Below are 57671 nucleotides of genomic sequence, written 5' to 3'. Positions count from 1 at the left end.
AGCCGATCCGGTATCTCCGCCCGCTGCGGTATTGGCATTATAAGCCAGTTTTGTTATCGTAGCATAAGTAGTTTCGGCAGGATTGTTCGTTTTTCTCCAGAAGTAAAGGGTACCGTTGTCCAGGTTTCCGGCATTGGCATCGATAAAGTCCCAGATGTTAATTGGTGACGGATACGGGTTTCCTACAGCGTTATAACGGTTTCCGCCGGTGCTTAGAGAAAGGGTAACAGCCCCGTTGTTTGGTGTTCCGGTAAACAATCCGTTAAAAGTGGTTGTTTGTCCGGCTGGAAGTCCGTCCGGCATGCGGATAAGATAGCCTTTTGCGGCTGTAAACGTAACCGCATTCGGATTACTGCCGAATATTCCGGAAGTACTGGTGTAATTGCTATAGGCATTCTGAGCCGTGTTGTACACATAAAAGCGCTCATCCAGCGTATTCGGGGAGAATGCTTTTAATGTCTGCGTTCCTGCAGTAGGAGCAGACCAGATCGTATAATCCAGGTTGTATAATGAAGAACTGTTGCGGTGTATGTTTACGGTACCCTGGTTTACCACATTGTTTTGCTGTATCAGGTTACTGTTGTTTTCGAACGTAACGGTACCGCCGTTAGCCACGTTTAAGGCATCGGTAAGATTCAGGTTGCTACCGCCGGTTACAACCAGTGTGGCTCCGGTATTAACGGTAAGTGCGGCTGCATTGGCAGTCATATTTCCGGAAACAATTGCCGGATTGGCTACCTGGGCAATAACGGCTGCCATTGCTCCGGTAGGGACAACACCGCAGGACCAGTTGGCTGCAGTATTCCAGTCACTATTGGTGGTGCCTGTCCAGGTATTGCTGGACACATTAATTGCACTGCCGTTGTCGTTTGCACTGAATGTCAGTACACTGCTGTTCGATACCTGAAGCATACGAACCTTATAATTACCCGGTGCTAAACCGGCTGGAAAAGAAGCGGTTACAGGACTTAAAGTTCCTGTTCCGATAATGTTGGTTTGTGTATTGGTAAAGATACCATTGGCATCTGAAATTTGTACATGAAAATCAGTATTGTCAAATGTGCCCTGAGTTGTAAAAGCAACGCTTAAAGTATTGGCAATTCCGTTGCAAAAAGGACCGTATGAATGGGTAGTTGTTGTCAGGCTTGGCGGCAATACTCCCGTACCGGTTAATGCAACGGTTTTATTTGTCGCTCCGGCAGCGCTCAAAGTCACTGTAGCGGGCTGCGATCCGGTTGCTGTCGGGCTGAAACGCACATAAACCGTTCCGCCGGCAGCAGCTAAATTAAAGCTTGAAGCAAAGCCGGTTGTACTATTGTTACTCACCTGGTAAGGAGCAGGTACAGCTACAGCTATACTACCGCTGATACCGGTACCGCTTACTGTAAAACTTTTGGAAACGGAATTGGTATTGGTAGTCACATTTCCGAAGGCTAAAGATGTTGGAGAAGGGGTATTGATTACGGCGGAGGATACTGTACCGCTGAAAACAAAATCATTGATACTGGCAGTCCCTGTTCCGCCATTGGCTTTATAATAGTATACACGGAAAGTGATGGCCGAAGCAATATTCTGGTAAGCCGCATCGGTTAACGTAATCGTTGATGTATTGGCAGCTGTTCCGATTGTAAAAACTGCCCCGATGGTTGCCGAATAATTGTCCAAGCTGGATTTTACAATCCCCGATACCGGTCCGGTGTTGGAGCGCTGTGTTGTAAAGGCAAAACTGCTAAAGTTGATTTTAGCACTGCCCACCGGCGTTAAGGTAAACGAAAAATAATCGTTGGCATCTATACTTGCAGAGGTCGTGAAACCCGTCGCATTATACCGGTCTGCGCCGGCATTGGCACTAATACCAGAACCTCTTCCGATACCGCTTACGGTAATATCAGAATCGTTCACGTCTCCGCTGGTAAACGGATTGGCAGTGGCAGGATTGGTACCGTCAATAGTGTTGGTCCAGATCGATTGCCCTTGCGAAGTACCGATGGTCATCAATACCATAAAGAGCAGAAAGTCACGTAAAAATTTTTGAGGGAAAAATTTCATCATCATTTTTTTAGTTAGTTTTCATTTATATAAGTGTCATTGATTACAAAGGTTGGGTTTAAATAACAAGTTGTCAAAGGATTAAGGTTGTATTACTGTAAGCTAACTGTTATAACTTTCCTAACTAAAGGTTAACTGTTTAAACTTTATGTAAAGAAAAAAAAGCAAAAAAAATGCCTCTTCCGGAGAAGAGGCATTGTAAATAAAGGGGTAAAGAAAGGATTAGTATACCATTTTTTTCGTTACTGTTTCATTAGCAGCTGTAATGATTTTAACGATGATTACCTGGTTAGAGCTGTTCAGGTTTGCGATTATTACTTCCTGTGAGTTGAATTTGTCGGAAGCATATAAAACTTTTCCGGACATATCATATACTACAACCGACTGAATAGCATCATTAGATGACGTCAGGTTTAAAACACCATTTTGGTTGAAAGCATTCACCTTGTTAACCAATTCGTTTTTAACAGCTGTTTTAGCGCTGAAAGCAGCAGTAGTTACCGCAATAGTATTTGAGTTGTCGCTGGTATTACCGGCAACGGCTCTTACTCTGTAGTAATAGTTGGTATTGGCTGTTAATCCGGTAACGTTAAGGTTTGTACCGCTAACGGTAACGTTTTCGTATCCCGGAACAAAAGAAGCCGTTAATCCGGAATAGGTGTGTGAACCTAAATTGCTCACATCATTTGTGTCCAATACGGTCCATTCTGTAGCCAAAGTTGGGAAGCCGGCTGTAGGATTTACGGTAACACCACCTGTTACTGACGCTTTTCTAACCAATGTTTTGTCAACGGTAGTAATTCCGGTTGCCGTCCAGGCAGTACCCGGATTTTCACCGATTCTTCCGATGATGTCTACGTTTGAAGCAGTCGATATTTTGTATAAAGCAACCGCATCGTTACCGTTAAAGTTAACAGAAGCCACTACAGTAGCTGTTCCGGTATAAATAGTAGCCGCAGCATTTCTCAATACGATAGTAGCACCATTGGCTAAAGTACCGGATAACTGTACATCATTTGCAGAACCGGCAGCCGAAGTACTTCCGTTAGAATACAAACGTACTCTGTAGTCTGATAAATCAACAGCAGCACCAGTACCATTATAGATTTCCACATATTTGTTAGTACCTGTTCCTTCCACATATTCCGAGAAGAATAAATCTGAAGCAGGAGCAGCCGTTCCGAATGTAGGCGACTGGCTTACATCCACACGGTAATCCACAGCTCCTTCCGAAGCATCCCAGTTAGCAGTAAAGCTCACGTTGGTAATAGCTGTAGCGGCAGTTGCAACCGGAGCAATAACCGGATCGGTTGTGAACGTTAAAGCAGCACCGTAGCTGATACCACCGTTGTTAACGCTGTATGCTCTGGTATAGTAAAGTGTTTCTCCGATTAAACCGGAAATAGAAAGCACATACGTTCCGGCACCTGTTCCGGCATCGGTCACTTTTGTAACACCGATTCCGTCAATTTCCGGATCAGCGGTAAGGCTGTAAACAATTCCTCTTTCGGTTACTGTAGAACAACCCTGTACGGTAACTTCAGCAGTAACTTTAGCCGTTGAAGCGCTTAATACTTCGGCAGCAGTAGTGTTAACCGTTGCGACAGTGCTCACTCCGTTTCCGGAAGCTAAAGTAAAAGTTTCGGTACCACCACCAATGATGGTTACATCACCGTTATAAGTAAGGGCGTCTGTAGGCTCAAAACGTACAAAAACATCCTGTGTAAAAGTACCACCTGCCTGAGTAAGACTAACAGAAGCGGTAAAAGGACCGGTAGCTGAGGTTGCATAGGTAAAACCATCTGTAGGACCTACAACGATAGCATCGGTAGTAAGGTTGATACCGGATATGGTAATCGTGTTTATGCTGCTTAAAGCATTGGCACACACATCGCCGAAAGGCGCTAATTCAGTAACCGTAAGCGTTGGTTGTGTATTAACAATAGTCGCTACTTCGATGGTGTTCGAGTTGTCGCTGGTGTTTCCGGCAACGGCTCTGACTCTGTAATAGTAAGTCGTAACCGGTACAAGACCAGTAACGTCTAAAGAAGTACCGTTAACGGTTACATTTTCATAACCGGCAACAAAAGAAGGTGTTAACCCGGCGAAAGTATGCGAACCTAAATCGCTCACATCGTTAGTGTTTAATACAGTCCATTCTGTTTCCAATGTAGGGAAACCGGCAGCTGGATTTACCGTAACACCGCTGGCAACAGCCGGTTTACGTACTAATGTTTTGTCAACTGTAGAACTGGCAGCAGTTGTCCAGGCAGTACCCGGATTTTCACCGATTCTTCCGATGATATCCACGTTTGAAGCAGCCGATATTTTATATAAAGCAACAGCATCATTACCGTTAAAGTTAACAGAAGCCACTACAGTAGCTGTTCCGGTATAAATAGTAGCCGCAGCATTTTTCAATACGATAGTAGCACCATTGGCTAAAGTACCGGATAACTGTACATCATTTGCAGAACCGGAAGCCGATGTGCTACCGTTAGAATATAAACGTACTCTGTAATCGGATAGATTAACAGCAGCACCTGTACCATTGTAAATTTCAACATATTTATTGGAAGCAGTACCTTCTACATATTCCGAGAAAAATAGATCGGTAGCCGCTGATGAGGTTCCGAATGTAGGCGACTGGCTTACATCCACACGGTAATCCACAGCGCCTTCAGAAGCATCCCAGTTAGCAGTAAAGCTATTGTGTGTAATTGCTGTAGCAGCAGTAGCTACAGGAGCCATAACAGGAAGTGTTGTAAACGTTAAAACAGTACCATAGCTCACGCCGGCAGCTGTAATGCTATATGCTTTAGTATAATAAAGTGTTCCTCCGATCAAACCGGATAAAGTAGTTGTATAATTACCAATTCCTGTTCCGGCATTGCTTACTTTAACAACATTTGTTCCTCCGATTACCGGATTGGCAGTAGTACTGTAAACAATTCCTCTTTCGGTTACGGCAGCACATCCTTCGGCGCTAACTTCCGCAGTAACTTTTGCAGTCGATGGTGTTAAAGCACCGGCTTCAACAGTAGTAACCGATGATAAGGTATTGATCCCTGTTCCGGAAGCAGCAACAGTAAGGGCCGAAGCACCACCACCAATTACGGTAATGTTTCCGCTATAGGCAATGGCAGCAGTTGGTTCAAAACGAACGTATACGGTAGCGTTAAAAGTACCTCCGGCCTGGGAAAGTGATAAAGACGGTGTAAAGGTTCCGGTAGCCGTTTCAGAAAAAGTATAACCTGCCAAAGGACCTACTACAACAGCATCCGTAGTAAGGTTGATTCCGCTCACAGAAAATGATTGTACATCTGAGGACTGAAGCACACAAACGGAACCGAACGGACGTAGTGTACCAACAGCCAACGTTGGTAAGGTATTTACTAATGTTGTTCCGGAAACAGCATCGCTGAAAGCTGTTTCTACAGCCGGAGTAGCCGCGTTTCTTGCTTTAGTGATAAATGTATATGCGGTATTGTCTGTAAGACCGGTTACGGTTACAGTTCCCCACTGTGCAGATGTCTGCCATACAGCGTTTACGCCTAAAGTACCGTTTGCCTGTACATAACTTCCGGAAGCCTCACGGATAGCATAGGTAGTAGCAGCAGGATTGCTGTTTTGTGTAGTGGCAGTAATCGTAATATCTAAAGTAGTGATAGCAGGATTGCCAACAGTCAGTAATCCCGGTACATTCGCTAATGTATAAAAACTGGAATTGTTTCCGTTTGTTGTTGTAGCAGCAGTTCCCGCAGCTCTGAAGTTGTATAAAGTATTTGGCGCTAACGAATTTACCACAGCACTAACAGCCGTAACAGAAGTTCCGCTTACTGTAGCCGGTGTTGCCGCAATACTGTTTCCGTAGGCAGTAGTAGCACCCCAGTTGAATAGGGCAGAAACAGTCTGGTTGTTTGCATTGATTGTTCCGTTTAAAGTAGCCGATGAAGCCGTAATAGCATTAGCCGCTACAGTAGTTACCATAGGCGCATCAGCTCCCCAGGAAAGCACAACGTTATCCAATGCGATACCGTCACGACTGCCGGTTCCGCTGATTTCGTCATAGCTCCAACGGATCCATACGTTACCGCTGGTATTGTCAATAGCGGAAAGGTTAATATTCGTATAAGCAGTAGTTGTACCTTCTGCAAGGTTTCCTGAAGCATAAGCACCACCGCTAACAGCTGTAAAACCACTGGTTGCAGAGGTCGTACTGATTTCAAGATTGAAAGAATTGCTTCTTGCCTGTTCTCTTATTTTGATAACGTCATACGAAATCTTTAAACCCGTTTTACCGGCTGTATTGGTTAATCGCAATACTATGGAACCCGGTGAAAAAGCACTACCGGATCCTAAGATCCCGATTTTTGAAGCATAATTATAATTGGCACCCGATGTAGAAGCAGCATTACCCACAATCATCGCATTGTCCACAGCAGTACCATTATAGGAAGACCATCCTGTAGGATAAGCCGTTCCGGAAGCACCCGGTGTGGTGTTGAAATTTTCCGAATAAGGGGAAGTGCCCGGTAACGTAACCTGACCCCACATCGCTGAGCCGACCAGTAAAGTCGTCAAAAGCAGACATGCATTACTGAATGTCCTGTGTAATTGTTTTTTCATAATTAAAAGTTTTTTGGTTCTAACATTGATAATCAATGCTATACAAACTTAAAAGGTCGGTGTTAAAAATTCCGGATTCCAAGATTGTGTTATAGTAAGCTATAGGTTATTCTTTATTAAACAGAATGTTACCGATTTAAAATATTTGTTAATTGCGAATGTTTGAAATGGAACGACAAGCAAAAAGTAAATAAGGTTTAAAGGTGCTGCCGCCGATTGTGTAATTCTTAACATGGTTTTTGGGATGTTAAGAATTCGATACTGCAAATTGAGAAGTATTGGTAACGGATTCTGAAAATACTCCTGAAAGAATTGTCATATAAATACTGAAACGATTTGAAATAGTGTAAAAAATGACGAAATGCCGGTATTTTTAAATATTTGATAATGAATAATGTAGTATATTTAGTTTCTGATTAAATAACATGATTTATGAAAAAAACACAACTGCTTTTATTTGTTATGCTATTGGTGGCCGGGTCATTTAGTGCCTTTTCACAGGAAAAAACAGGGAAAGTTGTCTTTATCCGCTATACCGGAGAACAAGGCGCTTTAGTGAACGACAAAGTATATATTGACGGTAAGCTGACCTGTAAATTAAAGAATAACCGGTTTTCGTCCCATGACGTTCCGGTAGGGGAGCATCAGCTTACCACACGTAGCGGCGGACTGCCCGCCGGTAAAATGGATCCGTTAACGATCACGGTAGTTGAAGGCAAAACCAATTATGTCGAATTGGTAACAACAGCCACCGGAATGGGATCTGCAAAACTCTATTGCCAGGAAGTAACGGAAAATTCCGCTCAGGTCTTACTGAAAAAAGTAAAACAAGAAACAGACTGTCACGTGAAATAATCGCTTGGCAGGCATTTGCACCGTTTTATCCCGGATCTGAGTCACAGCTCCGGGATTTTTGTTAGGTAGGTGAGTACTAAAAGTATTTGCGATACCGGATTGCCAAAACCCGGCGATTGTATTTTGTTGTGATTCCTTCTGTGTAACTTCTACCTTATATAGTGGCAGGTGTTCGTTTTATAAAACACATTTAAAGTTCTTTTAAGGCACGGTTTAAACTCCGGGTGGTAATGCCCAGGTAAGCTGCCATATCTTCTTTTGAAATAATAATGTCCTGTTTGGCTTGCAGTTCCAGTATTTTCCGCAATCCGTATTCTATTGTATACAATTGTTGTGAGGAAGCCCTGCTGCTGGTGTTGATGATCCGTTCGGCTAATTCTTCCAGTATTAACCGGTTAAAATTAGCATCCTGTTCCAGTAAATTTCTAAAAAGAGTCACCGGTATAGCATAGGCTTTTACAGCCGTAATGGCCTCTACATTACAAAGACAGTTGCTGTTTTTGATCACTTCAATTTCGCCAACAATTTCCCCTTCACTCATAAATTCCAGGATATAGTCCTTACCGTTTTCTTCCCGGAAAAAACACTTGATAATACCTTCTTTCAGTATAAAAACTTTCGATGCTTTTCCGTCCTGATGTAACAGGAGTTCTCCTTTTGAAAAGGTAGTTAGTACTATGTCTTCCGACTGCGGATGCTTTTCATAGAGGGCTTCTGTAAAAGATAAAAATGAAAGGTTGGTTCGTAACATATTTTTAGTGCCGGGACAAATGTCCTTTTTTTAGGGTGTGGGTATGCGCGAATTTTGCACTTTAAAAATACAAAAATAAGAAGAAAGAGTGATTGGTAAAAGGTAATTAGCAAAGGGCAAAGGGCAATTAGCAAGGGGCAAAGGGCAAAAGGCAAGGGGCAAAAAATAATTACAAATTATGATGTATGCTATTTCAATATAGATAAAAAGGCAAAAGGCAAAGTATTGAAAGGGCAGTTATCAAATAAACAAAAATAAATCCCATACCCATAAATTCACAAAAAACACATATATGAAAGAAATAAACTTATCAGACTGGAAGCGCAAAGATCATTATGCTTTTTTCTCACAATTTGAAGAACCATTTTTTGGGGTAACCTTAAAGATCGATTGTACACAGGCTTATGATTTTGCTAAAGAGCAGGAACAGTCGTTTTTCTTATTGTATCTTTATCGTGCTTTAAAAGCAGCCAACAGTATTGAAGAATTCCGTTACCGTATTGTCGATAAAAAAGTAGTACTGTTTGATACGGTTACTGCATCGGCAACAATCAATCGTCCGGATGGAACCTTCGGATTTTCCTATATGGATTATCACGAGGATGAAAAAGTATTTCAGGAAAAAGCGTCAGAAGAAATGGATGCAGTACGAAACAGTACCGGATTGATACCAGCCGTTTCCGGTGAAAATGTTATTCACTGTTCGGCAGCACCTTGGCTGGATTTTACAGCATTGTCACATGCCAGAAGTTTTACGTTTCCGGACAGCAGTCCGAAAATTTCTTTTGGAAAATGGACGGAAGAAAATGGCGTTAAAACAATGCCGGTTTCCATTCACGCACATCACGGTTTGATGGATGGTTACCATATCGGGCTTTTTATTGAAGCATTCCAGCACTTAATGAACACGATAAAAAATTAAACAAATGGAAATAAGCATCAGGCAGGAAAAACCAGAAGACATTGCTGCAGTATTCAAGCTCAACGTTGCCGCTTTCCCACAGGATGGAGAAGCAAAGCTGGTTGATGCGCTGCGCCGCAATAGTGAGGTCTTTATCCCGGAACTTTCTTTAGTTGCCGTATCCGGTAATACGGTTGTAGGGCATATATTGTTTACCATGATTAAAATTATAGCTGCCGATGGTAAGGAATTTGAAAGCCTGGCACTGGCACCCATGGCGGTAAGCCCTGAATTTCAAAAGCAGGGTATCGGAGGACTGCTCATACAGGCAGGACTTCAAAAAGCAAAAGCATCAGGATTCACTTCGGTTATTGTATTGGGACACGAACACTACTATCCGAAATTTGGTTTTGAGCCTACAGAAAAATGGCAAATAAAAGCACCTTTTGATGTTCCGACAGCCGTTTTTATGGGCATTGAACTGGAAGACCTGGCTTTGCAAAATAAAAGCGGAACCGTGCAGTACCCGAAAGAATTTGAAGCGGTATAAAAAGTACGAACCACAATACATCAAAACCATTTTACAACCCGTAAAATGGTTTTGATGTATTGTGATAATCGTCGTCAACGAAAGTAATATAATGTAAAAACCCTGATAGGGGGGATACCAGGGCTTTGTTGGAACGACACCAGTGTGGCATCGTTAAAGAAATCGGGCTGCTAACAAATTTTAAACAGTACCGATCCTTCACCGTTGCTGTTCCACAGACTGCTTTTCAGTCCCCAATGGAGCAGGTGCTTAGTGCTTTTTCTTTCTTTTAATGTCGATCTGGAATCCCTTCCCGCTTTAGTATACAGCTCTACAATGTCACCGGCCTTCACTTTTAAATGTTTAAACCAGTGTTTGTGTCTTAGCTTGCAGCGCATGCCGTTGTTTTCGTCATAAGCAGTATCGGCAAGAATATAATCTGCCAGATCGCAATCGGAAATAACGTCTAAAACAATTTTTTCATCCAATGTGCCCCCACCTTCAACTTTAGTGATTTTAAGTTCCATAGGTCTATTTATTTATAATAAATTTTTGGCACTTAAATTTAATAAAAATCCAGAATTAAAAATATTTTTTATTTTGTAATTCTTGTTTTTATGTATTTATTATTTTGTTAATAAGTTAATTTATTGATTATTAGTTGTTTTTTGCAACAAAAACATGTGAAATTTAATGCGTGATGCCTTCGCGGCTATTTTGCTAACAGAATACTGCTGCTGGTAGATGGTTTAACCTGAAAGTTACGGTACCTTTTTTGGCATTGGCTTATAGACAATCAGATAGGATAAAATAAAACAACAGCTGCCTTCCGGTGGTGACTATTCTGCTAAGTCGAAAAATACAACAAAACAATATGTTTTCGTTATGCGGATGATGATTTTTGCATTTTTATTTTTATTAATTTAGCTAAAAAAATAAAGAATATTTATTTTTTAATGCTTGGTATTGTGAAAACATAAAAAATTTATAAATACTTAAAAGTAGTAAAGATGAACAGGATCAGGATAGAAATTAAATGGGCGGTTGTATTCCTTATCGTTTCCTTATTGTGGATGGTACTCGAAAAATTATGCGGACTTCACAGTACACACATTGATAAGCATCAGTATCTGACCATGTTGTTTATGATACCCGCCATCTGGATTTACGTCCTGGCGCTTAAAGACAAAAAGAAAAATTATTACAATGGTGTGATGAATTTCAGGCAGGGACTCCTGGCCGGTATGATTATCACGCTGATAGTAACCATTTTTAGTCCGCTTACCCAATGGATAATCTCGACTATTATTACCCCGGAATATTTCCCGAACGTTATTGAATATTCGCTTAAAACCGGATATCATAAAACAAGAGCGGAAGCTGAAGCCTATTTTAACCTGGAGAATTATATGATTCAGAGTACTATAAGCGCAATCATGATGGGAACAGTCACTTCGCTGATTGTCGCTTTTTTTGTAAAAAGCAAATCCGGATCTGAAGCAAACAGGTCTTAAGTAACCGTAAAAATAGTACTGCTAATACTTTAATATGGATTTTGTAACCGTATCTCAGACGTTTCAATGTACCGTAGAAGAACTTTGGAACGCCCTCACACAGGAAGAACAATTAAAAGAATGGTACTTTCCCGTTCAGGATTTCTTGCCGGAAGTAGGACATACGTTTACTTTTTATGAAAGTGAAAAAAGTAAAAAATACCTGCATCGATGCCGTTTTTTTAACATTATTCCATACAAACTGCTGGAACACACCTGGGAACATCCCGGCCACAGTAAAGGAATTTCCCGGCTAAAATGGGAGTTACTGCCCTTAAATGACAGCAAAACACTGCTCACTTTAACCCATACCGATTTACAGAACTTTGCCGATGCCGGTCCCGATTTTAGTGTGGAAAACTATAGGATGGGGTGGGAAGCGATATTGAATACCTCCTTAAAAAAACATTTGGACAAGTTTACCGAAGTGCCCTAAAACCGTAACCCCAAAAACCCTACATAATGAAGATTGTTAAATTTATTGTCTGTCTTCTTTTCGGACTGATGTTCATCAATGCCGGACTGAACAAATTTTTTAATTATATGCCCATGCCCGACATGAGCGAAGAGCAGCTCAAGGTCATGGAAGCTTTTATGAAAATAGTCTGGCTGCTGCCTTTGGCAGGGATTATTGAAATTATAGGTGGAATCCTGTTTATTATCCCAAAATACAGAGCATTGGGCGCCATAGTCATTTTACCGGTTATGGTTGGAATCGTACTGCACAACATCCTGATGGAACCATCGGGAATTGAAATGGCACTGGTACTTTTTGCTATTAACCTTTGGATCATTCTGGACAACTGGAAAAAATACCAGCCTTTAATGTCCTAAACGTACTGTATAACATTAAAAACACCTGACAGCATTTTAAACGGTCAGGTGTTTTTTTATGCGATTATTTATCCCTGCCGGAAAATTTTAACCGGATATTTACGGGTTAATCTTTTTTCTCCGGTCTGTCTTTTATCTCGGAAGCTTTAAGATACACTTTCTTTCCCTGTTTGTTCACATAATACTTACGGTTTTTATTGTTGATGTAAACATCGGTTCCGTCTGGTGCCATTTTGCCTTTCCAGACCTTATCGGTAATCTTGGAAGTACCTTTTACGGCCACTTCGGCAGTTTTGTTACCAACGGCTTTGGCGGTTTTTTCAATTTTATCACCTACAGATTCTTTTTCCTTTTTTTCCTGTGCATGAACGGTTAAAGGAGCGGTAATCAATAATCCAAGGGTTAACAACCCTGTAAAAATGCTGGTCTTTTTCATGATAATAGTTGTTAAATGGTTAATAATTAGGGTAATGTATTGGTGTCTTCAGCAGACTTTTTCTGTGCGATATTTTCAATTTCCTTGTTCAGGAAATAGGACAATCCGGTCCGGATGATCACAGTCCCGGCCAGTATGCCTAAATCTTCAAAAGTAGGATTGAGTATGGTATCAATAATGTCGGAAGCAATCAGGAATTCCAGTCCCAGCAATAAATAGTAACCGACTTCTATTTTAATTTCAACGGTTCTGGCAAGTAAAAAAGTATGTTTAAAACGATCCGCTTCATTAACGATAAATTTAAGTAGCCCAATGGCGGCACCATAGCAAATAATCGCAATACTGATATGTCTGATAGGGTATGGAGCAGTTCGTTCATCGCATTATATTTATATAAAGATACATAAATATCGTAAAATGCGATTATTTAAAGTGTTGTTTTAGTGTGATTTAGGAAGGGTTTTGTCCGGTAAACACCCTAAAAAGGGGTATTTCTACGCGGTATCCGGAAAAAAGGATACAGTAATTTAGCCCTGAGATATGGTAACCGAAATTAAAGTATAAGTTCAGGATGAGGAACATGTTTTGCTGCCGAAATGTACAACACAATCAGTACTGCAAATAAACATTTTTCGGATCACACGAATTTACAGTTAAAAACCTTAAAGGTCATCAAAAATGCCGATAACAATATTCAAAAAACAGGGAAAAACAATTGCAGAAGCTGGATTTAACAGACAGTCTGCCAATGAACAATTGCTGATGCAGTTGAAAAAAGAAATTATCAACGAAATACACGAAAACCTGCTAAAAGAAATGCTGTATAAAAGAGAAAGGCAGTATTGAAGATAAGGGCAAAAAGCAAGAGGCAAAGGGCAAGAGGCAAAGGGCAAAAAGCAAAAGATAAGAGGCAAAGGGCAAGGAGTAGACCTGGAGGTATGATATACGATATATAAGGGGAGATATATGAAGTTTGATATATGAAGTTTGATATATGATATCACATCCTTCATTCTTCACATCTCGTCCTTCGTATTTCAAACCTCTTACTTCACACTTCATACTTCATACTTCGTACCTCAAACTTCATACCTCGTTCTTCGTCAAGCGTATTGCACTATCTCCACCTTACTTTTTCCACTGGCCATTTTACTCACTTTAATCTGCGTTGGGATACGTTCCGTCATTTCCTGTACGTGTGATATCACACCCACTTTCCGGCCCTGGTTGTGTAGTCGTTCCAAAGCATCCATCGCAATATTCAGTGTGTTCGGATCCAGAGAACCGAAACCTTCATCGATAAAAAGGGATTCTACTTTCATACGGCTTGAAGATAGGGAAGCCAGTCCTAAAGCCAGTGCCAGCGAAACCAGAAAGGATTCTCCTCCGGAAAGAGAGAAAACAGTACGCACTTCATCACCCATATCCTGGTCGATTACCTGTAAGCCAAGCGAATTCGGAATGCGCTCAATTTTGTAACGGTTGGTCAGTACTTCCAGATGAATATTGGCATAACCCAATAAAACATCAAGCGTGTATTCCTGTGCAATCTGACGGAATTTCTTACCGTCATACGAACCGATAATCTCATTCAGCTTACTCCAGTTTTCGGTAACGGCTGCCTGTTGGTTAATGCGGTCTAAAAGATCACCGATTTTGTTTTTGTTGGCTTCATCCTGTTGTAGTCTGAAACCGATTTCACTATGGGACTGCTTGTTTTTTTCCAGATCCGATTGTGCCACACGGTATAGCTCGTTGAGTTCAGGTAATGCCCTGTCGGATAATTTCTTTTGTTGGTGTGCTTCCAGCAGCTGTGTTCTTTCAGCTAATACCGACTGTGTCCGGGTAACTTCCTCCGCAATAGCCTGGAGCATTTTTCGTTCTGTCTGCATCCAGTCGGGAGTAAGGGTAAGCAATTCTTTAAGCTCATCCGGACGCAATGGTACAGCATGCTGTTCGTTATAAGCTATCAGCCATTGCCCGAGTTGTTGAGAGGCCTTCTGAGCTGTATTTTCAAAAGCGCTCCGCTCTTTGAGCAGCTGTTCCTGTTGGGTGACCACTTTGGTACTTTCGATATGCAATTGTTGCTGTTGCAGCTGGTGATGTTCCAGTGCTTCTTTGGCTGCAGTTACTGATTCCTGTAACTGTGCTTCAATCGTTTTTACCGGTTGACCTTCAAAAAGTGACATCCGTTCTTTATATAAGGTCTGATAAGCGCTTTCGGAAGCAATTAATACTCCGGCTTTTTTCTGAGCATCAGCAGTAAGTCCGGCAAACTGTTTTTCTAATTCGGTAACTGTTGCCGAAAGAATACCATACTGATTGAGGTTGTATTCCAGTTTTTCGGTTTGTGTTTTCCATTTCTTTGTAAAATGCTCCATTTTTTCCAGGAAAGATTCCGGAGCATTTTTCCATTTATCCACCCAGCCCTGGTCGGTGATATAATGATTCAAAAAGGCTTCTGCATCCAGTATGGAAGCTGTTGTTTGAGTGTGTTCCTGTACAAGGCGTTCCTGCTGTTCGGTATGGGATCCGAGTTCCCGTTCCAGGTCTTTTATACGGTTGGTTGCCTCGTTACAATCTTTTTCCAGTACATCAATTCGGACTTTCTGGCTTTCCAATTGCTGTTTTTCAGCGGCATGTGCCAGTAACTGCGCTTGCAATTGTGTCTGTTTTTCTTTTAAGACAGATCGTTTTTCGGCTATCCATACTGTTTTCTGCTCGTTAGGGATATTGCTGCATTCGTCTGCAATGGCAAAGTTTTCCCAATCTTGTTGTAAAGCCTCTAATATTCCCTTTTTACTGTTAATGGTTGCTGCAAGAGCGGTAATACTCTTTTGCAGGTTTTCACAGGTTTGCTGCAGACTGCTTTGTTCCTGTAAAGAGGAAAGATATTGCTGTTCCGTTTCCCGGTGTGTCTGTTCCAGTGTGGCCAGTACATGATCTAGTTTCGGTTCGTGTGCGGCATAAGGATGCTCTTCACTACCGCATACGGGGCAGGGTTCGTGAGGAACAAGGCCGGCGCGGAGCGTTTCCACATTTTCAGTAGCTGCCAGACGCGCTTTCTGCAATAATTGTGCAGAAGCCTCTTTTTTTGCCGCTTCATGGATAACACGCTGGTTGTGTTGTTGCAGGGTGGCTCCTTTTATTTGATATTCCTGCTCGTCGGCAGTTTGTTTTAAAAGTAAAGCATCAAAATCAAGCCAGGTGCTATAGAACAGTTTCCAGTGTGCTTCCGCTTTAATGGTATTTTCCAAAGCGGCATCCGTATCGTCTTTCTCCAGTCCGATATTTTCTATAGGTAGCAGCAACAGTTGCTTTTTCTTGTTGTTATAGGTTTCCTGAAGGGTTTCCAGAGTGGTTTGCTGCGTGATGTTATCAGTACTCAGCGTAGTTCTTTCGGTATCTTTCTCCCGGATTTTTTCCTGTACAGTTTCAAGATCATGGGCAACAGTCTGCAACAGCGTATACAACTTTTGGGTTTCCTGCAGTTTGGAAACAATAATGGCGCTGTTTTCGGCTATCGGTTTTCGGCTGCTGTGCTCCGTTTTCCAGTTTTCAATAAGCTCCGTTTCTGTGGAAAGCGCTGTCAGGGCGGTTTTTTTGGCAGCTATTTCAAGCTGTTGCTGCTCGCTTTTTTCAGCCGTATTTTCAGCTTCTTCTTTGGCTTTAGCCAATTGTTCCTTTTTTTCTGCCAGCAGGGTATCTTGCTTTTTAGCTTCTTCGAATAGTGGCAGCGCTTCGGTACTGATCTTATTTTTTTCGGCCAGGTTGTTTTCAGCCTCCGCAACCGATTTTTGTACAGCTGCTTTTTGCGCTTCCAGCACGGTGATTTTTTGCGCTAAAGCTTCCAGTTCGGCTGTTTTTTGTTTTTGTTGCTGTTCGGCATGCTGCAAGGCATCTGCCCAGGTTCTGGTTTGCTGTACCTGTTCTGCCTGCTGTAGCTTTTGTTCGCGGTTGGCCGCATTTTTTTGGGCTGTAACAGCTTCAATTAAAGCGCTATCTGCCAGTGCCTGATGGGAACTTAGTTCTATTAACTGCTGGTGCCAGCTGATTTCGGCATGTACTGTTTCGGCCTGTCTTTCCAGAATTTTAATCCGGGAATGTAATGCTGCCTGTTCTTCAAGAAGTGTTGCGAGCTCTGCTTCCGTAAAGGTTGCAATACCTTCTTTTTGAAGGTTCAGCTCGCGCAGCAATACTTCTTCCTGTTTGCATTTTTCATATACCATTCTTGAAATTTCAGAATAGATATGAGTACCGGTCAGTTTTTCCAGTAAAGAGGATTTTTCATCCTTATTGGCTTTTAAAAAAGCGGTAAAATCGCCCTGGGCTAATAGGACGGAACGGGTAAACTGCTCAAAGTTCAGTCCGACCAGGCGTTCTATTTCCTTATAGGTTTCTGCTTTTTTTCCGGGAATATCGGTTTGCAGCGTAATGTTTTTTAACGTAATGGCATCGGATTGTATATTGCCATCGGCCTGATTCCGGGCTCTGCGAACGCTCCATGTGGCGCGGTAATAATTACCGTCAACACCTGCAAAATCAACTTCGGCAAAACCATCGGCTGTACCGTCTCTCAGAATACCGCGCACATCACCCTGGCTGATGGTACTTCCCTGTACATCGTGAATTTCCACTCCGGTTTCTCTTGCCTGCAGGTAGCGGGGTGTTTTTCCGTATAAGGAAAGGCAAAGTGCATCCAGTATGGTCGACTTACCGGCTCCGGTGGCTCCGGTTATCGCAAAAATCCCGGCTGTTGCGAGCGGTTCTGCTGTAAAGTTGATTTCGGTAGTACCTTCCAGAGAAGCTAAATTCTTGATTCGTATGGCTATGATCTTCATGTTAATTCTCTTTTTGGGTTACTTCCTGTGCCGCCTGCTGGAAAAGCTGCATGATGGTTTCGGGAACCGGAATATTGTATTTGGACTGGTATATTTTGGAGAAAACATCGGCAGGCTGTAATTCCTGTAACTTTTCCTGCGTAACAAATTCGGTTGCTTTGTTTGTGGCGGCGGGATAGCGCACATCAATTTTTGCCAGCCGTATATTTTTACCGGTCAGGGCTGTTTCTACTTTATGGCGCAATGCCGGCTCGGGACCATCCAGCAGTACACGCACTTCCAGATAAGGAGCCGGTTCGCCGGAACGGGAAGTATCCGGCAACTGCTTTAACAGCGTTAAGACTTCCTGTAAAGGCTGGTGTGTGGCTGGCGCCCTTTGTAACGGTACAAACAGCGGAATTTCCAGAATCTGTAAATTATCGATCTGTGTTTTACCTGATTCAAAAACAACTACCTGGTGTCTGTAGTTAAGTTCTGAAAAAGACATTGGAAGCGGACTGCCGGAATAGCGGATGTGTTCTTTTCCGCCAATTTTCTGTGCTTTGTGGATATGTCCTAAAGCTACATACTGTATTCCTTCCGGAAAAGCGGTTGCCGGAACACATTCCACACCACCCATGATCAGGCGTTCGGTTTTGTCCAGTTCCGTTATTTCAGCATGATGCGTATGCAGATGGCCCATGGCAATAATGATCTGATCGTCCTGTTTTTTTTCCAGTGCATGGGCATACGCCTGTTCGTATAAGGCGGTAACACCATCGGTATACGGATTGGCACTGCCCGGAATAGCCGGATAATCGCCCATACGCAAAAACGGGATGGCAAGGCACCAGGCTGTTGTTTTGCCGGAAGTATCGTGAATCGGAATAATAAGCTTTTCGTAATTGATAGTACCATCCGGATTTTTTTCAACCAGTCCGATAATATGAATATTGGATGACTCCAACAGCGGTTTCGGGGATTCTAAACGCGATGCCGAATCATGATTGCCGGCTGTAATGATAATCTGTAATTCCGGACAGGCTTTGGTCGCCTGATTTAAAAACGTATAAAACATTTTTACCGATACTGCAGCAGGATTGGAAAGATCGAAGACGTCGCCGCTCACCAGTAAAACATCAATTTGTTCCTGTTGTAAAGTCTGTATCAGCCAGTTCAGGAACTGCTGATGCTCGTCTGTGCGGTCGTATTCGTGGAATAGCTGACCAATATGCCAGTCTGCTGTATGGAGAATTCTCATTGCCGGTCAAAGTATTTTATCAGAAAATAAAAACTGCTGTTTTAGTAAGATACTTAAAATGAGAGTGCTATTTTCTGCTGTTTGTCAAAAATAAAAGTCCTAAAATTAAACTTTTTAAAGGACAAAGCATCCGGTATTATTACAGAATTCCATAAAAATACAAACAGCGAAATGCGTAAGGAAAGTAAGGACGGGTTGTTTGTTTCCGGACAGCGGGTTACAATGCTTTCTTCACGATATTCCCGAGGCGTTTCAAATCATATTCCAGTTTTTCATCCCATTTTAGGGCAAAATTCAGCCGCATACAGTTATTAAACTGGTTGTGCTGCGTGAACATTCTGCCGGGTGCAAAGCTGATATTCTGCTGCATTGCCTGTTCATACAGCAGAGCGGTATCGATACGTTTGTCCAGTTCCAGCCACAATACAAAACCACCCTGTGGCTGTGCGGCTTTGGTATTATCCGGGAAATAGGTTTCAATAGCCCGCTGGTATTGCAGGCAATTGGTGTGCAGCGTATTTCTCAGGTTGCGAAGGTGAAGGTCATACCGGCCATGTTCCATAAAATCGGCTACAACCTCCTGAAATAAAGGCGGTGTGGATATGGTTTGCAACAGTTTTTTCCGCATCACTTTTTCTTTAAACTTTCCGGGGGCTACCCAGCCAACCCGGTAGCCGGGTGCCAGGGTTTTCGAAAAAGAACCGCACCACATAACGATACCCGCTTCGTCATACAGTTTGCAGGGAGCAGGGCGGCTGGTGCCAAAAAACAGATCTCCGTATAAATCATCCTCAATTAGCGGAATATTGTATTCGGTAAGCATTTTGACTACGGCTTTTTTGTTCTCGTCCGGCATACAGCTGCCTAGCGGGTTATTGAAATTGCTTACCAGGCAGCAGGCCTGTATTTTGGGTAACACTTTTTTAAGTGCATCCACATCAATGCCGGTTACCGGATTGGTAGGCAGCTCAATGACTTTTAGTCCGAGGGATTGTATCATTTGCAGTATGCCAAAATAGATCGGGCTTTCCAGTGCAATCGTATCTCCCGGTTTGGTAACCGCCATCAGGCATAAGTAAATAGCATTCAGCGTGCCGGAAGTGGTTATAATATCGTTTTCCGTTAGCGAACCGCCCCACACAAAAGACCATTTTGAAATATTGCGCCGGAGGTTTGTATTGCCGGGAATAATATCATATCCGGTTCCGCTGTCGTCCAGACTTCGCATCGCTTTCAGGACACTTTTATTCAGTTTGGCAATGGGCAGCATACTGTTGTCCGGTACACCCAGTGAAAACTGGGTAATTTCTTTGTGATGCAGGGTATTAAAAACCTTGCTGATTAAATCTTCCGGATGATCCTCTTTTTCAAACAGCCTGGGTTTACTGGTTTCCGGAATGGAAAATTTCCGGTTAAAGGTATTGCTCACATAATAACCCGATTTTGGCCGGGATTCTATCAGTGATTTGCTTTCCAGTTCCAGAAAAGCCTGCTTTACAGTGTTTAGACTGACATTGTAAATTTTTTGTACCGTGCGGATAGAAGGCAGTTTATCGCCAATTTTTAATGTTTCGGAAGCAATCTGGGCTTCAACAGTATGGGCAATTTTTTGATATAAGGCTTCTTTCGGCATGCTGATTTTTTAGTAGAACTTTAAAGGTACGATAAACGGAAATAAAAATGCCGTTTAATTCAGATAACATTGGTTCAGCCAGTCGATAAACCGGTCTATTTCATGCTGTACTGCCTGGTCTGAAACAACAGTATTGTTTTGTAAACTTTTGTTTGCCTGAAGGTGTACTGAAAAAGAATTCAGCTGCTCGTTAATGCCGGCAGTTTCAAAATCGGTATCCGCCTGAACGGTAATTACCGCTTCACCGGATGAGGTCAGGTTTACAACAGAATAGGCTACAATCTTTTTGTCTTGTTCGGCTACACCAATCGGCAGTCCGAAATCGGCAGCCAGTTTGTTCTTCACCGCCGATCCGACTTTTTTAAGCGATTGGTTTTTACGGTATAATTGTACAATGGCATTCAAATCGGATAGATACACTTCCCGGAATTGTATCGGTTTTGGTTCTTGTGCTGCGACGTTCATAATTGTCATCTTTAGAAGACAAAATTAGAGCGCCTTTACAGAACTATACAGATACAAAAATGTATTTTTTTAAGGATACAGATTTGAGAGGTTAGATTTAAGAAGTTTGATATATGAGGTATGAGGTTAGATATACGAGGGTTGATGATGAGGGCTGGAAATCTAATATCGTACTTCATACTTCTAATATCACATATCTTACTTCTTGCCCTTTATCCTTTGCCCATTGCTTCTTGCTTTTGTCTTTTGCTTTTTGTCTTATTTCATAAAAAAACGGAAGCACCTTACCGGCACTTCCGTTTTATGATAAATCTTGACTATAAATAAAAGAAACTATCGGGTGATAACTGTTCTTTCAGAGATATTTTCGTCATAATTTTTAATAAAAAGATCAATTTTTGCTTCGTCTAGTGTACCGTCATCTTTAATGATTTCGTTTTTAAGTAAAAGCTTAATAGCTTCTTTTAAATTACCACCTCTGATTTCGGCTTTTTGTCCAATGGTCAGGAATTTTATCTGAGTATAATCATCATCCAGATGCATGTGGGTACCACCATTATTGGCTATCAATGAAAATAATGGCTTATTGGAATTTAAGGAATAAAAATAAAACCATTAGCTCCGAAAACCCCGGTTCTTTCGGTTTTAAATAGTTCCTTGTCGTCAGCAAGTACCTTGTCATTTTTGAATTTTATCTTTTGGGAATAAGATAAACTGGTAATAAAGATTAACAGGGATGTTAATGCAATTTTCTTCATGATTGTTTTTGTATTGATTGCGTTAATTTATTGTGGATATATGGTTTTTTTTGTGTCAGCGGGTAAAAATATAATTAATATTTAAAAGTTTGGAATTTTTGTTGACAGGATGATAAGGTTTTTGGGGTGGTTAAAAGAAGAGGCAAAGGGTAAGAAGCAAGAAGCAAGAAGCAATAGGCAAGAAGCAAGAAGCAAGAGGCAAAAGGTAAGATATGTGATATTAGATATTAGAAGTGTGAGGTCCGATGTACGACTTTCAACCTTCATATATTTAACTTCTAATATCATACCTCGCATATCAAACTTCATATATCTAACATCGTACTTCTAACCTCATATATCATACTTCAGGAAGTAACCATAATTTCAGGTAAATCATTAGATTTGTAATCGTATCAATAATGATGATAGCCTAACGTTTAAATATACTATGAAACTAAAAAGAACTTTACTGTTTATAACCCTAATATCAAATTTTGCTTTTGCTCAAAATACCGTAAAAATCACAAACAATTACGGAAGTGAAAACCGGGAAATCCAGGATGTAATTGATTTTGAAAATATTTACATTGAACGACTAAATTTTGAAGGAGGTCAGCTTAACGGGAAATATTATGAAATAAATATCCAGGAATTTGTAAAAGGAAAATTAGTGCATAAAGAATTACTTTTTGATGGAGCTGAAACCGATTTCTTTAAGATCAATTCGGATAAAGAGTCACTAAAGTTTTTCTTTAAAATGGCTGACGGAAAGTTAAAAACCTATATAAGAGGAATGAAATTCGGAAGTAAGAAATCGTATTTTAAATTACAGGATGATTCCGATAAATATGCTTTAAAAGACTTTTTTGGCAGTAAAGAGGAGCTGTTTTTAGATATAAATTCCCAGCAGGAAATTCCGGTGTTTGCTATCATAACGCCAACAATCCATAAAGACGGCTCCGGTTCGTATTGCGAAGTTGTACAATCGGATATCAAGCCTGAAAATCTGGGGACACATTTTAAAATTCCGCATTATTTTTTAATAACAATGAAGTTTAAGAAGTAGAAAGGGCAAAGGGCGAGGAGGAAGAGGCAAAAGGCAAAGGGCAAAAGGCAAAGGACAAGAAGCAAAGGGCAAACAAACAACAACCTAAGGGCAATTCCTAATTTGTAATTCTTTATTCTCTTTTCTTCAGTAAAGCTTTCCTACGTTTCAGGAGCTAAAATTGCTTTTCGGGTCATATTTCCATAAGTACATACACAACAAAAGGACAACTTTGCCATAGTGTAACCTTTCTATCTACTTATGATGAACAATGCCAACACCATAACCATTATTGCGGCAACCAATTTCAGCGCTATTGCAGAAAATGCCGTACTGTATGCCGCCGGTTTAGCCAAAACCGTAGGCGCAAAACTGCTGCTTTTCAACTCGTTTTCGCTGCCGGTTCATTCGGCGAATTCCCATATCACTTCCGACGGGATCCAAAAACTGATCGACAATACTACAAACAAACTGAAACGACAGGCGGAAACACTGGCACAGCAGTTTGGAATTGAAACAACCGTTTTTTGCAGCTATTCCTTTCTGGAAGAACAACTGGTATTGCTGCTGAAAGAAACCAACGCACAGTTGCTGGTTATGGGCATGGCGGAACGTTCACTCGAACAGACACTGATTGGAAATTCTACCACTTCGGCAATCAAAAATATCAATATTCCGATACTGGCAGTACCGCTGAAAGCACACTTTGAAGCCGCCCGGAAAATACTCTTTGCCTGCGATACCTTTAAGGAAGTTCCCCTAAAAAAACTCTCCTGGCTGTGGGAAGCCACAAAACTGATAGACGGCGAAATAGAAGTCTTTAATGTCACCGAAAAAATAGATAATTTAAAAGCATCCGACGCACCGGCACTGGCAAAAAATATAGCCGAAAGCGAATTTCAGGATGTCAGATACCTTTATAAAAGCGTTCGTTCCAATGCGGTTATAGCCGAGATTGAAAAAGAGATCCGGAATTTTGATGCCGATATACTGGTCATGATACCTCAAAAATATGGTTTCTGGGATTCGCTGATCCACCGCAGCAAAACCGGAATCATGGCTTCCGGCTTAAACATACCGCTGCTGTCATTGCCCAACTATTAGCCGGATAGGCGAGAAAAACAGTAAAATATGGTACTGAGGAATGGTAATTTCATTTTAAAAAACTATATTGGCACTAAGCCCTTAAAACGGCAGCAAACAGCACATATAAAATCCGATCTTGAATATTTTTGCAGGTCACTATACCATCTGTACATGATTGAAAAAATAAATATATACCTCATTAGCCGGTGGAGGAAAGTAGTTTTTGCACTGCTCTCCTTAATCATGTATTATGTGGTATCCTTTTTTCTGCATCCCGATGCTTACTACTGGAAATTCTTTTTTACACAACCGTTGCTCGATCAGATCATCGATGTGACCGTATCATTGCTGTTCTGTCTGATTATTTCAAGGATCAGCATTATCATTAACAGCAAACTGAACGAATCGCTGCCCTGGACCGAAAAAACACTGCAGCGGGCGGTTATACAGACCGGTTTACAGATTTTGTGTATCGTACTGATCATTGCCTTTCAGGTAATTGTGAGCTTTTATGTGTATGATATGGACTGTGAGAACGATCCCTTATGCGATTTTAAAGGACTGTGGAACTGGGTGAGTGCCAGTATTATTATTGCTTTGATTATCAGCGCAATCAATACCAGTAACTATTTTATTGAAAGCTGGAAGAAAACGGCACTCGATGCGGCGGAACATCGTTTGAAAGCAGCCGAAAACAAAAGGGCTGCAGCCGAAGCCGAACTGCTTGCCTTAAAACTGCAGATCGATCCGCACTTTGTATTCAACAACCTGAGTGTACTGTCGGAACTCATATTGGTAGATCAGAAACTGGGGTATGATTACTCCGAAAACTTTTCCAAAGTTTACCGCTATCTTTTGGTAAACTCCAAAAAGGACATCATAAAACTGGCCGACGAATTAAAATTCTTGCGATCCTATATTTTCCTGATTCAGAACAGGGTAGGAAGTGGTGTGTCCTTTGAGATTGCTATTGACGAAACGGCACAAAACTTATATTTACCGCCGTTAACGCTGCAATTCCTCATTGAAAATGCCTTAAAGCACAACAAAACCATCAAAAGCGATCCTCTGAAAATTAAGATCTACAACAGCGGAACCGACACCTTAGTGGTCGAAAATGAACGCATCCCGATACAAAGTGCTGTATTGTCCTCCGGATTGGGACTGAGCAACATCATGGGCCGGTACAAACTGCTCACAGACAGAACTCCCGAAATAATCAAGGACAGCCATACGTTTAAAGTGATAATCCCATTAATAGGCTATGAAGATGAAGATAGTAATTATAGAAGATGAAAAACCGAATGCGGATCGCCTGCAACGACTAATTAAAGAAATTCGCCCGGAGGCGGTAGTGCTGTGCGTACTGGAAAGTATAGCCGAAAGTGTGGCCTGGTTTTCAAACAACAGCAGCCCGGATCTGGTTATGATGGACGTGCGCCTGAGCGACGGACTCAGTTTTGAGATATTCTCCGGTATAAAACTGCTGTGTCCGATAATTTTTACCACGGCTTATGACGAATATGCCGTGAGAGCTTTTAAATTCAACAGCATCGATTACCTGCTCAAACCGGTTGAAAAAGAAGAACTGGAAACCGCTTTTGAAAAGCATGAAAACCAGCCCCATAGCAACCTTCAGAACAGGCTGGACAGTCTGCTGAATTTTGTAACCCATAAAGACTACCGTACCCGGTTTTTACTCCCGTACCGCGACGGCTTTAAAACCTTAATGATCAGTGATGTGGAATACTTTTATTCCGAGCTGAAAGTCACCCGTGCGCGCCTGCTTAACGGTACGGAAGAAGTCGTGCCGCAAACCATGGAAGAACTGGAACACCAGCTGGATCCGAAAACCTTTTTCCGGGCAAACCGCCAGTTTATCATACACATCGATTCGATACAGCATGTGTACAACCACTTTAACTCCAAACTGAAAATCGTACTCAAAAAAAGCAGCGATACCGAGATCATCATCAGCCGTGAAAAAGCGGGGATCTTAAAATCCTGGATGGATTATTAAACGGCTGCCTTACCGGAGCAATGACGGTAATTACCGGTCGTGAACCCCTGTTTTTACTCAGAACGGCTATTCTTCGTTTCAGCAGTAAAAAACGACGTTTCGGTTAATTTCTTATATTTTACAGGGTCTTCCCGTTGTTATTTTGTCGTCTAAAATTATAGTATTCGATAAAATGACAAAGCCAATTTTCCAAAACAACAGGACCTTGATAAAGGTTTTCGTGGTAATGATTATGATAAGCCTCACCTCATGTGGACAAGGAGGCAACGGAGAGGCACCCCAAATGCCCAAGCCGGAAGTCGATTTTTTTATAGCCCAGTCCACAACCGGTGAAGTCGAGAAAAAATACCCCGGCAGCATTGAAGGAAGTGTTAATGTTGATATCAAAGCACAGGTGTCCGGCTATCTTGAAGCGATTTATGTTAAAGAAGGAGAGTATGTACAGCAGGGACAATCCCTGTTTAAAATTAAGGGAGATGTTTTTGCCGAACAGGTAAACAATAGTCAGGCTGCCTATAAAGCGGCTTTGGCAAACCTTTCCAACGCCAGACTGGAAATTGAAAAAATAAAACCGCTGGTAGCCGGAAAAGTAGTTTCAGAAATCCAGCTGCAAACCGCTCAGGCAAATTATGAAGCAGCGGTAGCTCAGGTAGCTCAGGCAAAAGCAGCCTTGGGTTCTTCGAAGCTTAACGCCGATTTCTCACTGATAAAAGCACCGGTAAGCGGTTACATCAGCCGTATTCCGAACCGTATCGGGAACCTGGTTACGCCTAATGATGCTGCACCGTTAACCACTTTATCCGAAATAAACAACGTTTTTGTATACTTCTCAATGAGTGAAGCCGATTATTTGGCAGTATTGAGAGAAGGTATGTCCAAAACACCGGTAAGCCTTATTTTAGCCGACGGAAGTACCTATGAACACAAAGGAAAACTGGAAACGGCAAGCGGAAATATTGACCGTACTACCGGAAGTATTGCACTAAAAGCAATTTTCCCGAATCCGGAAAAATACCTGCGTGCCGGCGGTTCGGCAAGAGTGGTGCTCAATAACAGCCTTTCTGCTGTGCTGACCGTTCCGATGGCAAGTGTAAAAGACATACAGGACAAATTTTTTGTATTTACGCTGACCGCAAACGATAAAGTTGCGATGACCCCTATAGAAATAGCCGGAAGTGCAGGCAATAACTACTTTGTGAGCAAAGGCATAAAACAGGGCGATAAGATCGCACTGAACAACATTGACCTCCTGAACCACGAAATGGTTGTAGTACCCAAAGTAGCAGCTTTAGCGGCTAAAAAATAAACAAACCCATTGATTTAATATAAATAACATTTCCATGTTAAAAAACATAATAGACAGGCCGGTACTGGCTACCGTAATTTCCATTGTATTGGTAATACTTGGAATCATTGGCCTTACAAGATTGTCGGTAACCCGCTTTCCCGATATTTCGCCGCCTACAGTAATGGTGAGCGGTTCCTATCCCGGAGGGAATAGCGAAACCGTTATCCGTTCGGTAGTAACACCGTTGGAAGAACAGATCAACGGGGTGGAAAACATGCAGTACATTAAATCGACTGCCAGTAACGACGGTTCGTTTTCCATCAACGTGGTATTCAAACAGGGTGTCGACCCGGATCAGGCAGCTGTAAACGTACAAAACAGGGTACAGCAGGCAACGCCAAAACTGCCACAGGAGGTAATCCGTATGGGATTAACCACTTCCAAGCAGCAGAACAGTATGATCGTTATCTTTAACCTGTATACAGACGACAACAGCAAATACGACGAATTGTTCCTGCAAAACTATGCGAATATCAATCTGGTACCGCAGATAAAACGGGTACCGGGTGTAGGACAGGCACAGATTTTCGGGGCTAAGGACTATTCGATGCGTGTTTGGCTGGATCCGCGTAAAATGGCAAATGCCGGGCTGATCCCTTCTGATGTAACGCAGGCAATAGCCGACCAGAGTCTGGAATCGGCTCCGGGTAAACTGGGGGAAGAATCAAAATCGGCTTTGGAATACATTATCCGTTACAAAGGGAAAAAGAACAAGCCGGAACAATATGAAGATATCGTTGTTAAAAATGACGGACAGAACATACTGCGTCTTAAAGATGTGGCGCGGGTAGAATTCGGATCCATTTCCTATAGCGGCGATAATATGTCGAACGGTAAAAATGCTGTTACGGTAGCGATCCTGCAAACTTCGGGCTCGAATGCCAATGATATTGAAATAGGCGTTAACCGGGAAATCGAAAGACTGTCGAAATCCTTTCCGCCGGGTGTGAAATACGTAAGTGTAATGAGTACCAAAGAGCGGTTGGATGAAGCCACCGGACAGGTAAAATCGACCTTGATCGAAGCTTTCCTGCTCGTGTTTATAGTTGTGTTTATCTTCCTTCAGGATCTGCGTTCTACGATTATTCCGGCGATAGCTGTTCCGGTAGCGATTGTAGGAACATTTTTCTTCCTGCTGGTATTCGGTTTCACGATCAACATCCTGACGTTGTTTGCATTGGTACTGGCCATCGGTATTGTGGTGGATGATGCTATTGTGGTGGTCGAAGCCGTACACAGTAAGATGGAAGAAGATGCCGGCCTTACGGCTAAAGAGGCTACCCATACGGCCATGTCGGAAATTACCGGGGCGGTAATCTCGATTACACTGGTTATGGCTGCGGTATTTATTCCTATCGGTTTTATGACCGGATCATCGGGGATTTTCTATAAGCAGTTTGCCTATACTTTAGCCATTGCCATTATCATTTCGGCAGTAAATGCATTAACGCTGACGCCGGCTTTATGTGCCTTATTGCTAAAGAATAATCACAGCGGAAACCACCATGATGCGGTGCCGGAAACAAGCTTTAAGCAGCGTTTTTTCACCGGGTTCAATACCGGTTTCAACAACCTGACCGGGAAATACATTAAAGGTGTTCGTTTCCTGATTAACAGAAAATGGCTGGCAGCCGGTCTGGTAACAATTGTGAGTGCGGTTGCTTTCCTGATGATGATGAGCACGCCAAAGAGTTTTGTACCGCTGGAAGACGACGGATTTATGATCTACAGCTTGTCGATGCCGCCGGGAACTGCCCTGGACCGTACAACCGAAGTGGTTAAGAAAATTGAAAAAACACTGGACGGAATGGAAGCCTTTGACAACCATACCAGTATTACCGGATTTAACATCCTGAGCAACAGTGCAAGCCCGGCTTACGGATTAGGATTCTTAAAACTGAAACCGAAAAAAGACAGGGGAGCGGTAAAAGATATTGAAGCCATTTTAAATGATGTCAACGCCAGATTGTCCACGATAAAAGAAGGTTCGATCATGGTACTGCGTATGCCTCCGGTAGAAGGATTCGGAGTAACCAGTGGTGCCGAAATCGTGTTACAGGACCGGACGGCACGTGATCCGGCGGTACTGAAAGCGATGGCCGATAAAGTAATCGGACAGATTATGCAGCAGCCGGGTGTGCAATTTGCTTATACCACTTTCCGTGCCGATTATCCGCAGCTGGAACTGGAAGTTGATGAAGACAAAGCGAAGCTGATGGGCGTAAGCGTCCGGGATCTGTTAAACAATATTCAGACCTATTTTGCAGGAGATCAGTCGGCTGACTTTACCCGTTTCGGGAAATTTTACCGTGTGAATGTTAAGGCAGATGGTATCTTCCGAACTGATGAAGCCGCTTTTAATGAAATATTCGTACGCAACGCCAAAATGGAAATGGTACCGGTTAAAGCCCTGGTTACCCTGAAAAAGGTGTATGGACCGGAATCGGTGAACCGCTATAACCTGTACAACTCCGTTAGTATTACAGCTGTAGCCTTACCGGGTTATAGTAACGGAGAAATTATGGGTAATCTTGAAAAAGTACTGGACACGCTTCCGTCTGATTATACTTATGAATGGACCGGATTGAGTTTAGAAGAAAAATCGGCAGGTAACCAGACGGTAGCCATCTTCGGATTGTGTCTGCTATTTGTATTCTTCCTGCTGGCTGCACAGTATGAAAGCTATTTACTGCCATTGGCGGTATTACTGTCCATACCAACGGGAATATTGGGGGCTTTTGCCGGAATTAAAACGGTAGGACTGGATAACAACATTTATGTACAGGTAGGATTGATCATGCTGGTAGGACTGTTGGCCAAAAATGCCATCCTGATTGTGGAATTTGCATTGCAAAGGCGAAAATCGGGATTATCGATCATTGAAGCCGCGATTGAAGGGGCGAGATCCAGGCTGCGCCCGATTATCATGACCTCACTGGCTTTTATTGTGGGAATGATACCGCTGATGTTTGCCACAGGAGGTACCGCAGTAGGAAATAAATCCATCAGTATAAGTGCTGCGATAGGAATGTTAAGCGGAGTGGTATTAGGTGTTTTTGTCATACCGTTGCTCTTTATATTCTTCCAGTATTTACAGGAAAAGATTTCCGGTAACAACAAAATGAATCAGACTATAAACAGAAACTAATGAAAATAGTAAACAATATAGCGATTGCCTTATGTACCGCCATGATTGCATCGTCCTGTGTGGTGGGTAAAAAATATGCCCGTACGGATTTAAACACTCCGGAACAATACCGGGAACAGCTTGCGGTAACGGGGGATACCCTTTTACTGCCGTGGAAAAGCTTTTATAAAGATCCTTTGCTGGCAGAACTTATCGAAAAGGCACTGGCCAAAAACAACGAAGTGCTTACGGCTGTTAAAAGTATGGAACAGCTGGACCTGGCCTATAAACAGGCGAAGCATTCACTGATGCCCACATTGGAATTTTCAACCGGGGCAAACCGGACCTATCAGTCCAGAAACTCTTTAAACGGCTCGTTAAGCGAGCAGTTTACCGGGAAAAACTATCTGGATGATTATAGTGCAAACCTGAGTCTTTCGTGGGAAGCCGATATCTGGGGCAAGGCAGCTTTGCAGAAAAGAGATGCCAGAGCGGGTTATTTTGCCCAGAAAGAAAACCTTTCGGCATTAAAAACCAGGATCATTGTCCAGGTGGCACAGGCATATTACAACCTTTTGGGACTGGATGAGCAGCTCAAAATTGCTGAGAAAAATATTGAACTATCAGACAATACTTTAGCAATGATGCAATTGCAGTACAAATCCGGGAATATCAATTCGCTGGCAGTCGATCAGGCCGAAGCACAGAAAAAAACAGCTGAATTGCTCGTACCGCTGGCGAAAACAAATATAGCGGTGCAGGAAAATGCCCTGCGGATTTTGTGTGGCGACTATCCGGACAGCATACAGCGTTCGGGCAGCCTGGATGTGAATGCACTGCATGATGTTTTTGACGCAGGTGTTCCGGCGGCACTTTTAAGCCGGAGACCGGATGTAAAAGCAGCAGAATTTGCGGTAATGTCTGCTACGGCAAAAACCGGACTGGCAAAAGCAGCCATGTATCCGAGGCTGAGCATTACCCCGCAAATAGGTGTCAATTCGTTTGAATTTGATAGTTGGTTTGACTTTCCGGGTTCGGTTACCAAAAATATAGCGGCGAATCTGGTGCAGCCAATTTTCCAAAAACGAACGCTGCGCACCGCCTATCAGGTGGCTCAGCTGGAACAGGAAAAAGCGGCGATACAGTTTAAACAATCGTTTCTGGTTGCCGTTGGGGAAGTATCTGACGCCTTGTCAAAAATAAAATATGCCAAAGAACGCCTACAGCTGATAGACCAGAAAACGGCTTCTTTAGAGAAAGCGACAAAAGGAGCGATGCTGCTTTATAAAAGCGGTATGGCAACTTATCTGGAAGTTATTACAGCCCAGAATAACGCCCTTCAAAACGATCTGGAAGTCATTAACCTCAAACTGGAAAAGCTAAATGCGTCCGGCGATTTGTACAGAGCCCTTGGAGGTGGTGTTAATTAGGCTCTGAAACACAAAATTCCTTTTCCGGCATATCCAGTTAATGCTCCTTACTGGGTGTGTCCGGATCAGGTTTTTTGTATATTTATAAGAAATCAGCATTAAGCATCATAACAATTAAAAACAGATGAAAATAATATCCGTCCGGGAAAACCCCGAATATAAAGATAAAGCAATACACTATTTACAGCAGGCATGGCAGGAAGTATCGCCTGTTATATATGAAGACTGCATCACGCATTGTATCCATGCCGAACAGGATTTGCCACAATGGTATTTACTGGAAAAGGATGCGGTGATTATCGGCTGTGCCGGACTGATCACCAACGATTTTATCAGCAGGGGAGAGCTGTACCCGTGGGTTTGTGCTATTTTTATTGAAGCGACACACCGCGGCAATAATTATGGAGCCTTACTGGTTGAAAAAGCAAAAGAGGACACCCGTAAATTTGGTTTTAAATACTTAAACCTTAGTACCGACCATGTGGGGTATTATGAAAAAATGGGGTTCCGCTATATCGGTCAGGGGTATCATCCCTGGGAAGAAGAATCCCGTGTTTACCAGCTTACTTTATAAGTGTCGGTATTATTTCCTGCTGATTCTGGAAATGGAAGAACCGGTAACGGAAGCCGGCTTGTTCCTGTCCTGAATGGCCAGTTCAATAGCCGACAGCAGCAATGCCTTAACTTTTTCGTTTCGGTAATCTTCGGCAGTACTCACCGGAATATGCCGGATCAGTTTCCCCGTACCGGTTAATAATTTGTCCGGATCGGGCAGCAGCGTTCCTTTATTAAAACCTAAATTCAGGTGACTGGTATAGATGGGCAGCATGCAGAAAGCATCCGAAAGTGTGTCGGAAACGGAAAATACAGTAGTGAGCGCATGCGTATGATACAGCAATTCATTGCTTTCGGGATATAATTCCAGTATACAGGCTCTCAGATCGTGAAACAATTCCTGTATGTTTGTTTCTTTTAACTCCAGAAAATACAGGAAATCAGGATGTAGAGGCTTTGCATGTTTCATAATGGCAAAGGGATAAAATTTCCGTTATAGTACTATTCCGGCCGGTTGGAATTCGGCGATATCATGATAGCCAAAAACGGTTATTTCCGGATGTTCCGAAACAAAGGCACGAATGCGGTTTAGTGTTTCGATTCGCAGGCCATCATTATCAGCTCTCATTCTGGCTAACTCATTTACCGGATGTTCCGCATCGGTCAGTTCCACTTTCATATAATAAGCATCCCCGATATAGAATAACCATCCGGATTCGTGTTGTAGCGCCACACCGCAATGTCCGAGGGTATGTCCGAAAAGAGGGATAAGGTATAGCTCCGTATCGGAATTCAGGTTTACTTTACGGGCTTCAAAGCCAAACCAGGTTGCTGTGCTTCCGGCATAGGTTACAATGGTTGGGTTATGATCCAGCTGCTGCGGTAAATATCTCGGATTTCCGCTTTTAAAATTTTGATATTCTTCTACTCCTACATGCACGACCGCATTCGGGAAATCGGCAAGTCCGCCGATATGATCCGGATCCAGATGCGTAATCACGCAATGGGTAACCTTGTCCGGATCGAGCCCGAGCTGTTCGATCTGTTTTATGGCCGTACGCGCTTCGTTAAACTGAAAACCCACAATATCAATCAACGGCTGTCCGATTCGTTCGTCCGGCTTTTGGGTATCCAATAACCCGATTCCGGTATCAACAAGATACAGTTCCGCATTATTTTCAAGTAATAAACAATGTCCGATAACATTATCGTTAACCGGAGAAACAATCTTTAAACAGTTTAAATGGTGCAGCGTCGTCATTTGATTAAAATAAAGGGTTGTAATTTCAGTGTCAAGTTACAAAAGTTCAGGGGTATTGCAGCGGTCTTTGACAAACCTTTTTCCGGCCGGAAGGGTATGTAGCTGATTTTATGCCTTGTTCAGCCGGATCAGTATATCGAGAAAGGCCGTTACCGCTTTTTTTTCATAAACCTCTTTCAGGGAAATTAGCCGTTTACCAATTGGAATGCTGTTTTAAAAGTTCCGGGTTTATGGATCTTTTGATATAAACATAGCGGTTTTTTGCGGTAACATAAAGCGTATCACCATGAGCAGTGAATTCCTGTGTCTGTTTTCCAATTTGCCAGCCAAGCTGTCCGGTTTGGGTAATCAAATCTCCGGTAATTTTGCCTTTTTTTAGATAAAGGACTCCTCTCCACCCGGTATAAGCAGGATCGAACATGTTTTGGGTCAGTACCGAGTCGTTTCTGTCCAAATGAAACAGGTTGTAATTGCCGTTTCCGTAAAACCGGTAAACGCCATAAGTTGTATTACGGTTGTTATGATTGTTTCGCGCTAAGATATTTTGTTGTTGTACACTGCCATTGTAATAAACCGGAAGGAACTCTTCATAGATTACGGTGGTGTCAATTTGCGCCAGTATCGATTTGTCAAAACTGGCTTTATTCTGAAATACTTTAGGATTAACCGGAGCTTGTGAATAGCCGTTTTTAAGAACGGTTGTCTGTAAACAACCCGTCAGAAGTATCAAGAATAAAATCGGGAATAGTTTTTTCAAGGTTTAAAGGGGTGTTTGTAATAGGATAAGGTTATGAATTAAAATTAAATATATAATTCTGATGCGTAGTTAAAATAAGGATTATTTAGGTAAAATTTTTACGCTTTAATAGTACGTTTTTTTACCATGAGTAGATTTGCGTAGTTAAATATTTGTTTCAGTATAGTATAATGCGCATTTTTGTTATGTAATTATTGATAATAATGAAAAAAATAGAGCGAATTGTCCTATTTAACTATGTTGAGTGTAATTTTTCTTAAAATATTAAAATGTAACAATAAAATATTCTAAATAGTAATAGTATGTTTTTCTCTTTAAAAAATAAAAAATTATTTATAGTTGGTTTTATTGTAACGCTGTTATCCTGTAAAACCTCAATAAACAAAACGAACAATGCTTCGGATGTAAATTACATTCCTTATTATTCACAGGTATATAAGGCAGACAGTTTGTTTCTGACTAATAATTTCCAGAAAAGCTATAATATTTTAGATAGTTTGTTTCAAAAGTACGAGCCGCATGAGACTGAAAATATCAATGAATATTCTACTTATATAGCATGCTCGGTATTAACGGGCAATACTGATAATATTGAAACAAAAATAAGAAAAGGGTATTCTAAATTTGGCGGAATAGGAATTACGCATCCTAAAAGAGATAGTATTGGGAAAGTACTTATAAAATATAATCTGTTAACGATTGAAGAAAAAAGAAATCTAAGGAAAGAATATTTTAAACAATTTGACCCGGTTTTACGAAATAGAATAGAAAGAATGTTTAAGGAAGATGAAGCGGCCAGAGTGCCTGAATTGGATTATGTAACAATGAGGTTTTACCAGAAAAAGCATAAAAAAGAAATAAAAGAGATAATTGCTAAATATGGATATCCTGATTATCAGGTAATAGGAAGTACGGGAAGCTTTGAAGAAGTACCGGTTAATTTTATGATAATATTTATGCATCAAAAAGACAGTTTTAAGAAGAAATACTTAAAAATGTTGTATGACAATATGGTTAATGGAAAATTAGCACCGGAAGAGTATGCCATAATAGTGGATAGAACTTATTTAGAAAAGAAAAAATCAATTTACGGAACAATTATACAACCGGGGTTAGCATATCCTAAAAAACTCGATTCCATAAGAGCAACAATTGGTTTACCCAATGTTGATTATCAAATGTGGGCATTTAAGAAAAGATTTCCGGATACTTGAAAGGTATTTTGATAGCCGGTTTCATTATTTCTGATGCATCAAAGTGATTTTTTTTATCATGAGTAGATTTGCGTAGCTAAATATTTGTTTCGGTATAAAATAATGAACAATTTCGTAAATCAATTGTTGATGTGATGAAACATGCTTGGTTAATTATACCCTTAATTATGATACTGTTGTGTATAGTATATATGCTTTATATAAACTTATATGTTATGCCTGTATTGATAATTATTTCTCAGGTTATTGTAATTTATATAAAGATGAAAAATAAAAGGAATCAATAAGTAGCTCTTGTATATAAAAAAGGTTACGAATAAGATTCTTATTGCTTAATTGAAATTTACAGCTGTATAAAAAATAGAATTAAGTGAGCTGAAAAATCGGGAAGGCTATGTTTAAAATAATCGCATTTTTTCTATTGCTAATCCGTTAGTTATTCATCACCCGGTATTCATTAGGCGAATACCCCATACGTTTTTTAAACAACCGGCTAAAATGCTGCGGATATTTAAAACCCAGTTCATAGGCGATCTCACTTACAGATTTGTTGGTATCAAAGATCTTTTCTTTTGCCAGATCCATCAGTTTTAGCTGAATATACTCCTGAGCCGATTTACCGGTTTCCTTTTTGATCAGGTCACCAAAATAATTGGCAGATAGATGCAGTTGTGCCGCACAATAGGCTACAGACGGTAAACCCAGTCGCTGCGGTTTATCGGATTGGAAATAACCGTGAAGCAGATTTTCAAAACGTTCCAGTAATCCTTTATGAACATGGTCACGGGTTACGAATTGGCGGTCATAAAAACGAACGCAGTAATTCAGGAACAGTTCAATATTGCTGACGATCAGTTTTTTGCTGTGTTTGTCAATGGCATGTTCCAGTTCAAACTGGATTTTAGAAAGGCAGTCCACAATCACTTTTCGCTCCGTTTCCGATAAATGAAGCGCTTCAAACACTTCATACGAAAAAAAGGTATAATCGTTGATATTGCGGCCCAGTGAAGTGCCGTGAATCAGATCCGGATGAAACGTCAGCGCATAGCCCTGCGGCTGGTAATGCTGGCCGTTATTTTCAATACCGATAACCTGTCCGGGACCTAAAAAAACCAGCGTTCCTTCCTGGTAGTCATAATAATTACAGCCGTAGCGCATATCGCCGCAATGGATGTCTTTTAAGTAAATGGTATAAAAACCGAAATTCATCCTTTGATGCGGGCGCGGTTCCGATTTTGACAGATCAATCACGCTGACTAACGGATGCAGTGTTTCCTGTCCTAAAAGCTTATTATAATCGCCTACATGATCCAATCTTAAAACTTTGTCCATCACTTTACCATTTTAAACAAATCAAAATTAGTACATTTAAGGATAGGTTTTTTAGTGGTAAACCGCAATCAGTAATATTGGTATGCAATACTGTAATCGGTATAACAAAAGATTGGTAAATAGGTAAGAATTTTGTACCGATGTTAAAAGGAACGCGATACGGAGATTGGTTTCAAACTAATTTTCTGCGGGTCCCAAAGAAGCGGACAACAGGTAGAATCACTAAAATAACATGTATGCAAAAACAATTTATCCGGTTTGTACTTTTCGCCGCCTTCGTACACTTTTTACCATCCTGTAACCCTTCAAAAAATATCAATATGAATGCCAACAGCACTAATGAAAAGGCTATTTTTCCAACAGGAGAAAGAGGTTCTGCCGCTTATTTTTCGGGTACCACCCGGGTTAAAATATTAATCCAAAAAGGAGGTGATGTAAACTATTCCATTGCCAATGTGCAGTTTGAACCGGCTGCCAGAACCAACTGGCACACGCATCCTGCCGGGCAGGTATTACTGGTAACCGAAGGAAGCGGTTTTTATCAGGAAAAAGGGAAACCGGCAATTGCTATTGCAAAAGGCGATACGGTCAATATTCCGGCAAATGTTGAGCACTGGCACGGAGCGGCATCCGGCAGTCATTTTACCCATATTGCGATTACCAGTTATAAAGGGGAAGAAAATGTGGTCTGGCTGGAACCGGTAACCGATGAAGAATACAACAGCATACAATAATTCTATAGAAAACAACAAGCAATAAACAGAAAAACAATGGAAAAATTCACCGTAAAAGCATACGGGACACAGGCTCCCGATGCAGCAATAGCACAACTAAGTATCGACCGCAGAACCGTAACGGCTAACGATGTGGAAATCGAAATCCTGTATTGCGGCGTTTGTCATTCCGATCTGCACACGGCACGCAACGACTGGGGCGGTACGATTTATCCGGCTGTTCCGGGACATGAAATCGTAGGTAGAGTGAGCAGTGTAGGTAGCGGAGTAACCAAATTTAAAGTAGGCGATATCGCTGCGGTTGGTTGTTTGGTCGATTCCTGCAGAGAATGCGAGCAATGTAAAAACGATCTGGAACAATACTGTATTCCGGGATTTACAGGTACCTACAACGGTAAAGACAAACATCTGAACCAGCAGACTTTTGGCGGTTATTCCGAAAAAGTGGTAGTCGACCAGCATTTTGTATTAAAAGTGCCTAAAAACCTGAATCTGGCCGCGGCAGCACCGTTATTATGCGCCGGAATTACCACCTGGTCGCCATTAAAACACTGGAAAGTAGGAAAGGACAGTAAAGTGGCTGTAGTGGGATTAGGCGGACTGGGACACATGGCTATCAAATTAGCAAAAGGACTTGGGGCTCATGTAACATTGTTTTCCCGTTCTCCGGAAAAAGAAAAAGACGCTTTGGAACTGGGCGCCGATCAGGTAATCATTTCAACAAGTGAGGCACAAATGGCTGAGGTAGGCGGCAAATTCGACTTAATTATCGATACCGTTCCTTATGTACATGATGTAAACCATTATATCCCAACCTTAAACATTAACGGTACAATTGTATTGGTAGGCTATTTAGGGGATCTTAACCCGATGCTGAACACCGTTCCGATGATTTTAGGCAGAAAATCGGTTGCCGGCTCTGTTATTGGCGGCATCGCTGAAACTCAGGAATTACTGGATTTCTGCGGAGAGCACAATATCGTTTCGGATATTGAGATCATCAAAATGCAGGATATTAACGAAGCTTATGAACGCATGCTGAAAAGCGATGTGCGTTACCGTTTTGTGATTGATATGGCATCATTAAAAAACTAAAAGGACTCATTATAAATAAAAAAAGGAAAGTCACAGGCTTTCCTTTTTTGTTTAACGGGAATCGGAAATTAGAATTTTGAAGCAAATTCTTTGGCGAAATCTTCCGGTTTTATGGCTCCGGTTACCACGCTGCCCTGTTGGATAAAATCATGCTGGATCGCTCCGTTTCGCAATCCGGCACCCATTTCGGTATACAGTTCCGCAATTTCTTTCGGTACTCCGGCCTGTTGCATACCTTCCAGTGCCTGTTCGTCTGTAAACGTTACCCAGGGTAATACCGGTTTGGCTATGGCTGCTCCCAGTGTAGCGGCTAATTGCGCCGGAGTTGTTACATCGCTTACAACATAACGGATGTTTTTACCGGTAGATTCCTGCTGTAAAGCTTCTGCCGCAGCCACCGCAATATCCGTTGGATGTACCAGCGGTAAAGTCGTATTGGCTTCCATGTTACCGCCCATAATGTTCATGCCTTTGATCATCGGCACATCATTGTAAAAATTGGTGTAGAAATATCCGGCACGCAGATAGGTAATCGCTACTGCATCCAGTTCGTTAAACAGCTGCTCAATATGATATAGCGATTGGATCGGCCCGTTTCCGTCCGGTAAATCGGCCCCAATACTGCTCAGCATCACTACGCGTTTTACGCCCGATTCTTTTATGGCTGCAGCCAATGCTTTACCGGCGTTTACCGTGTTTGTAATGATGTTGCTGCCGCCCATATTGGGAGGTGTCATCGAAAAAACGGCATCGGCACCGTGAAAAGCCTGCTGTAAAAAAGTGGCATCACTAACGGAACCTACGGCTGCTTTTGCTCCTAAGTTTTCTATTTCCGCCTCTCTGTTTGCGCTGCTGGTGATAACCGTTACGGCATGGCCTTCACCAACCAGTTTTTGGGTTAAGGGTTTACCGATATTTCCAAGAGAACCTGCAATTGTAATTTTCATGATATTTTGTTTTTTTATTTGTCATACAAAGGTATCTTTGTACTTACTTTTATACAAGTACTTACCCTAAAGTATGTATTATGACAGCAATTAAAGAATCATCGACCATACAGGAAAACAAGCGTTTTGCCCTGGCGGAATGTCCGGTAACTTATGTAATGGAAAGAATAGGCGGTTACTGGAAACCGATTATCCTCTATCATCTTACTTCCGGCGATAAAAGATATAGTGAACTGAAGCGCGCCATTCCGGCGATCACTGAAAAAATGCTGATTCAGCATTTAAAACAGCTTGAAGCCGATAAACTGATCATCCGGGAAGCAAGACCGGTGGTTCCGCCTTTTGTAACGTATCGGTTAACCAATTCCGGACATGCTTTACAGCCGATTATCAGCGCAATGGCCGCCTGGGCATTTGAAGATATGAAAGGGGCTTTTGAGGGGGAGTAGTGGGATGTGAAGAGGCAAATAGGCAAATAGGCAAAAAGCAAATAGACAAAAAGCAAATAGACAAAAAGCAAATAGACAAAAAGCAAAAAGCAAAAAGCAAGGAGCAAAAAGCAAAAGGCAAATATATTTGGACTATTTAACTTTTGCGGGGCCATGCTTGTGCTATAAAAAAATGCCCGGAGAATAATTACAATTTTTATCTTTATATTACCTAACACCTGATCCCCATGATAGCGCATTTACCATTTTACCTGAGTTTGCTTGTAGCGATTGTACTGCTCATTATGCTGGCCAATAAAGTAAAGATTGCCTATCCGGTGCTGTTGGTAGTGGCGGGACTGGCGATTAGTTTTATTCCCGGCATACCGGCTTTGCATATCAATCCGGAGCTGATTTTCTTTATCTTTTTACCACCGTTGTTATATGAAGCTGCCTGGACGGTTTCCTGGAAAGAAATGTGGCGCTGGCGCAGAATTATTGTCAGCTTTGCCTTTGTGGTGGTGTTTCTGACGGCTATTTCGGTGGCTTTAGTCGCTAATTATTTTATACCCGGCTTTTCGCTGGCCTTGGGCTTTTTACTGGGCGGAATTGTATCACCGCCCGATGCCGTTAGTGCCGGAGCCATTTTGAAGTTTGTAAAAGTACCGCGCCGTGTATCGTCAATATTGGAAGGCGAAAGTCTGTTAAACGATGCGTCCTCCTTAATTATTTTCCGTTTTGCAATGGTTGCCGTAGCGACCGGTCAGTTTGTCTGGCACGAAGCAGCCCTGAGTTTCGGATGGATGGTAATTGGCGGACTGGGTGTAGGATTGCTTACCGGATGGATTTTTATGAAAGCCCATAAATATCTGCCAACGGATGCAAATATGGATATAGTGCTAACGATGGTAGCGCCGTATATCATGTATCTTGCGGCAGAGGAAGTGCATAGTTCGGGGGTGTTGGCAGTTGTGAGCGGCGGTTTACTGTTGTCGAATAACCGGCATTTGTTTCTTAGCGGCACTTCACGGCTAAGAGGCGTTAATGTGTGGGAAAGTTTTTGTTTTATATTAAACGGACTGGTGTTTATCCTGATCGGACTGGATTTGCCGGAGATTACCGCCGGATTGGAAGGCGTGAGTATTGCAACAGCTGTGGGGTATGGTGTATTGATCACCGTGGTGCTGATCGTAGGCCGGATTATAGCGTCCTATGGTGCAGTTGTGGTAACGCTTATTGCCCGTAATTTTATTACAGTGGCCGACAGGCGAAGTCCGGGCTATAAAGTGCCGCTGCTGATAGGCTGGACGGGAATGCGCGGAGTGGTTTCGCTGGCAGCTGCTTTGTCGATTCCGCTAAAACTGGACGACGGTTCACCTTTTCCACAGCGTAACCTGATCCTGTTTATCACCTTTGTGGTAATACTGTTAACGTTACTGGTTCAGGGACTGACCCTGCCGTATCTCATCCGGAAAATCAACATGCCGGATCCGGACCAGCACCTGCCGGAAGAGGAGATTGAACACCAGATCAAAAGGCAATTAGCAGAACATGCGCTTTTGCATTTGCGAACCAATTATAACGAACAGCTCAACACGGAGCCGGTACTGCAGCAAATGGCACTTAAATGGGAACATAACAGCCTGATTGCCGATAATGATCAAATGTCGGAAAAATGCAAGGCAGTATATATGGATATCATTAACCGGCAACGGGAATGGCTGCATGACAAGAACAGGGCAGAAGCAACACTGAATGAAGAGATCATCCGCAAGCATTTGATGTATCTGGACATGGAAGAAATGAAACTCCGGTATCTGTAACTACTTACCCTGAAAAAGTAGTTTTGTGGAATGGGTTACCGTATATTGTAATTTCATGCTGAGCATAAAAATCGGAAAAATCATGCAGAAGATAACTCAAAGAAGAAGAAAGATTAAAAATGGGCTGATCGCCTGAAGAAAACAGTAAAAGCTAAAACTATAAAAAGGCAAGATATATTTTCTTGCCTTTTTATATAAGCGCAACCTACAATATTAAATTGATGAATCAGCATTGTCAGTTTATCATAAATATACTGGCTGTTCTATTGTAATATTGTTACTACGCTTTTCTAACAAATTCAGACTTTAGTCCCATGGCTCCAAAACCATCGATCTTGCAGTCAATATTATGATCGCCGTCCACAAGTCTAATGTTCTTTACCTTGGTTCCCGCTTTGACCGGCCCGGAAGCTCCTTTAACCGGCAAGTTTTTTATTACGATCACCGAATCGCCATCCTGTAAAATGTTCCCGTTGGAATCTTTTACAACCAACTTACCTTCTTCTGCTAATGCTATTGGGTTCCACTCATGGCTGCACTCTGGACAGGCATATAGCTCATCATTCAGGTAATAGCCATAAGCTGATCCACATTGCGGACAATCTTTCATTTCTTCAGACATAATCATTTCTCTGTATTAAAAATTAGTAAATATTTTATCTCAATTGTTAGTGTTTAAACTTTCTTTTTAAATGGTAATATCTTAATCTCACGTAGTCATAATATAATGCTGCCAGAAGTACCAAAACTGCTATCAGCAAAGTTTTCAGTGCTAAGGTGTGATACAATACACCACCCAGAAGACATCCCGAAAAGAAGCAAAAAATAATAATCAGCTTCAGGTTGATGCTTTGCCTGATCTTCTTATAACTGAACATATCCGACCGATAAAAGATCAATTGCGATAGTTCAATCCCCAAGTCGGTAAACAGACCGGTCAGATGTGTTGTCCTTACCACAGAATGTGATACCTTGGTAACAAGTGCGTTTTGAAGTCCCATAGCAAACAACAGCAGGCAGGCTATAACATGTGAACCCCAAAAATCAAATCCCAATAACGATACCAATAATAAGATTATCATCTCAATAAACATTGGAATAAGATAAGAAACGGCTAAATTCTTTCTCATAAACATTTCAATAAGTACACCCGTACAAAAAGCTCCCAAAAGAAAAAACAGGATGTATAATAGAAAAATAGTAGCTGTTGGATAATTTTGGAGCACGACTTCTTCTGAAAAATAAGCAAAATGACCTGTTACATTGGTAGTAAGTACTTTGATTGACATCACTCCGGTTACATTCACAATCCCTGCTACAATAGATAGCATGGATGCTAATTTCAGATTATGGGAATAAGTCCGGTTTTTACCTAAGTGTCTAAACATAATCAACAGAGATTACAACCATGCAAATTTATACAATTATTCATCCCTTACCTTGATTAATGCCATCTATGTTAAAAACAAAAATACCTCATCCTTTTTATGAGGTGTTTCCATTTATCAATCCGGATTTATTTAGCGTTTTTTATCCGGTCGATACGATCATCATTAAGAAGCTCAGCCATCAACCAGGAATACTTTTTAATCTCATTACTGTGAAAGGGAATTTACGTTAGGTGTCCAATTTGTTTTTATTCAACTAAATTGAATGACGGTTCGCCTTTTCCACAACGTAACCTGATCCTGAAAAGTTTATTAAATACAAAATTTTACCTTTGCAGAAAATAATTCCAGATAAAATGAAAGATAAAGTTGTATATATAAGAGGTGATCAATCACTATCAGCTGATTTTAAAAGAGCCGGCAAATTAATCCAGAGTTTTAACACGGCCGATTACGATAATGATACATTAAAGAAATCGATACTTACGGAATTATTAGGCTCCGTTGGAGAAGGAATTACTATTGAACATAATTTTCATTGCGATCTGGGATACAATATCCATGTAGGTAAAAACTTTTATGCCGGATTTAACTGTACGATTCTGGATATGGCCGAAGTACGGATCGGCGACAATTGTCTTATCGCTCCTAACGTGGGAATATACACAGCCGGTCATAATATTCATCCTATAGAAAGACACAAGTCGGGAAATGCCCGTCCGATTATAATAGGAAATAATGTATGGATAGGCGGACACGTGGCTATAGTTGGTGGTGTTGAAATCGGAGATAACTCCATCATAGCTGCCGGATCTGTAGTTCTGAAAAATGTACCTTCAAATACCATAGTGGGTGGAAATCCGGCGAAGATAATTAGAAGCATAACAGATTCTGACTTATAGAAAAAGTTCCTTTGAGATCAGTGCCATTTAAAATTCAGCCGTATTTAACAGGGCTGACTTTCTGGTATTGAGCTATACCTAAATTGGTCTTCCACGACGGTACTCAAGACCTTTAAAAACTCAAAAACAGATAGCTTAGTACGATCTTTTGTTTCAAATTTAATTGCATTATTTGGACATTTCAATTTTTTATTTACATTTGCATAACTGGTTATATAAGTAGGTATATAGTTGAGGTTGTCATAATTTAATCTATCAATAAGTAAGAAGAAAGAACCTTAGGTCTGTTATATGATAACAAAGCATCTCCCGGACAGAAACGGAAGGGGAAAAACATAAAAAGCAAATTAAAAAATACAGTATGGAATTATTTAACAGAACAGGAAAAATGGCGTTGGGCAGCAGACTGCGTTTGCTAACGGCAAAAGTGACCGAAGATGCCGCAAAAATATACGAGATGTATGATGTGGACTTTTCGCCAAAGTGGTTTCCCGTATTATTTATTTTGTCGGAAGACGGGGAAAGAACCATTACCGAAATAGCGGAACAAATCGGGCATTCGCAGCCGTCTGTTACAAAGATCATTAAGGAGATGGCAAAAGCCGGCTTGGTGATGGACAATCTGAAATCGGAAGACAAACGCAGGAATTTAGCAGGATTAACCGAAAAAGGCAAAGAAGTAGCCTACAAAATAATAAACGTACAATCGGCCGATATTGATGCTGCGATTGACGGTGTTATTGCGGAAGCCACACACAACCTTTGGGAAGCGCTTGCAGAATGGGAGTTTTTACTGGAACAAAAATCGATCTTTAAAAGAGTACAGGAGCAAAAAAAATTACGCGAAAGCCAAAAGGTGCAGGTCGTGGAATATGCGCCCCAATACCAATCGGCTTTTAGAGCGCTTAACGAAGAATGGATTTCCTCCTATTTTGAAATGGAAGAAGCCGATTATAAGGCATTGGACAATCCGGAGGAATATATACTAAACAAAGGCGGGAAAATTGTTGTCGCGCTTTACGACGGTGAACCATTAGGCGTTTGTGCCTTAATCAAAATGGAGGATCCGGACTATGATTTTGAAATGGCAAAAATGGCAGTATCGCCCAAAGCTCAGGGGAAAAATATTGGATGGCTATTGGGGCAGGCCATTATTAAGGAAGCTGAAAAATTGGGGGCATCAAAAATATTCCTGGAAAGCAATACCATTCTAAAACCGGCGATCAACCTGTACTATAAAATGGGCTTTCAGAAAATATCGGGACGTCCAACACCCTATAAAAGGGCTAATATCCAGATGGAATTATTGCTAAACGACAAACAGTAATATTCCTCTATTTCGTATATGCTGTAAGGTTTGGTGTACTGCCGGTTTTTATCGGTTGCACCGGAGTACTGTTGCAGGCATACAGCATATACAAAAACTGGGCATCAGAGTTATAAAGACTTTTATATTCATAAAAATGGCATGAATACACAAAACGATATAATAGAAAAAACAAAAATCAGGCGGGTGTACCTGTCCGATTTACACCACATTCAATCCCTTTACAAAGAAAAACACACCAATGTTTCGGATACGAATACGACACCTCAAAACAGCAGATTACTGCTTACGGAAGACTTTGGATTGCCTATAGCCTTAGCCGAATATAACAAAGAAGTAATCGGATATGCCGCTGTTGTAATACATGCCGGGAAACAACCTCAAATACAATTATACTTTAAACAGGGATATCAGCAAACAGCAATCGAAATTTTACTGAATGACTATGCCCGGAAAGTTTTAAGCTCCCTGAACGAAAGCGATCCAAATGCCGGATTTAAACTTGAAAGCGATATTGGTAAAATAGTAAGCTGGCTGAATAAATGCCAGTAGGCCTGATTATCGCTGCTTTTTCTGTAAGAATCAATCCATAATAGTTTTATTCCCTTTTCCCTTTAAGAAAAGCATAGACAGCCATAGCATGGCCATGGCCTAAGCCATATTCGTCTTTAAGCCAGTCTGTAATTTGTGTTGCCTTTATCTCTTTTTTGATCTGCCCGTTTTCGGTAAATCCTTTTTCTTCGGCTATTGCCTGAAAATCGGCAGTCGTTTTGCCGGTTTTCGCCCGGATATTGTCTAAATACGCTTGAAAGGCCATCGTTAATTATTTTTAAGGTTTGTAACAGTGCTGCTCTTATGATAGAAAATATAGGATACCATTAAAACGGCTAAAACGATTAATGGGAAAAAGGTCTCAAAATGCAATCCGTCTACGGCAAAATGACTGATGGAGGCAAATAGAAAATCAAATGTAAAACCGGCGTAGGCCCATTCTTTCAGGCGTTTCGGTGCTTTTGGAACGATAAGTATGATAACGCCCAGGATTTTAAAAACCACTAAGGCATTGCCAAAATATTCCGGATAACCCAAATGCCGGATACCTTCTTTTGCCAGTGCTGTTTGTGACGTTAGTGCCGGCATTACGCCTTCGAACAGGAAGATTAAAATTGTTGCCGACCAGAAAAGGATTCGGTTTGTTTTTGATGAATTCATAATAAATGGTTTAAGCGGTTTGTAATTTCTCAATATCAAATTTTGTCATCTGCATAAATGCGGCAATGACTCTCGGAGCTTTTTCCGGATCAGCCATCAGCTGTGCTAAAACAGCCGGCACGATTTGCCAGGAAACACCAAACTGATCGTTCAGCCATCCACATTGATTGTAAACGCCACCGGCTCCCAGTTTTTCCCAGTAGTAATCAATTTCTTCCTGGGTATCGCATTCCAGGACATAGGAATTGGCAGGAGAGAACTCATATTGCGGACCTCCGTTGAGTCCCATAAACGGAAAGCCGTTCAGCTCAAACCGGACAACCATCGGGTTTTCACTGGTTATTTCAGAATTGGGAAAAACGGAACAATAATAAGCGGCTGCTGCTTTGGCCTGACCATCAAACCATAAACAAGGATAAAGTAATTGTGCCATAGTTGTGTTTTTAAAGAATTTGTTTTTTGTCAAAATAGAGAAGCCAGTGATTGCCGAACGGATCGGTAATATCGCTGATCAGTACCTCCCGGTCGTTTTGTGCTAAAGGCTGGTGGATATGCCCTCCGGCGGCGAGTTTTTCAGCATAATGCCGGATCTCTTCCTCACTGCTGCAATGCAGGGCTAAAGAAACCGAATTGCCTTTATTCAGCCCGTTTTCAGTCACGATATCAGTACCCATTAAAACAAAGGTTTTGGTAATTAAAACCGCCTGTAAAATGCACTGGCGCATTTTTTCGGGCATTTTTTCCGATAAAGGAGCATCGTTAATGCGCTGGAGCATTAATTTTCCACCCAGGCATTCCCGGTAAAAGGACATGGCTTCATTGCAATTGCCGTTAAAAGTAAGATAGGGATGAAGCTGTGCCATATTGTTTTTTATTGTTGCGGTGTGTGATTAAACATCCAGCGAATGCCAAAACGATCCAGGCAGCAACCCCAGTAAGCGCCCCAGAACATATTCTGCAAAGGCATGATATCGGTAGCACCTTCGGATAGGGCGTTAAACAATCGTTCCGTTTCTGCCCGGCTGTCCGGTTCCAGATTGATCGTGGTGTTGTTCCCTACAATTAATTGATGCCCCATAGACGCTAACATGTCTGTACCCATAATGTTGATTCCTCCTAAAACAGGCAGGGAAACATGCATTACCTTGTTAAGCTCATCATCCGGTAAAGGCGGCATTCCTTCATGGGCAGGTATATCTTTGTTATACATAATGCCGCCGTTAAATTCGGTTTTAAAAACAGATTTGTAAAAGGTAAAGGCCTCTTCTGTAGTGCCTTCAAAATTCAGGTAAATAGATACGGTTGCCATTTTTTTATTTTTTAAGGGATTAATAACATTACAAAGTTCCGCAGAAACGGGCAAAATGAAACTGTGTAAAAATGACAACTAAAAGGGCATTTGCGACAAAATGTAGGCTATATTTGTTACAGCATAAATCCTGTTACAATGAAAAACGTTAGTATTTTAGTTCCGGAAACCGCTGTTTTGCAGGCAATAGCAGATCCGCAGTATTTGTTTTCGGCAGTAAACCAATTCATGACGGCATCAGGTCGGCAGCCTTTGTTTAATGTACAGCTGGTCGGTTTAAAAAAGACGATAACACTCAATAACGGCCTTTATACGGTCAATACTACCCAGCTGCTGGAGGATGTCGGGAAAACGGACTTAATCGTAATTCCGGCGCTTTTCGGAGATATGAAAACGGCTGTGGAAGCCAATGAAAAAGTTGTGCCCTGGATAAAAGAACAGTATGCAAACGGGGCAGAAGTAGCTTCCCTTTGCGTGGGCGCTTTTTTACTGGCCGCTACCGGTTTGTTAGACGGAAAAAAATGCTCGACACATTGGGGATTTCAAAATGAATTTCGGGAAATGTATCCTGATGTTGAGGTGGTCGACGGCAGTATTTTAACGGAAGAATCCCGGATCTATTCCAGTGGCGGTGCAAATTCCTACTGGAATCTGTTACTTCATTTAGTAGAAAAATATACCGACCGGGCTACGGCCATTCTGGCTTCAAAATATTTTGCGGTAGATATTGACCGCGAAAGCCAGTCGGCATTTGCGATGTTCCAGGGACAGAAAAACCACAATGACGAAGCGGTAAAACAGGCACAGCTTTTTATTGAGGCGAATACACAGGAGAAAATAACTATTGAAGAACTGGCTAATTTAGTCGCATTGGGACGGAGAAGCTTTGAAAGACGCTTTAAAAAAGCAACCAACAATTCGGTTCTGGAATATATCAACCGGGTAAAAATAGAATTTGCCAAACGCAGTTTTGAAACCAACCGGAGAAATGTAACCGAAGTAATGTATGATATTGGCTATACGGATACCAAAGGATTCCGTACCATTTTTAAAAAAATTACCGGACTGACCCCGATAGAATACCGGAACAAATACAACAAAGGGATTAGCGTTTCCTGATGTGCTGCAATAAATAAAGAAAACAACAGTTAAAACAGTAATTACAGCCCGTAAAAAAGAAAGCATGCATCCGGAAAAAAAACACAGGCAAACCGCTGCCCGAACCATTACATTATTAACCATACTGCTGGCATTCCTTTGCTATGGTTGCGACTCTAAAACAAAGAAATTTGAAGAAAACTACACTTTTTACCGCGCCGTAAACGGTAAGGATACTGCGCTTTTGGCCATCGCGGAAAACAAAACACATTTTTACGGACGGTATGAGATACAATATGAAGGAACGATGAAAGATTCCGGTGAGGTGAGAGGAAAGGTTATGGGCGATACGCTGCAGGGCGATTACTATTATAAACCTTATGGCGGCGGCAAATGGAAACGGGTGCCGATTGCTTTGCTAAAAAAGGATCGCAAACTGCTGTTAGGACGTGGTGTAACGATTACCTATATGAACATCCCCCGCTATACATCCGGAGTACCGATCGAATACTCCGACCCGAAATTTACTTTTGAAACGATCCAAGAAGCCGCCCAGAAATAACGGTTGCCAGTCCGGAATGAGCTATATATTCCGCTACGGCGATGGCTGCGAATTGCGGGATAAATACAGGCGGTAACAGGTATAAATGCCTGTTTTTTTAATAAAAAATAAAGCATCCGGTTTGTGGGATGCTATTTTCGATTACATTTACCAATAAAAAAAGTACAAAAAATATGAAAACAGGAGTGGTAAAATTTTACAATGAAACAAAAGGATTTGGATTCATAAAGGATGAAACAGGACAGGAAATTTTTGTTCATGTTTCCGGTTTAAAAGACAAGATCAAGGAAAATGATGCAGTAATATTTGAAGAGGCTGAAGGAAAGAAAGGAAAAAATGCCATTAATGTCCGTCTGGCTTAATGACTGCTTAAAAAAAATATAGTACTGATTGAAAAGTAATAACCAATTAATTAGTACTATATAATCTGATTTTTCAGCTTTTCCGGTTTTAGAAAAGAGCATTATGCCCTTGCCGGACAAGTATGGTGAAAAACATTTTGTATATTTGCAAACGAAATACGAACAGATAAAATGTAAAATATAATTTCTTTTTAAGGCACTTACAAAACGGTAACCCGCAACGGTTCACCGTATTCGCTACACTTTAAAAAAAGAAATTATGATTGTTTTACAGCATATTGCATACGTGCATCCCAATAAAAATCTGTTGTTTTCAAACATCAGTCTTACCGTTAATCATCACGATAAAATAGCTTTAATTGGCAATAATGGAGTGGGGAAATCCACCCTGATGCAAATTATTGCAAAAGAATTGCCACTGGCCGAAGGACAGCTCAAAGTGGATTCCGAACCGTATTATATACCCCAGATTTTCGGGCAGTATAATCAGCTGACGATTGCTCAGGCATTGCGCATTGAGGCGAAGCTGAATGCGCTGAAAGAAATAGTAAGCGGCACTGTTACCGAAGAAAACTACGCAGTGCTCGACGATGACTGGACCCTTGAAGAACGTTGTAATGACGCTTTAAACTACTGGCAGTTAACCGGATTGGATCTGACCCAGAAAATGGAAACGTTAAGCGGCGGACAAAAGACAAAAGTTTTCCTTGCCGGTATCGCAATCCACCAACCCGAAATTGTTTTACTGGACGAGCCAAGCAACCATCTGGACGGTTCAGGCAGGCAGCTTTTGTATGACTTTATTACAACCACAACCAGTACCCTGATCGTCATAAGCCACGACCGGAAGCTATTGAATCTTTTAAGCACGGTTTGCGAGTTGAGCAAACGCGGCATAACCGTTTATGGCGGTAATTATGATTTTTATGCCGGACAAAAGCTGTTGGAAAACAAGGCGTTGAACCAGGACATTAACAGCAAGGAAAAAGCCTTGCGCAAAGCCAGGGAAAAAGAACGGGAAATGCAGGAAAGACAGCAGAAATTAGACTCCCGCGGTAAAAAGAAACAGGAAAAAGCCGGTGTTGCCCGGATAATGCTAAATACCTTAAAGAACAATGCCGAAAACAGCACTTCAAAAATGAAAAGTGTCCATGCCGAAAAGATTGGCGGTATTTCGCAGGAACTACAGGAACTGCGTTCCGCTTTACCGGATAGCGACAAGATGAAATTCGGACTTAACAGCGCTGCACTGCACAAAGGAAAAATACTGTTTACCGCTGCCGGGATCAATTTTGTTTACCACAAGCAGCCTGTCTGGAATAAAAACCTGAATGTTCAGATCACAAGCGGAGAGCGCATTGCGCTGAAAGGCGGGAACGGTTCCGGTAAAACAACACTGATAAAGCTCATTCTGGGTAAATTGACACCACAAACGGGAACGGTTTACAGGGCAGCCAATACAACGGTATATATCGACCAGGATTATTCTATTCTGGACAATCAGCTGAAAATTTATGAGCAGGCGCAGCAATTCAATGTTTCGGCTTTGCCCGAACATGATATAAAAATGAGGCTCAGCCGCTTTTTGTTTGGCAAAGACGATTGGGACAAACCCGCCGGTATGCTGAGCGGCGGCGAAAAGATGCGTCTGATTCTTTGCTGTCTGACCATCAGTAATGAATCGCCGGACATGATTGTTCTGGATGAGCCAACCAACAACCTGGATATTCAGAATATTGAGATCCTGACGGCTGCCATTAACGAATACCAGGGTACTCTGATCGTTGTTTCACACGATGAATACTTTTTAGAACAGATACATATCGAACGGACAATCCAGTTGTAATGATTTTTGTTGTGATACGGCAAATACTTATATTTATAGCAGATATATAGCGGAGTCACAGTCAGGACTTTCATCGTACCATAAAATAGAGAAACACATGAAAAATTTCGGATTTATTATATACGTTTCCGATCAGAATAAGAGTATGGAATTTTACCGGAATCTTTTGGACAAGGAACCGGTACTGCATGTTCCCGGAATGACCGAATTTGCATTTTCCGAAACGTGTAAACTGGGCATTATGCCGGAAAGCGGAATTGCAAAAATCATTGAAGAAAAAACACAACATCCGGCAAACGGAAACGGGATTCCCCGTTGTGAACTTTATCTTGAGGTTGCTGCAATCGAACCCTATTACAAAAGAGCAAAAGCATTAGATGCGGTATTGGTAAGTGATACGATGAATCGGGATTGGGGACACCGGGTTTGTTACTTTGCAGATCCTGACGGGCATATTATTGCTTTCGCCGAAGAAATATAACGGGCTTTCGGCCGCCGGTTAAAAAGCTTCGGCTGCTTCAAAGCAGAGTGTTTCTTTGGTTCTGGGATGCACAAATTCAAGGTAAGCCGCATGAAGATGCAGCCTGTTGGAAGCCGTTCCGTATAAATCATCACCCACTATGGGTGCATTCAGGCCCAGTTCGTGTGCGGCATGCATACGCAGTTGGTGGGTACGCCCGGTAAGCGGCCAGAAATGGACTTTGGTTGTCGTTTCATTCCGTTGGATAACCTTCCATCGGGTATGCGCTTTTTTTCCGAATTCGAAACAAACCAGCTGGCTTGGCCGGTTGTCCAGATCACCCCGTAGCGGTAATTTTATTTCGCCTTCTTCACCGGAAATCACTTTGGAAAGCAGTGCCGTATACCGTTTGATAACCGTTCGTTTTAAAAACTGCCTTTGAATGTGTTTGTGGGCTTCTTTGGTTTTGGCCACCACCAGAAGTCCGGAAGTAGACATGTCCAGCCGATGAATGATGAGCGGTTCAATGTTTCCGAAAGCCGCCTGAAGCCGGGTATAAACGGAATCCTGGATTTGGATTCCCGGAACAGAGAGCAGTTCGGCGGGTTTGTTAACCACGACAAGGCTGTCATCCTCATAAAAAATGGTTAGTGTGGTTCCTTCACCTGAATTTTTTAAAAGCGGATTTTCATCCATAGGTATGCCTTCCAGCATGTGGCTCAGAATGGGTTTGCATTTTCCGGTACAGGCCGGATAAAACTGCCTGTGTTTCCGGATTTCCGATTTTGGCGAAGCACCCCACCAGAATTCGGCCATGGCAATAGGTTTATAGCCGTTTAGAAAGGCATATTGTAACAATTTCGGTGTGGCACATTCTCCTGCGGCGGCCGGTGGTTTTCCAAAAACAGTCTCGCTGAAAATCGCCTGCAGGCTTTTTTCCTTTCCGTCCTGGTTCAGGAAGGCATATTGTTCAAAGAGCTGCTGTTGTAAGGCTGCCGATTTTTCTTTGCGTTCTTTCTTTAAGGCTTCAATGCTGTTTTCGAATAGGGTAATTTCAGATTGGGTCGCTTCCAAAAGCTGTTTCCACCTGTTCGATAAAACTGTCAGTTCCCATTTATCGCTTAAACTCTGTTTGATCAGATCTGCTTCAAAATGAGTGTATTCCTGTTCGCTTAAGACCGGTTGCTGCGCTTCACGGTGTTTTTTTCGGTTTTCTTTATTGCTTTTTAATTGTTTTTTAAAAGCGGTTATCTCTAAGACAGATTGGGCGGTAAACTGCTCAAAATTACTTTTAAGAATGCTGTAATGTTCATCCGACTCGATGGCTTTGATTTGCTGGTTGATGCTGTTGAGGATTTCCTCTTCTTTTAAGAAAAAGCTGTTTTCGATCAGCATGTCAAAAACCGGCGGAACAAACTTAGGATGATTGTTGGTACCGGCCAGTTTTCCTGAAAAGGCAGTCAGATAACCCAGTTTCCCGTTGTTGTCCTGAACCACCAAAACGCCAAACATCTTACCGATAACAAGTCCCTGCTGGTCTGCTGTCAGTCCGAAATTATGATCCAGCTCCGTTTGGGTTTCCAGATAGTGCTGCAATTCGGCAGCGGCAATTTGGGTTAACGGGTGCGGCTCATAATAGAACGGAAACGTAAACCGTTCCGGTACGGTGATCCCGTTTACCGAGCTATCGGAAAAGTAAGTAATGCTATTTTGAGTTGTGTGCTGCACGGTATTTTTTTGTAGCTGCGAAAATAAGCGTTATTCTCCGGAGATAAGGCGATGTAAAACAATTTTATTTAGCATCTCACTCCGGAATGGACTCCACAAGGATTACTGTACCGGCTTTGTCATAATAGGTACAGGTCATTTTGTCCAGGCACATTGCCCATTTCTCAATCCCTGATGCTGCACTGCTGTTGCAAAATGCGGGATAATCGGTTTTACCCTGCTGATGGGCTTTTAATATGGCTTTAAACCGGGCTGCATCAGCAATTGGGGCGATAGCAATAGTTTCATATTTAGCACTGCCTGAAGTTTTATAATCACCGGCTCCGTAATAGTCGGTATGACCGTCGGTTACATACACTTCATAAAAGGTAACACCAAGCTGTTTTATTTCCCGGATATATGCCGGAAAATCGGCACCGGATTTTACCTTGCTGTGTATTGCGTTGATTTGCGCTACTGTAAACATAGTTTGAGGATTTTAGGGTGATAGATTTAATTTCCAGGAATAACAATTCTTTGCTGAATATTCGAATCGTCATTGTCATACAAATGTCGGATTATTGGAATTAGTTTTATTGTAAAAAGACATTTTTTCGATATCAATTCCTTAAATTTTTTTGCAGAAGTTCAACACTTTCTTCCGCCATATTCCTGTTGTTACTCTTTGAACCGGATGAATTTTGCGCAAGCATCGTGCATCATCAAGACCATTTTTTACAATGTAAAAGTTTTTTTTTTACTACTCTTTATGCTTTTAAATGCTGATAACCAATGGTTTGGTTGTGTTTTGGAGTTGATCTTTAAAATTATAAAACAAAGTACATTGTTATGCTATGTATTTTGTTTTATATTTGTCCTATGAACGAAGATTTTACAACCAAATGGATATCACAACTCAAGAAAGGCACTTTGTCTTTCCTGGTGCTGAGTATTTTGAAAGACGGCAAGGAATACTACGGGTATGACCTGATTAATGAGATCCGGAAAAAGACCAAAATTGAAATTGCCGAAGGAACGCTTTATCCTTTGATGAACCGGCTGAAAAAGGAAAATTTAGTGGAATCAAAATGGGTAGAACAGGACTCGGGTATTCCGAGGAAGTATTATAACATTACCCCATTGGGACAAAATACGACAAACGAAATGAAAGCCTATTGGGACAACCTCAATACAATAATAAACGCAATATGAAATTTAAAGAAATAGTATTCCGGGATCAAAATTCAAAAAGGATTTATCTGGATTATATCGCAAGAATCCAGCAGGCTACAAAAGTGCTGGATAAGGAAAATCAGCAGGAGATTTTACTGGAAATCAATAGTCATATCTATGAAAGTCTGATGGATAATGCCGCCGGTGAAAAAGGGGAGGTTGAGAAATTACTGGATGTCGTGGAAAAACTGGGGCAGCCGGAAGTTTTCCTGAAACCTTTGGTTGCCGAAAAGAAATTAGAAGAAGCAACCAGAACGTTTAATCCGGTAAAAATAATAAAAGCCCTTGCGCTCAATATCGGTAACGGTATTTCCTATGTGATTTTTGCCGCTTTGTATTTGCTGCTATTTGGTTTCCTGTTCGTAATTGTCGCTAAAATTGCCGATCCTCAGAATGTCGGGCTTTTTTACCGGAAGGATGTGGTTTTTATTTTAGGATATTATAGAGAGAAGGGCGTTGATAATACCCAATATGAACAATTAGGCAGTTGGTTTATACCGCTTATGCTGCTGTTGGCAGTAATTTTCTATGTACTGATAACCCTGTTACTCCGCTTAAAAAGAACCTTAAATAAAAAATAGTATGGTTAAGAATTATTTGGCCTGTTTGTTTGGCTTTTTCGTTTCGTCATTTGTACTGGCTCAAGAGATAGACACCCGGAAACTGGATTTATATTTTAAATCATTGGAAGATAATAACAAATTTATGGGCAGTGTGGCGATTTCCCAAAATGGTAAAATAGTTTATACCAAAACGATTGGACTCGCTGCGGTTGAAAACAACCTCAAAGCAAACGAAAATTCAAAATACAGGATAGGTTCGATCTCAAAAACATTCACCGCTGTTTTGATTTTGAAAGCTGTTGAAAACAAAAAATTAGCTTTGGATCAAACCATTGAAAAGTTTTTCCCAACCCTTGCAAATGCGAACAGGATCACGATTAAACAGCTGCTTGGCCACCGAAGCGGTGTACACGATTTTACCGATGATGAGGACTATGAGACCTGGAACACCAAAGCCAGAACAGAAAAAGAAATGGTAGCGGTTATCACTAAGGGAGGAAGCGATTTTGAACCGGACACGGAAGCAGCATACAGTAATTCGAATTATGTACTGCTGACGTATATACTGGAAAAAACCTTTAAAAAACCGTATGCCGAACTGTTGACGAGCAATATAACCAAACCGCTCGGACTGACCAATACCTATTTGGGCGGCAAGATAAACACGGCTAAGAACGAATGCAGATCGTACCGTTTTGAAGCAGGCTGGCAGGCAGAACCGGAAACGGATATTTCCATTCCGTTGGGAGCGGGCGGAATTGTGTCTACACCAACCGACCTGGTAAAATTCAGCAATGCCCTTTTTGGCGGAAAGCTGCTGAAAGCGGAAAACCTTGAATTAATGAAAACGGTAAAAGACAACTACGGACTGGGATTGTTTAAAATACCGTTTTATGAAAACATAAGTTACGGACATAGAGGCGGAATAGATAAATTTACAGCTGTTTTTTCCCATTCTTCCGAAGGTAATATTGCTATCGCCCTGATTTCAAACGGAAGCAATTATAACAATAATGAGATTCCTCTGGCTATTCTGAGCGCTGTTTACAACAAGCCTTTTGAGCTTCCGGAGTTTAAAACGTATGCCGTTCGTTCGGAAGACCTGGACCAATACCTGGGAACGTATGCTTCCAGCCAGATTCCGGTTAAAATAACCATATCCAAAGATAACAAAACGCTTATCGCACAGCCCGGAGAGCAATCGCCGTATCCATTGGAAGCCACGGAAAAAGACAAGTTTAAATATTACAAAACGGGTATTGCCCTGGAGTTTAATCCGGCGGAAAATACGGTGATCTTAAAACAGGGAGGAAAGGAGTTTGTATTTACAAAAGCTTAAGAACGGCAAAGCTTTGTTCTCTGTTGGAACAATATAATTATCCTGAAAATTCCGTTTAAAACGGCTTAATCAAAAAAAGTGCAGACCTGATATTGTAAAGGGCTGCACTTTTTTTGTGATATGCATGCATACCGGATTAATTGTCTTTTTAGTGTTTTATATCGCCTAAAATAGTAATATTGTAAACAAAAAAGGACAGGTTAATGATTAAAATCGGAGAGAATATTAGTTACGAAATTTCAGATACACTTTTTGTTTTCGCATTGGATTCGGAAGCAGGAGATGCTTTTGATGATAAAAACAAATTAATTACCGGTATCGGTAAAGTAAACGCAACTTTGGCATTGGTAAAGGAAATCCATAAAAGAAGGCCCAAATTAATAGTAAATCTTGGCTCGGCAGGAAGCAATACCTTTGGTAAAGGGGAAGTGGTGTGCTGTACTAAATTTATTCAGAGGGACATGGATGTAAGAGGGCTTGGATATGATCAATATGAAACCCCTTTCTCGGGCATCCCCACAGTATTAAATTATGGATTCAAAATTGACAGCCTGAAGGAAGGAGTTTGCGGAAGCGGCGATAGTTTTGAAATGAATCAGCAGGAACGTGAGTATAATATTGTCGATATGGAAGCCTATCCTTTAGCGCTGGTAGCCATGAAAGAAAACATCCCGTTTCTTTGCTTAAAGTATATTTCCGATGATG

General features: G+C 41.5%; 58 protein-coding genes (2 of these 58 only partly in view). 32 read left to right on the top strand and 26 right to left on the bottom strand.

Annotated elements, in window-relative coordinates:
• Both BGO42_RS14235 and BGO42_RS14230 read right to left on the bottom strand, forming a co-directional pair.
• A protein-coding gene (locus tag BGO42_RS14235) for a RemA C-terminal-like gliding motility protein (RefSeq protein WP_273244652.1) crosses the window boundary here: on the bottom strand, positions 1-2055 show its 5' portion. The gene continues 828 nt to the left of window position 1, outside the view; 2055 of the gene's 2883 nt are visible here — the first part of the coding sequence; it begins with the start codon at positions 2053-2055; the stop codon falls past the left edge of the window.
• A 216-nt stretch (positions 2056-2271) separates the two neighbouring features.
• Positions 2272-6678 (bottom strand): lamin tail domain-containing protein, encoded by a 4407-nt coding sequence (locus BGO42_RS14230; RefSeq protein WP_273244654.1) that lies wholly within the window; start codon positions 6676-6678, stop codon positions 2272-2274.
• A gap of 432 nt (positions 6679-7110) precedes the next feature.
• On the opposite strand from BGO42_RS14230, the gene BGO42_RS14225 reads away from it, so the two are divergent.
• Positions 7111-7533, top strand: coding sequence for a hypothetical protein (locus BGO42_RS14225; RefSeq protein WP_273244656.1), 423 nt, complete (start codon positions 7111-7113; stop codon positions 7531-7533).
• A gap of 190 nt (positions 7534-7723) precedes the next feature.
• Here the strand turns inward: BGO42_RS14225 and BGO42_RS14220 are convergent, their stop codons facing one another.
• Positions 7724-8284 carry a Crp/Fnr family transcriptional regulator gene (locus BGO42_RS14220; protein ID WP_273244658.1) on the bottom strand — a complete coding sequence of 187 codons (561 nt, stop codon included), beginning with the start codon at positions 8282-8284 and terminating at the stop codon, positions 7724-7726.
• 292 nt (positions 8285-8576) lie between these two features.
• Here BGO42_RS14220 and BGO42_RS14215 point away from each other — a divergent pair, with 292 nt between their 5' ends.
• Both BGO42_RS14215 and BGO42_RS14210 read left to right on the top strand, forming a co-directional pair.
• Positions 8577-9206, top strand: a complete 630-nt coding sequence (locus BGO42_RS14215; RefSeq protein WP_273244660.1) for a chloramphenicol acetyltransferase — start codon at positions 8577-8579, stop codon at positions 9204-9206.
• Between the two features lie 4 nt (positions 9207-9210).
• Positions 9211-9735, top strand: a complete 525-nt coding sequence (locus BGO42_RS14210; protein ID WP_273244662.1) for a GNAT family N-acetyltransferase — start codon at positions 9211-9213, stop codon at positions 9733-9735.
• 170 nt (positions 9736-9905) lie between these two features.
• On the opposite strand, the gene BGO42_RS14205 is transcribed toward BGO42_RS14210, so the two are convergent.
• Entirely contained in the window at positions 9906-10241 is a 336-nt protein-coding gene (locus tag BGO42_RS14205; protein WP_177733837.1) for a hypothetical protein, read from the bottom strand.
• 483 nt (positions 10242-10724) lie between these two features.
• Between BGO42_RS14205 and BGO42_RS14200 the strand changes: the two genes are divergently transcribed.
• The 3 genes from BGO42_RS14200 to BGO42_RS14190 are packed head-to-tail and all read left to right on the top strand — an operon-like array spanning position 10725 to position 12101.
• Entirely contained in the window at positions 10725-11228 is a 504-nt protein-coding gene (locus BGO42_RS14200) for a DUF4199 domain-containing protein (RefSeq protein WP_273244665.1), read from the top strand.
• Positions 11229-11262: 34 nt separating this feature from the next.
• A complete protein-coding gene (locus BGO42_RS14195; RefSeq protein ID WP_273244667.1) occupies positions 11263-11703 on the top strand; it encodes an SRPBCC family protein in 441 nt (146 codons plus the stop codon).
• A 26-nt stretch (positions 11704-11729) separates the two neighbouring features.
• The gene (locus BGO42_RS14190) at positions 11730-12101 is read left to right on the top strand and encodes a DoxX family membrane protein (protein WP_177733843.1); all 372 of its coding nucleotides are present in this window, start codon (positions 11730-11732) and stop codon (positions 12099-12101) included.
• A 106-nt stretch (positions 12102-12207) separates the two neighbouring features.
• Here the strand turns inward: BGO42_RS14190 and BGO42_RS14185 are convergent, their stop codons facing one another.
• Both BGO42_RS14185 and BGO42_RS14180 read right to left on the bottom strand, forming a co-directional pair.
• Positions 12208-12537 carry a hypothetical protein gene (locus tag BGO42_RS14185; RefSeq protein ID WP_273244670.1) on the bottom strand — a complete coding sequence of 110 codons (330 nt, stop codon included), beginning with the start codon at positions 12535-12537 and terminating at the stop codon, positions 12208-12210.
• A gap of 26 nt (positions 12538-12563) precedes the next feature.
• On the bottom strand, positions 12564-12833 hold the full coding sequence (locus tag BGO42_RS14180; protein WP_502686369.1) for a DUF1622 domain-containing protein: 270 nt from the start codon (positions 12831-12833) through the stop codon (positions 12564-12566).
• Between the two features lie 382 nt (positions 12834-13215).
• On the opposite strand from BGO42_RS14180, the gene BGO42_RS14175 reads away from it, so the two are divergent.
• Positions 13216-13383 (top strand): hypothetical protein, encoded by a 168-nt coding sequence (locus tag BGO42_RS14175; protein ID WP_177733849.1) that lies wholly within the window; start codon positions 13216-13218, stop codon positions 13381-13383.
• A gap of 257 nt (positions 13384-13640) precedes the next feature.
• Here the strand turns inward: BGO42_RS14175 and BGO42_RS14170 are convergent, their stop codons facing one another.
• The 6 genes from BGO42_RS14170 to BGO42_RS14145 form a co-directional block, all read right to left on the bottom strand.
• Positions 13641-17378 (bottom strand): AAA family ATPase, encoded by a 3738-nt coding sequence (locus BGO42_RS14170; protein ID WP_273244672.1) that lies wholly within the window; start codon positions 17376-17378, stop codon positions 13641-13643.
• Between the two features lies 1 nt (position 17379).
• Complete coding sequence (locus tag BGO42_RS14165; protein WP_273244673.1) at positions 17380-18618, bottom strand: exonuclease SbcCD subunit D C-terminal domain-containing protein; 1239 nt, start codon at positions 18616-18618, stop codon at positions 17380-17382.
• A 217-nt stretch (positions 18619-18835) separates the two neighbouring features.
• Positions 18836-20251, bottom strand: a complete 1416-nt coding sequence (locus BGO42_RS14160) for an aminotransferase-like domain-containing protein (protein WP_177733855.1) — start codon at positions 20249-20251, stop codon at positions 18836-18838.
• A gap of 54 nt (positions 20252-20305) precedes the next feature.
• Positions 20306-20716 (bottom strand): hypothetical protein, encoded by a 411-nt coding sequence (locus BGO42_RS14155; RefSeq protein ID WP_273244676.1) that lies wholly within the window; start codon positions 20714-20716, stop codon positions 20306-20308.
• A 333-nt stretch (positions 20717-21049) separates the two neighbouring features.
• On the bottom strand, positions 21050-21286 hold the full coding sequence (locus tag BGO42_RS14150; RefSeq protein ID WP_273244678.1) for a hypothetical protein: 237 nt from the start codon (positions 21284-21286) through the stop codon (positions 21050-21052).
• Positions 21287-21309: 23 nt separating this feature from the next.
• Entirely contained in the window at positions 21310-21474 is a 165-nt protein-coding gene (locus BGO42_RS14145) for a hypothetical protein (RefSeq protein ID WP_273244680.1), read from the bottom strand.
• A gap of 430 nt (positions 21475-21904) precedes the next feature.
• Here BGO42_RS14145 and BGO42_RS14140 point away from each other — a divergent pair, with 430 nt between their 5' ends.
• The 8 genes from BGO42_RS14140 to BGO42_RS14105 all read left to right on the top strand — a co-directional run bounded on the left by BGO42_RS14140 (position 21905) and on the right by BGO42_RS14105 (position 32086).
• On the top strand, positions 21905-22522 hold the full coding sequence (locus BGO42_RS14140; protein ID WP_273244682.1) for a hypothetical protein: 618 nt from the start codon (positions 21905-21907) through the stop codon (positions 22520-22522).
• A 240-nt stretch (positions 22523-22762) separates the two neighbouring features.
• Positions 22763-23605 (top strand): universal stress protein, encoded by an 843-nt coding sequence (locus BGO42_RS14135; RefSeq protein ID WP_273244684.1) that lies wholly within the window; start codon positions 22763-22765, stop codon positions 23603-23605.
• Between the two features lie 153 nt (positions 23606-23758).
• The gene (locus BGO42_RS14130; RefSeq protein WP_177733862.1) at positions 23759-24883 is read left to right on the top strand and encodes a sensor histidine kinase; all 1125 of its coding nucleotides are present in this window, start codon (positions 23759-23761) and stop codon (positions 24881-24883) included.
• Positions 24858-25607, top strand: coding sequence for a LytR/AlgR family response regulator transcription factor (locus BGO42_RS14125; protein ID WP_218618713.1), 750 nt, complete (start codon positions 24858-24860; stop codon positions 25605-25607). The genes BGO42_RS14130 and BGO42_RS14125 overlap by 26 nt, the downstream gene beginning before the upstream one ends.
• A gap of 205 nt (positions 25608-25812) precedes the next feature.
• Positions 25813-26913, top strand: a complete 1101-nt coding sequence (locus BGO42_RS14120) for an efflux RND transporter periplasmic adaptor subunit (RefSeq protein ID WP_246296976.1) — start codon at positions 25813-25815, stop codon at positions 26911-26913.
• Between the two features lie 34 nt (positions 26914-26947).
• Positions 26948-30103, top strand: a complete 3156-nt coding sequence (locus BGO42_RS14115; protein ID WP_273244690.1) for an efflux RND transporter permease subunit — start codon at positions 26948-26950, stop codon at positions 30101-30103.
• The gene (locus BGO42_RS14110) at positions 30103-31512 is read left to right on the top strand and encodes a TolC family protein (RefSeq protein ID WP_273244692.1); all 1410 of its coding nucleotides are present in this window, start codon (positions 30103-30105) and stop codon (positions 31510-31512) included. The genes BGO42_RS14115 and BGO42_RS14110 overlap by 1 nt, the downstream gene beginning before the upstream one ends.
• A 124-nt stretch (positions 31513-31636) precedes the next feature.
• Positions 31637-32086, top strand: coding sequence for a GNAT family N-acetyltransferase (locus BGO42_RS14105; RefSeq protein ID WP_273244694.1), 450 nt, complete (start codon positions 31637-31639; stop codon positions 32084-32086).
• Between the two features lie 9 nt (positions 32087-32095).
• On the opposite strand, the gene BGO42_RS14100 is transcribed toward BGO42_RS14105, so the two are convergent.
• From BGO42_RS14100 to BGO42_RS14090, 3 genes are all read right to left on the bottom strand, one after another.
• Positions 32096-32536 (bottom strand): DUF1801 domain-containing protein, encoded by a 441-nt coding sequence (locus BGO42_RS14100; RefSeq protein WP_273244696.1) that lies wholly within the window; start codon positions 32534-32536, stop codon positions 32096-32098.
• A 24-nt stretch (positions 32537-32560) separates the two neighbouring features.
• Positions 32561-33328 carry an MBL fold metallo-hydrolase gene (locus BGO42_RS14095; protein WP_273244698.1) on the bottom strand — a complete coding sequence of 256 codons (768 nt, stop codon included), beginning with the start codon at positions 33326-33328 and terminating at the stop codon, positions 32561-32563.
• A 193-nt stretch (positions 33329-33521) separates the two neighbouring features.
• Complete coding sequence (locus BGO42_RS14090) at positions 33522-34085, bottom strand: hypothetical protein (RefSeq protein ID WP_273244700.1); 564 nt, start codon at positions 34083-34085, stop codon at positions 33522-33524.
• A 302-nt stretch (positions 34086-34387) separates the two neighbouring features.
• On the opposite strand from BGO42_RS14090, the gene BGO42_RS14085 reads away from it, so the two are divergent.
• Positions 34388-35299, top strand: coding sequence for a hypothetical protein (locus tag BGO42_RS14085; protein WP_273244702.1), 912 nt, complete (start codon positions 34388-34390; stop codon positions 35297-35299).
• 432 nt (positions 35300-35731) lie between these two features.
• Here BGO42_RS14085 and BGO42_RS14080 read toward each other — a convergent pair whose 3' ends face one another.
• The gene (locus tag BGO42_RS14080) at positions 35732-36631 is read right to left on the bottom strand and encodes a helix-turn-helix domain-containing protein (protein WP_273244704.1); all 900 of its coding nucleotides are present in this window, start codon (positions 36629-36631) and stop codon (positions 35732-35734) included.
• A 236-nt stretch (positions 36632-36867) separates the two neighbouring features.
• On the opposite strand from BGO42_RS14080, the gene BGO42_RS14075 reads away from it, so the two are divergent.
• Together BGO42_RS14075 and BGO42_RS14070 are read left to right on the top strand one after the other, a co-directional pair.
• Positions 36868-37365, top strand: coding sequence for a (R)-mandelonitrile lyase (locus BGO42_RS14075; RefSeq protein WP_273244706.1), 498 nt, complete (start codon positions 36868-36870; stop codon positions 37363-37365).
• A gap of 36 nt (positions 37366-37401) precedes the next feature.
• Positions 37402-38460, top strand: coding sequence for an NAD(P)-dependent alcohol dehydrogenase (locus BGO42_RS14070; RefSeq protein ID WP_273244708.1), 1059 nt, complete (start codon positions 37402-37404; stop codon positions 38458-38460).
• Positions 38461-38528: 68 nt separating this feature from the next.
• Here BGO42_RS14070 and BGO42_RS14065 read toward each other — a convergent pair whose 3' ends face one another.
• Positions 38529-39407 carry an NmrA family NAD(P)-binding protein gene (locus BGO42_RS14065; protein WP_273244710.1) on the bottom strand — a complete coding sequence of 293 codons (879 nt, stop codon included), beginning with the start codon at positions 39405-39407 and terminating at the stop codon, positions 38529-38531.
• An 80-nt stretch (positions 39408-39487) separates the two neighbouring features.
• Between BGO42_RS14065 and BGO42_RS14060 the strand changes: the two genes are divergently transcribed.
• Positions 39488-39856, top strand: a complete 369-nt coding sequence (locus BGO42_RS14060; protein WP_177733882.1) for a winged helix-turn-helix transcriptional regulator — start codon at positions 39488-39490, stop codon at positions 39854-39856.
• 227 nt (positions 39857-40083) lie between these two features.
• Positions 40084-41658 carry a Na+/H+ antiporter gene (locus BGO42_RS14055; protein WP_177733884.1) on the top strand — a complete coding sequence of 525 codons (1575 nt, stop codon included), beginning with the start codon at positions 40084-40086 and terminating at the stop codon, positions 41656-41658.
• Between the two features lie 280 nt (positions 41659-41938).
• Here BGO42_RS14055 and BGO42_RS14050 read toward each other — a convergent pair whose 3' ends face one another.
• Together BGO42_RS14050 and BGO42_RS14045 are read right to left on the bottom strand one after the other, a co-directional pair.
• Positions 41939-42280 carry a zinc ribbon domain-containing protein YjdM gene (locus tag BGO42_RS14050; protein WP_177733886.1) on the bottom strand — a complete coding sequence of 114 codons (342 nt, stop codon included), beginning with the start codon at positions 42278-42280 and terminating at the stop codon, positions 41939-41941.
• A gap of 46 nt (positions 42281-42326) precedes the next feature.
• Entirely contained in the window at positions 42327-43046 is a 720-nt protein-coding gene (locus tag BGO42_RS14045) for a YoaK family protein (RefSeq protein ID WP_177733888.1), read from the bottom strand.
• A 356-nt stretch (positions 43047-43402) separates the two neighbouring features.
• Between BGO42_RS14045 and BGO42_RS14040 the strand changes: the two genes are divergently transcribed.
• From BGO42_RS14040 to BGO42_RS14030, 3 genes are all read left to right on the top strand, one after another.
• Positions 43403-43948 carry a sugar O-acetyltransferase gene (locus BGO42_RS14040; protein WP_273244714.1) on the top strand — a complete coding sequence of 182 codons (546 nt, stop codon included), beginning with the start codon at positions 43403-43405 and terminating at the stop codon, positions 43946-43948.
• A gap of 361 nt (positions 43949-44309) precedes the next feature.
• The gene (locus BGO42_RS14035; protein ID WP_273244716.1) at positions 44310-45275 is read left to right on the top strand and encodes a bifunctional helix-turn-helix transcriptional regulator/GNAT family N-acetyltransferase; all 966 of its coding nucleotides are present in this window, start codon (positions 44310-44312) and stop codon (positions 45273-45275) included.
• A gap of 141 nt (positions 45276-45416) precedes the next feature.
• Positions 45417-45827, top strand: coding sequence for a hypothetical protein (locus tag BGO42_RS14030; RefSeq protein WP_273244718.1), 411 nt, complete (start codon positions 45417-45419; stop codon positions 45825-45827).
• Between the two features lie 46 nt (positions 45828-45873).
• Here BGO42_RS14030 and BGO42_RS14025 read toward each other — a convergent pair whose 3' ends face one another.
• Genes BGO42_RS14025 through BGO42_RS14005 form a run of 5 tightly spaced genes read right to left on the bottom strand, consistent with a single transcriptional unit; the run spans position 45874 to position 47796 of the window.
• A complete protein-coding gene (locus BGO42_RS14025; RefSeq protein WP_273244720.1) occupies positions 45874-46092 on the bottom strand; it encodes a DUF4287 domain-containing protein in 219 nt (72 codons plus the stop codon).
• A gap of 2 nt (positions 46093-46094) precedes the next feature.
• Complete coding sequence (locus BGO42_RS14020) at positions 46095-46487, bottom strand: DoxX family protein (protein ID WP_273244722.1); 393 nt, start codon at positions 46485-46487, stop codon at positions 46095-46097.
• Positions 46488-46497: 10 nt separating this feature from the next.
• Positions 46498-46920 carry a VOC family protein gene (locus BGO42_RS14015; protein WP_273244724.1) on the bottom strand — a complete coding sequence of 141 codons (423 nt, stop codon included), beginning with the start codon at positions 46918-46920 and terminating at the stop codon, positions 46498-46500.
• A 10-nt stretch (positions 46921-46930) separates the two neighbouring features.
• Positions 46931-47350 carry a VOC family protein gene (locus BGO42_RS14010; RefSeq protein WP_177733903.1) on the bottom strand — a complete coding sequence of 140 codons (420 nt, stop codon included), beginning with the start codon at positions 47348-47350 and terminating at the stop codon, positions 46931-46933.
• An 8-nt stretch (positions 47351-47358) separates the two neighbouring features.
• A complete protein-coding gene (locus BGO42_RS14005) occupies positions 47359-47796 on the bottom strand; it encodes a VOC family protein (RefSeq protein WP_273244726.1) in 438 nt (145 codons plus the stop codon).
• Between the two features lie 138 nt (positions 47797-47934).
• On the opposite strand from BGO42_RS14005, the gene BGO42_RS14000 reads away from it, so the two are divergent.
• The 5 genes from BGO42_RS14000 to BGO42_RS13980 all read left to right on the top strand — a co-directional run bounded on the left by BGO42_RS14000 (position 47935) and on the right by BGO42_RS13980 (position 52145).
• Positions 47935-48915: a GlxA family transcriptional regulator gene (locus BGO42_RS14000; RefSeq protein WP_273244728.1), complete on the top strand. Its 981-nt coding sequence runs from the start codon at positions 47935-47937 to the stop codon at positions 48913-48915.
• 64 nt (positions 48916-48979) lie between these two features.
• Entirely contained in the window at positions 48980-49456 is a 477-nt protein-coding gene (locus BGO42_RS13995; protein ID WP_273244730.1) for a hypothetical protein, read from the top strand.
• Positions 49457-49629: 173 nt separating this feature from the next.
• A complete protein-coding gene (locus BGO42_RS13990) occupies positions 49630-49818 on the top strand; it encodes a cold-shock protein (protein ID WP_177733909.1) in 189 nt (62 codons plus the stop codon).
• A 259-nt stretch (positions 49819-50077) separates the two neighbouring features.
• The gene (locus BGO42_RS13985) at positions 50078-51664 is read left to right on the top strand and encodes an ABC-F family ATP-binding cassette domain-containing protein (protein ID WP_273244733.1); all 1587 of its coding nucleotides are present in this window, start codon (positions 50078-50080) and stop codon (positions 51662-51664) included.
• 97 nt (positions 51665-51761) lie between these two features.
• Positions 51762-52145 carry a VOC family protein gene (locus tag BGO42_RS13980; RefSeq protein ID WP_273244735.1) on the top strand — a complete coding sequence of 128 codons (384 nt, stop codon included), beginning with the start codon at positions 51762-51764 and terminating at the stop codon, positions 52143-52145.
• Positions 52146-52163: 18 nt separating this feature from the next.
• Here BGO42_RS13980 and BGO42_RS13975 read toward each other — a convergent pair whose 3' ends face one another.
• Both BGO42_RS13975 and BGO42_RS13970 read right to left on the bottom strand, forming a co-directional pair.
• A complete protein-coding gene (locus BGO42_RS13975) occupies positions 52164-53852 on the bottom strand; it encodes an RluA family pseudouridine synthase (protein ID WP_273244737.1) in 1689 nt (562 codons plus the stop codon).
• Between the two features lie 76 nt (positions 53853-53928).
• Positions 53929-54318, bottom strand: coding sequence for a DUF1398 domain-containing protein (locus BGO42_RS13970; RefSeq protein WP_273244738.1), 390 nt, complete (start codon positions 54316-54318; stop codon positions 53929-53931).
• 392 nt (positions 54319-54710) lie between these two features.
• Between BGO42_RS13970 and BGO42_RS13965 the strand changes: the two genes are divergently transcribed.
• The 4 genes from BGO42_RS13965 to BGO42_RS13950 form a co-directional block, all read left to right on the top strand.
• Positions 54711-55043: a PadR family transcriptional regulator gene (locus tag BGO42_RS13965; protein WP_177733919.1), complete on the top strand. Its 333-nt coding sequence runs from the start codon at positions 54711-54713 to the stop codon at positions 55041-55043.
• Positions 55040-55645, top strand: a complete 606-nt coding sequence (locus BGO42_RS13960) for an HAAS signaling domain-containing protein (protein ID WP_273244740.1) — start codon at positions 55040-55042, stop codon at positions 55643-55645. The genes BGO42_RS13965 and BGO42_RS13960 overlap by 4 nt, the downstream gene beginning before the upstream one ends.
• Before the next feature lies 1 nt (position 55646).
• Positions 55647-56966 carry a serine hydrolase domain-containing protein gene (locus BGO42_RS13955; protein ID WP_273244742.1) on the top strand — a complete coding sequence of 440 codons (1320 nt, stop codon included), beginning with the start codon at positions 55647-55649 and terminating at the stop codon, positions 56964-56966.
• 203 nt (positions 56967-57169) lie between these two features.
• Positions 57170-57671 carry the 5' portion of a 5'-methylthioadenosine/S-adenosylhomocysteine nucleosidase family protein gene (locus BGO42_RS13950; RefSeq protein ID WP_273244744.1) on the top strand. 83 nt of this gene lie beyond the right edge of the window, so 502 of the gene's 585 nt are visible here — the first part of the coding sequence; it begins with the start codon at positions 57170-57172; the stop codon falls past the right edge of the window.

Origin of the sequence: Flavobacterium sp. 40-81 (genome assembly GCF_001898245.1) — a bacterium.
GTDB lineage: Bacteria > Bacteroidota > Bacteroidia > Flavobacteriales > Flavobacteriaceae > Flavobacterium > Flavobacterium inviolabile.
The sequence above is the reverse complement of the archived record's forward strand: the minus strand, read 5'-3'. Positions and strand labels throughout refer to the sequence as shown.

What these genes read in the sequence shown, in the direction of transcription:
- BGO42_RS14230 (WP_273244654.1), bottom strand. Translation starts at nt 6,678, where the DNA reads ATGAAAAAACAATTACACAGGACATTCAGTAATGCATGTCTGCTTTTG.
- BGO42_RS14225 (WP_273244656.1), top strand. Translation starts at nt 7,111, where the DNA reads ATGAAAAAAACACAACTGCTTTTATTTGTTATGCTATTGGTGGCCGGG.
- BGO42_RS14220 (WP_273244658.1), bottom strand. Translation starts at nt 8,284, where the DNA reads ATGTTACGAACCAACCTTTCATTTTTATCTTTTACAGAAGCCCTCTAT.
- BGO42_RS14215 (WP_273244660.1), top strand. Translation starts at nt 8,577, where the DNA reads ATGAAAGAAATAAACTTATCAGACTGGAAGCGCAAAGATCATTATGCT.
- BGO42_RS14210 (WP_273244662.1), top strand. Translation starts at nt 9,211, where the DNA reads ATGGAAATAAGCATCAGGCAGGAAAAACCAGAAGACATTGCTGCAGTA.
- BGO42_RS14205 (WP_177733837.1), bottom strand. Translation starts at nt 10,241, where the DNA reads ATGGAACTTAAAATCACTAAAGTTGAAGGTGGGGGCACATTGGATGAA.
- BGO42_RS14200 (WP_273244665.1), top strand. Translation starts at nt 10,725, where the DNA reads ATGAACAGGATCAGGATAGAAATTAAATGGGCGGTTGTATTCCTTATC.
- BGO42_RS14195 (WP_273244667.1), top strand. Translation starts at nt 11,263, where the DNA reads ATGGATTTTGTAACCGTATCTCAGACGTTTCAATGTACCGTAGAAGAA.
- BGO42_RS14190 (WP_177733843.1), top strand. Translation starts at nt 11,730, where the DNA reads ATGAAGATTGTTAAATTTATTGTCTGTCTTCTTTTCGGACTGATGTTC.
- BGO42_RS14185 (WP_273244670.1), bottom strand. Translation starts at nt 12,537, where the DNA reads ATGAAAAAGACCAGCATTTTTACAGGGTTGTTAACCCTTGGATTATTG.
- BGO42_RS14175 (WP_177733849.1), top strand. Translation starts at nt 13,216, where the DNA reads ATGCCGATAACAATATTCAAAAAACAGGGAAAAACAATTGCAGAAGCT.
- BGO42_RS14170 (WP_273244672.1), bottom strand. Translation starts at nt 17,378, where the DNA reads ATGAAGATCATAGCCATACGAATCAAGAATTTAGCTTCTCTGGAAGGT.
- BGO42_RS14165 (WP_273244673.1), bottom strand. Translation starts at nt 18,618, where the DNA reads ATGAGAATTCTCCATACAGCAGACTGGCATATTGGTCAGCTATTCCAC.
- BGO42_RS14160 (WP_177733855.1), bottom strand. Translation starts at nt 20,251, where the DNA reads ATGCCGAAAGAAGCCTTATATCAAAAAATTGCCCATACTGTTGAAGCC.
- BGO42_RS14155 (WP_273244676.1), bottom strand. Translation starts at nt 20,716, where the DNA reads ATGAACGTCGCAGCACAAGAACCAAAACCGATACAATTCCGGGAAGTG.
- BGO42_RS14145 (WP_273244680.1), bottom strand. Translation starts at nt 21,474, where the DNA reads ATGAAGAAAATTGCATTAACATCCCTGTTAATCTTTATTACCAGTTTA.
- BGO42_RS14140 (WP_273244682.1), top strand. Translation starts at nt 21,905, where the DNA reads ATGAAACTAAAAAGAACTTTACTGTTTATAACCCTAATATCAAATTTT.
- BGO42_RS14135 (WP_273244684.1), top strand. Translation starts at nt 22,763, where the DNA reads ATGATGAACAATGCCAACACCATAACCATTATTGCGGCAACCAATTTC.
- BGO42_RS14130 (WP_177733862.1), top strand. Translation starts at nt 23,759, where the DNA reads ATGATTGAAAAAATAAATATATACCTCATTAGCCGGTGGAGGAAAGTA.
- BGO42_RS14125 (WP_218618713.1), top strand. Translation starts at nt 24,858, where the DNA reads ATGAAGATAGTAATTATAGAAGATGAAAAACCGAATGCGGATCGCCTG.
- BGO42_RS14115 (WP_273244690.1), top strand. Translation starts at nt 26,948, where the DNA reads ATGTTAAAAAACATAATAGACAGGCCGGTACTGGCTACCGTAATTTCC.
- BGO42_RS14110 (WP_273244692.1), top strand. Translation starts at nt 30,103, where the DNA reads ATGAAAATAGTAAACAATATAGCGATTGCCTTATGTACCGCCATGATT.
- BGO42_RS14105 (WP_273244694.1), top strand. Translation starts at nt 31,637, where the DNA reads ATGAAAATAATATCCGTCCGGGAAAACCCCGAATATAAAGATAAAGCA.
- BGO42_RS14100 (WP_273244696.1), bottom strand. Translation starts at nt 32,536, where the DNA reads ATGAAACATGCAAAGCCTCTACATCCTGATTTCCTGTATTTTCTGGAG.
- BGO42_RS14095 (WP_273244698.1), bottom strand. Translation starts at nt 33,328, where the DNA reads ATGACGACGCTGCACCATTTAAACTGTTTAAAGATTGTTTCTCCGGTT.
- BGO42_RS14085 (WP_273244702.1), top strand. Translation starts at nt 34,388, where the DNA reads ATGTTTTTCTCTTTAAAAAATAAAAAATTATTTATAGTTGGTTTTATT.
- BGO42_RS14080 (WP_273244704.1), bottom strand. Translation starts at nt 36,631, where the DNA reads ATGGACAAAGTTTTAAGATTGGATCATGTAGGCGATTATAATAAGCTT.
- BGO42_RS14075 (WP_273244706.1), top strand. Translation starts at nt 36,868, where the DNA reads ATGCAAAAACAATTTATCCGGTTTGTACTTTTCGCCGCCTTCGTACAC.
- BGO42_RS14070 (WP_273244708.1), top strand. Translation starts at nt 37,402, where the DNA reads ATGGAAAAATTCACCGTAAAAGCATACGGGACACAGGCTCCCGATGCA.
- BGO42_RS14065 (WP_273244710.1), bottom strand. Translation starts at nt 39,407, where the DNA reads ATGAAAATTACAATTGCAGGTTCTCTTGGAAATATCGGTAAACCCTTA.
- BGO42_RS14060 (WP_177733882.1), top strand. Translation starts at nt 39,488, where the DNA reads ATGACAGCAATTAAAGAATCATCGACCATACAGGAAAACAAGCGTTTT.
- BGO42_RS14055 (WP_177733884.1), top strand. Translation starts at nt 40,084, where the DNA reads ATGATAGCGCATTTACCATTTTACCTGAGTTTGCTTGTAGCGATTGTA.
- BGO42_RS14050 (WP_177733886.1), bottom strand. Translation starts at nt 42,280, where the DNA reads ATGTCTGAAGAAATGAAAGATTGTCCGCAATGTGGATCAGCTTATGGC.
- BGO42_RS14045 (WP_177733888.1), bottom strand. Translation starts at nt 43,046, where the DNA reads ATGTTTAGACACTTAGGTAAAAACCGGACTTATTCCCATAATCTGAAA.
- BGO42_RS14040 (WP_273244714.1), top strand. Translation starts at nt 43,403, where the DNA reads ATGAAAGATAAAGTTGTATATATAAGAGGTGATCAATCACTATCAGCT.
- BGO42_RS14035 (WP_273244716.1), top strand. Translation starts at nt 44,310, where the DNA reads ATGGAATTATTTAACAGAACAGGAAAAATGGCGTTGGGCAGCAGACTG.
- BGO42_RS14030 (WP_273244718.1), top strand. Translation starts at nt 45,417, where the DNA reads ATGAATACACAAAACGATATAATAGAAAAAACAAAAATCAGGCGGGTG.
- BGO42_RS14025 (WP_273244720.1), bottom strand. Translation starts at nt 46,092, where the DNA reads ATGGCCTTTCAAGCGTATTTAGACAATATCCGGGCGAAAACCGGCAAA.
- BGO42_RS14020 (WP_273244722.1), bottom strand. Translation starts at nt 46,487, where the DNA reads ATGAATTCATCAAAAACAAACCGAATCCTTTTCTGGTCGGCAACAATT.
- BGO42_RS14015 (WP_273244724.1), bottom strand. Translation starts at nt 46,920, where the DNA reads ATGGCACAATTACTTTATCCTTGTTTATGGTTTGATGGTCAGGCCAAA.
- BGO42_RS14010 (WP_177733903.1), bottom strand. Translation starts at nt 47,350, where the DNA reads ATGGCACAGCTTCATCCCTATCTTACTTTTAACGGCAATTGCAATGAA.
- BGO42_RS14005 (WP_273244726.1), bottom strand. Translation starts at nt 47,796, where the DNA reads ATGGCAACCGTATCTATTTACCTGAATTTTGAAGGCACTACAGAAGAG.
- BGO42_RS14000 (WP_273244728.1), top strand. Translation starts at nt 47,935, where the DNA reads ATGAAAAACGTTAGTATTTTAGTTCCGGAAACCGCTGTTTTGCAGGCA.
- BGO42_RS13995 (WP_273244730.1), top strand. Translation starts at nt 48,980, where the DNA reads ATGCATCCGGAAAAAAAACACAGGCAAACCGCTGCCCGAACCATTACA.
- BGO42_RS13990 (WP_177733909.1), top strand. Translation starts at nt 49,630, where the DNA reads ATGAAAACAGGAGTGGTAAAATTTTACAATGAAACAAAAGGATTTGGA.
- BGO42_RS13985 (WP_273244733.1), top strand. Translation starts at nt 50,078, where the DNA reads ATGATTGTTTTACAGCATATTGCATACGTGCATCCCAATAAAAATCTG.
- BGO42_RS13980 (WP_273244735.1), top strand. Translation starts at nt 51,762, where the DNA reads ATGAAAAATTTCGGATTTATTATATACGTTTCCGATCAGAATAAGAGT.
- BGO42_RS13970 (WP_273244738.1), bottom strand. Translation starts at nt 54,318, where the DNA reads ATGTTTACAGTAGCGCAAATCAACGCAATACACAGCAAGGTAAAATCC.
- BGO42_RS13965 (WP_177733919.1), top strand. Translation starts at nt 54,711, where the DNA reads ATGAACGAAGATTTTACAACCAAATGGATATCACAACTCAAGAAAGGC.
- BGO42_RS13960 (WP_273244740.1), top strand. Translation starts at nt 55,040, where the DNA reads ATGAAATTTAAAGAAATAGTATTCCGGGATCAAAATTCAAAAAGGATT.
- BGO42_RS13955 (WP_273244742.1), top strand. Translation starts at nt 55,647, where the DNA reads ATGGTTAAGAATTATTTGGCCTGTTTGTTTGGCTTTTTCGTTTCGTCA.